This window comes from Rubrivivax gelatinosus, assembly GCF_004340905.1.
Lineage (GTDB): Bacteria > Pseudomonadota > Gammaproteobacteria > Burkholderiales > Burkholderiaceae_C > Rubrivivax > Rubrivivax gelatinosus.
Genome location: NZ_SLXD01000002.1, coordinates 394060 through 449287, shown reverse-complemented (window position 1 = coordinate 449287; position 55228 = coordinate 394060). Strand labels below are relative to the sequence as shown.

Annotated in this window: 55 protein-coding genes and 1 tRNA gene (2 of these 56 running past the window's edge); 20 read left to right on the top strand and 36 right to left on the bottom strand. The window is 72.6% G+C overall.

Features of this window, described 5'->3' with window-relative positions:
* On the top strand, positions 1-1866 hold the 3' portion of the coding sequence (locus EV684_RS05245; protein WP_243651051.1) for a sensor domain-containing diguanylate cyclase. The gene continues 159 nt to the left of window position 1, outside the view; the window shows 1866 of its 2025 coding nt (coding positions 160-2025); its start codon lies beyond the left edge, outside the window; its stop codon occupies positions 1864-1866.
* Here the strand turns inward: EV684_RS05245 and EV684_RS05240 are convergent, their stop codons facing one another.
* Both EV684_RS05240 and EV684_RS05235 read right to left on the bottom strand, forming a co-directional pair.
* On the bottom strand, positions 1867-2655 hold the full coding sequence (locus EV684_RS05240; RefSeq protein ID WP_132645142.1) for a metallophosphoesterase family protein: 789 nt from the start codon (positions 2653-2655) through the stop codon (positions 1867-1869).
* A 4-nt stretch (positions 2656-2659) separates the two neighbouring features.
* The gene (locus EV684_RS05235; protein ID WP_375138624.1) at positions 2660-3667 is read right to left on the bottom strand and encodes a diacylglycerol/lipid kinase family protein; all 1008 of its coding nucleotides are present in this window, start codon (positions 3665-3667) and stop codon (positions 2660-2662) included.
* A gap of 170 nt (positions 3668-3837) precedes the next feature.
* On the opposite strand from EV684_RS05235, the gene EV684_RS05230 reads away from it, so the two are divergent.
* Positions 3838-5250 carry a PucC family protein gene (locus EV684_RS05230; protein WP_132645141.1) on the top strand — a complete coding sequence of 471 codons (1413 nt, stop codon included), beginning with the start codon at positions 3838-3840 and terminating at the stop codon, positions 5248-5250.
* A 465-nt stretch (positions 5251-5715) separates the two neighbouring features.
* On the opposite strand, the gene EV684_RS05225 is transcribed toward EV684_RS05230, so the two are convergent.
* The 10 genes from EV684_RS05225 to EV684_RS05180 all read right to left on the bottom strand — a co-directional run bounded on the left by EV684_RS05225 (position 5716) and on the right by EV684_RS05180 (position 16679).
* Positions 5716-5931 carry a light-harvesting protein gene (locus EV684_RS05225; RefSeq protein WP_132645140.1) on the bottom strand — a complete coding sequence of 72 codons (216 nt, stop codon included), beginning with the start codon at positions 5929-5931 and terminating at the stop codon, positions 5716-5718.
* 21 nt (positions 5932-5952) lie between these two features.
* The gene (pufB, locus tag EV684_RS05220; protein WP_009859092.1) at positions 5953-6108 is read right to left on the bottom strand and encodes a light-harvesting antenna LH1, beta subunit; all 156 of its coding nucleotides are present in this window, start codon (positions 6106-6108) and stop codon (positions 5953-5955) included.
* A 325-nt stretch (positions 6109-6433) separates the two neighbouring features.
* Entirely contained in the window at positions 6434-8068 is a 1635-nt protein-coding gene (locus EV684_RS05215) for a CHAT domain-containing protein (RefSeq protein ID WP_132645139.1), read from the bottom strand.
* A 1-nt stretch (position 8069) separates the two neighbouring features.
* Entirely contained in the window at positions 8070-10421 is a 2352-nt protein-coding gene (locus EV684_RS05210; protein WP_132645138.1) for a PAS domain S-box protein, read from the bottom strand.
* 10 nt (positions 10422-10431) lie between these two features.
* Positions 10432-11730, bottom strand: a complete 1299-nt coding sequence (locus tag EV684_RS05205; protein WP_132645137.1) for a toll/interleukin-1 receptor domain-containing protein — start codon at positions 11728-11730, stop codon at positions 10432-10434.
* Between the two features lie 152 nt (positions 11731-11882).
* Positions 11883-13508, bottom strand: coding sequence for an NAD(P)-binding protein (locus EV684_RS05200; RefSeq protein ID WP_132645136.1), 1626 nt, complete (start codon positions 13506-13508; stop codon positions 11883-11885).
* 2 nt (positions 13509-13510) lie between these two features.
* Positions 13511-14497: a thiamine pyrophosphate-dependent enzyme gene (locus tag EV684_RS05195; protein ID WP_132645135.1), complete on the bottom strand. Its 987-nt coding sequence runs from the start codon at positions 14495-14497 to the stop codon at positions 13511-13513.
* A gap of 2 nt (positions 14498-14499) precedes the next feature.
* Entirely contained in the window at positions 14500-15753 is a 1254-nt protein-coding gene (locus EV684_RS05190; RefSeq protein WP_132645134.1) for a transketolase C-terminal domain-containing protein, read from the bottom strand.
* Entirely contained in the window at positions 15747-16355 is a 609-nt protein-coding gene (locus EV684_RS05185; RefSeq protein ID WP_132645133.1) for a 2-oxoacid:acceptor oxidoreductase family protein, read from the bottom strand. The genes EV684_RS05190 and EV684_RS05185 overlap by 7 nt, the downstream gene beginning before the upstream one ends.
* A 93-nt stretch (positions 16356-16448) precedes the next feature.
* Positions 16449-16679, bottom strand: coding sequence for a hypothetical protein (locus tag EV684_RS05180; RefSeq protein ID WP_132645132.1), 231 nt, complete (start codon positions 16677-16679; stop codon positions 16449-16451).
* A gap of 224 nt (positions 16680-16903) precedes the next feature.
* Between EV684_RS05180 and EV684_RS05175 the strand changes: the two genes are divergently transcribed.
* From EV684_RS05175 to EV684_RS05165, 3 genes are all read left to right on the top strand, one after another.
* Positions 16904-17284, top strand: coding sequence for a DUF4148 domain-containing protein (locus tag EV684_RS05175; RefSeq protein ID WP_132645131.1), 381 nt, complete (start codon positions 16904-16906; stop codon positions 17282-17284).
* A gap of 132 nt (positions 17285-17416) precedes the next feature.
* The gene (locus EV684_RS05170; RefSeq protein ID WP_132645130.1) at positions 17417-17824 is read left to right on the top strand and encodes a response regulator transcription factor; all 408 of its coding nucleotides are present in this window, start codon (positions 17417-17419) and stop codon (positions 17822-17824) included.
* Positions 17825-17906: 82 nt separating this feature from the next.
* Positions 17907-19271: a CHASE3 domain-containing protein gene (locus EV684_RS05165; protein ID WP_132645129.1), complete on the top strand. Its 1365-nt coding sequence runs from the start codon at positions 17907-17909 to the stop codon at positions 19269-19271.
* A 25-nt stretch (positions 19272-19296) separates the two neighbouring features.
* On the opposite strand, the gene EV684_RS24570 is transcribed toward EV684_RS05165, so the two are convergent.
* From EV684_RS24570 to EV684_RS05145, 5 genes are all read right to left on the bottom strand, one after another.
* On the bottom strand, positions 19297-19737 hold the full coding sequence (locus tag EV684_RS24570; protein WP_132645128.1) for a BON domain-containing protein: 441 nt from the start codon (positions 19735-19737) through the stop codon (positions 19297-19299).
* Positions 19734-19901, bottom strand: a complete 168-nt coding sequence (locus EV684_RS23940) for a hypothetical protein (RefSeq protein WP_165908402.1) — start codon at positions 19899-19901, stop codon at positions 19734-19736. The genes EV684_RS24570 and EV684_RS23940 overlap by 4 nt, the downstream gene beginning before the upstream one ends.
* Positions 19902-19908: 7 nt before the next feature.
* Positions 19909-20292, bottom strand: coding sequence for a hypothetical protein (locus EV684_RS05155; protein ID WP_132645127.1), 384 nt, complete (start codon positions 20290-20292; stop codon positions 19909-19911).
* A gap of 11 nt (positions 20293-20303) precedes the next feature.
* Positions 20304-20468 (bottom strand): DUF1328 domain-containing protein, encoded by a 165-nt coding sequence (locus EV684_RS05150; RefSeq protein WP_132645126.1) that lies wholly within the window; start codon positions 20466-20468, stop codon positions 20304-20306.
* Positions 20469-20605: 137 nt separating this feature from the next.
* Positions 20606-22069 carry a phospholipase D-like domain-containing protein gene (locus EV684_RS05145; protein ID WP_132645125.1) on the bottom strand — a complete coding sequence of 488 codons (1464 nt, stop codon included), beginning with the start codon at positions 22067-22069 and terminating at the stop codon, positions 20606-20608.
* 88 nt (positions 22070-22157) lie between these two features.
* On the opposite strand from EV684_RS05145, the gene EV684_RS05140 reads away from it, so the two are divergent.
* The 4 genes from EV684_RS05140 (at position 22158) to EV684_RS05125 (ending at position 24607) form a co-directional block, all read left to right on the top strand.
* Positions 22158-22553, top strand: a complete 396-nt coding sequence (locus EV684_RS05140) for a hypothetical protein (RefSeq protein WP_132645124.1) — start codon at positions 22158-22160, stop codon at positions 22551-22553.
* Between the two features lie 9 nt (positions 22554-22562).
* Positions 22563-23960, top strand: coding sequence for a class II fumarate hydratase (gene fumC / locus EV684_RS05135; protein WP_132645123.1), 1398 nt, complete (start codon positions 22563-22565; stop codon positions 23958-23960).
* A gap of 138 nt (positions 23961-24098) precedes the next feature.
* Positions 24099-24284: a DUF1328 family protein gene (locus EV684_RS05130; protein ID WP_132645122.1), complete on the top strand. Its 186-nt coding sequence runs from the start codon at positions 24099-24101 to the stop codon at positions 24282-24284.
* Positions 24281-24607: a hypothetical protein gene (locus tag EV684_RS05125; protein ID WP_132645121.1), complete on the top strand. Its 327-nt coding sequence runs from the start codon at positions 24281-24283 to the stop codon at positions 24605-24607. Before EV684_RS05130 ends, EV684_RS05125 begins: the two co-directional genes overlap by 4 nt.
* Positions 24608-24703: 96 nt before the next feature.
* On the opposite strand, the gene EV684_RS05120 is transcribed toward EV684_RS05125, so the two are convergent.
* The 9 genes from EV684_RS05120 to EV684_RS05090 all read right to left on the bottom strand — a co-directional run bounded on the left by EV684_RS05120 (position 24704) and on the right by EV684_RS05090 (position 32714).
* Positions 24704-25213 (bottom strand): pyridoxamine 5'-phosphate oxidase family protein, encoded by a 510-nt coding sequence (locus EV684_RS05120; RefSeq protein WP_132645120.1) that lies wholly within the window; start codon positions 25211-25213, stop codon positions 24704-24706.
* Between the two features lie 140 nt (positions 25214-25353).
* Complete coding sequence (locus EV684_RS05115; RefSeq protein ID WP_132645119.1) at positions 25354-25947, bottom strand: PqiC family protein; 594 nt, start codon at positions 25945-25947, stop codon at positions 25354-25356.
* Complete coding sequence (locus EV684_RS05110; protein WP_132645118.1) at positions 25944-26969, bottom strand: MlaD family protein; 1026 nt, start codon at positions 26967-26969, stop codon at positions 25944-25946. The genes EV684_RS05115 and EV684_RS05110 overlap by 4 nt, the downstream gene beginning before the upstream one ends.
* Positions 26966-27724: an ABC transporter ATP-binding protein gene (locus tag EV684_RS05105; RefSeq protein WP_132645117.1), complete on the bottom strand. Its 759-nt coding sequence runs from the start codon at positions 27722-27724 to the stop codon at positions 26966-26968. The genes EV684_RS05110 and EV684_RS05105 overlap by 4 nt, the downstream gene beginning before the upstream one ends.
* Positions 27721-28848 (bottom strand): MlaE family ABC transporter permease, encoded by a 1128-nt coding sequence (locus EV684_RS05100; protein WP_132645116.1) that lies wholly within the window; start codon positions 28846-28848, stop codon positions 27721-27723. Before EV684_RS05100 ends, EV684_RS05105 begins: the two co-directional genes overlap by 4 nt.
* An 18-nt stretch (positions 28849-28866) precedes the next feature.
* On the bottom strand, positions 28867-29019 hold the full coding sequence (locus tag EV684_RS23935) for a hypothetical protein (RefSeq protein WP_165908401.1): 153 nt from the start codon (positions 29017-29019) through the stop codon (positions 28867-28869).
* 151 nt (positions 29020-29170) lie between these two features.
* On the bottom strand, positions 29171-29335 hold the full coding sequence (locus EV684_RS23930) for a hypothetical protein (RefSeq protein ID WP_165908400.1): 165 nt from the start codon (positions 29333-29335) through the stop codon (positions 29171-29173).
* A 113-nt stretch (positions 29336-29448) separates the two neighbouring features.
* Positions 29449-31725, bottom strand: coding sequence for an AI-2E family transporter (locus tag EV684_RS05095; protein WP_132645115.1), 2277 nt, complete (start codon positions 31723-31725; stop codon positions 29449-29451).
* Between the two features lie 101 nt (positions 31726-31826).
* Entirely contained in the window at positions 31827-32714 is an 888-nt protein-coding gene (locus EV684_RS05090; protein ID WP_132645114.1) for a fructosamine kinase family protein, read from the bottom strand.
* A 38-nt stretch (positions 32715-32752) separates the two neighbouring features.
* Between EV684_RS05090 and EV684_RS05085 the strand changes: the two genes are divergently transcribed.
* Together EV684_RS05085 and EV684_RS05080 are read left to right on the top strand one after the other, a co-directional pair.
* Positions 32753-33667 (top strand): TIGR01212 family radical SAM protein, encoded by a 915-nt coding sequence (locus EV684_RS05085; RefSeq protein ID WP_132645113.1) that lies wholly within the window; start codon positions 32753-32755, stop codon positions 33665-33667.
* 51 nt (positions 33668-33718) lie between these two features.
* Positions 33719-33940, top strand: a complete 222-nt coding sequence (locus EV684_RS05080; RefSeq protein ID WP_132645112.1) for a hypothetical protein — start codon at positions 33719-33721, stop codon at positions 33938-33940.
* Here EV684_RS05080 and EV684_RS05075 read toward each other — a convergent pair whose 3' ends face one another.
* Together EV684_RS05075 and EV684_RS05070 are read right to left on the bottom strand one after the other, a co-directional pair.
* On the bottom strand, positions 33941-35029 hold the full coding sequence (locus EV684_RS05075) for an FUSC family protein (protein WP_132645111.1): 1089 nt from the start codon (positions 35027-35029) through the stop codon (positions 33941-33943).
* Positions 35026-35835: an AraC family transcriptional regulator gene (locus EV684_RS05070; RefSeq protein WP_132645110.1), complete on the bottom strand. Its 810-nt coding sequence runs from the start codon at positions 35833-35835 to the stop codon at positions 35026-35028. Before EV684_RS05070 ends, EV684_RS05075 begins: the two co-directional genes overlap by 4 nt.
* Before the next feature lie 136 nt (positions 35836-35971).
* Between EV684_RS05070 and EV684_RS05065 the strand changes: the two genes are divergently transcribed.
* Entirely contained in the window at positions 35972-36919 is a 948-nt protein-coding gene (locus EV684_RS05065; RefSeq protein WP_132645109.1) for a DMT family transporter, read from the top strand.
* Here the strand turns inward: EV684_RS05065 and EV684_RS05060 are convergent, their stop codons facing one another.
* The 4 genes from EV684_RS05060 to EV684_RS05045 all read right to left on the bottom strand — a co-directional run bounded on the left by EV684_RS05060 (position 36920) and on the right by EV684_RS05045 (position 39016).
* Complete coding sequence (locus EV684_RS05060) at positions 36920-37885, bottom strand: tripartite tricarboxylate transporter substrate binding protein (protein ID WP_132645108.1); 966 nt, start codon at positions 37883-37885, stop codon at positions 36920-36922.
* Between the two features lie 12 nt (positions 37886-37897).
* Positions 37898-38383, bottom strand: coding sequence for a hypothetical protein (locus EV684_RS05055; protein WP_132645107.1), 486 nt, complete (start codon positions 38381-38383; stop codon positions 37898-37900).
* Positions 38384-38533: 150 nt separating this feature from the next.
* Positions 38534-38624 (bottom strand) — tRNA-Ser (locus EV684_RS05050).
* A gap of 17 nt (positions 38625-38641) precedes the next feature.
* On the bottom strand, positions 38642-39016 hold the full coding sequence (locus EV684_RS05045) for a DUF2237 family protein (RefSeq protein WP_132645106.1): 375 nt from the start codon (positions 39014-39016) through the stop codon (positions 38642-38644).
* A gap of 113 nt (positions 39017-39129) precedes the next feature.
* Here EV684_RS05045 and EV684_RS05040 point away from each other — a divergent pair, with 113 nt between their 5' ends.
* Complete coding sequence (locus tag EV684_RS05040; RefSeq protein WP_200222389.1) at positions 39130-41394, top strand: arginine/lysine/ornithine decarboxylase; 2265 nt, start codon at positions 39130-39132, stop codon at positions 41392-41394.
* Between the two features lie 87 nt (positions 41395-41481).
* On the opposite strand, the gene fabI is transcribed toward EV684_RS05040, so the two are convergent.
* Positions 41482-42264 (bottom strand): enoyl-ACP reductase FabI, encoded by a 783-nt coding sequence (gene fabI, locus EV684_RS05035; RefSeq protein ID WP_132645105.1) that lies wholly within the window; start codon positions 42262-42264, stop codon positions 41482-41484.
* A 406-nt stretch (positions 42265-42670) separates the two neighbouring features.
* On the opposite strand from fabI, the gene rimP reads away from it, so the two are divergent.
* The 7 genes from rimP to EV684_RS05000 all read left to right on the top strand — a co-directional run bounded on the left by rimP (position 42671) and on the right by EV684_RS05000 (position 51980).
* The gene (rimP, locus tag EV684_RS05030; RefSeq protein ID WP_165908405.1) at positions 42671-43183 is read left to right on the top strand and encodes a ribosome maturation factor RimP; all 513 of its coding nucleotides are present in this window, start codon (positions 42671-42673) and stop codon (positions 43181-43183) included.
* Positions 43180-44658, top strand: a complete 1479-nt coding sequence (gene nusA / locus EV684_RS05025; RefSeq protein ID WP_132645103.1) for a transcription termination factor NusA — start codon at positions 43180-43182, stop codon at positions 44656-44658. Before rimP ends, nusA begins: the two co-directional genes overlap by 4 nt.
* Positions 44659-44713: 55 nt before the next feature.
* Entirely contained in the window at positions 44714-47644 is a 2931-nt protein-coding gene (gene infB, locus EV684_RS05020; RefSeq protein ID WP_132645102.1) for a translation initiation factor IF-2, read from the top strand.
* A 103-nt stretch (positions 47645-47747) separates the two neighbouring features.
* Complete coding sequence (gene rbfA, locus EV684_RS05015) at positions 47748-48113, top strand: 30S ribosome-binding factor RbfA (protein WP_132645101.1); 366 nt, start codon at positions 47748-47750, stop codon at positions 48111-48113.
* Between the two features lie 9 nt (positions 48114-48122).
* Positions 48123-49130: a tRNA pseudouridine(55) synthase TruB gene (truB, locus tag EV684_RS05010; RefSeq protein ID WP_132645100.1), complete on the top strand. Its 1008-nt coding sequence runs from the start codon at positions 48123-48125 to the stop codon at positions 49128-49130.
* Entirely contained in the window at positions 49127-50956 is a 1830-nt protein-coding gene (gene typA / locus EV684_RS05005; RefSeq protein ID WP_132645099.1) for a translational GTPase TypA, read from the top strand. Before truB ends, typA begins: the two co-directional genes overlap by 4 nt.
* Positions 50957-51098: 142 nt before the next feature.
* Positions 51099-51980 (top strand): DMT family transporter, encoded by an 882-nt coding sequence (locus tag EV684_RS05000; RefSeq protein WP_243651046.1) that lies wholly within the window; start codon positions 51099-51101, stop codon positions 51978-51980.
* 1 nt (position 51981) lies between these two features.
* On the opposite strand, the gene EV684_RS04995 is transcribed toward EV684_RS05000, so the two are convergent.
* The 3 genes from EV684_RS04995 to EV684_RS04985 all read right to left on the bottom strand — a co-directional run.
* Entirely contained in the window at positions 51982-53307 is a 1326-nt protein-coding gene (locus tag EV684_RS04995) for an ABC1 kinase family protein (RefSeq protein WP_132645098.1), read from the bottom strand.
* Positions 53308-53383: 76 nt separating this feature from the next.
* Positions 53384-53656 carry a hypothetical protein gene (locus EV684_RS04990; protein WP_132645097.1) on the bottom strand — a complete coding sequence of 91 codons (273 nt, stop codon included), beginning with the start codon at positions 53654-53656 and terminating at the stop codon, positions 53384-53386.
* A 55-nt stretch (positions 53657-53711) separates the two neighbouring features.
* Positions 53712-55228, bottom strand: partial view of a sodium-translocating pyrophosphatase gene (locus tag EV684_RS04985; RefSeq protein WP_132645096.1) — the 3' portion only. It continues 661 nt past the right edge of the window; the window shows 1517 of its 2178 coding nt (coding positions 662-2178); its start codon lies off the right edge, out of view; the stop codon is at positions 53712-53714.

Sequence of the window (55228 nt, the reverse complement as noted above, 5' to 3'; positions counted from 1 at the left end):
ATCGAGGCGTCCGTCGAACGGCAGCAGCAGGTGGAGGTGCAGCGCAGCGCCGATGTCGTCAGCCGACGCGTGCGCACGGCGCAGCGTGCGCTGTCGGCGACCGCACCGCTGCTGACGAAGGCACTGCTGGCCGACGAGCGCCGTCTGCACGACTTCTTCCAGGCCCAGGCTGCGTTCCGTTCGTCGTTCGGCGGGATCGTGGTCGCCGATGCCCGGGGCCGGGCCTTGATCGCGATGAAGCACGACGGCGTGGTCGGGCCGCAGCCTTCGCTGGGCGCCAAGCCGACGTTCCGGCGTGTCCTGCAGACGCGCCTGCCCGAGATCTCCAGCCCGACGGTCGGGCTGCTGAGCGCCCAGCCGGTGGTGGTCTTCGCGCAGCCGCTGATAGCCGGCGACGGCGAGGTCTACGGGGTGCTGTTCGGCTCGGTCCCGCTGGACACCGGCGGCCTGGCCGCCGACCTGGACACGACGACGGACGGCGCCGAGGACGGCGATGAGTTCACCGTCATCACCGCCGCCGACGGCCGCATCGTCTCCCATCCGGACCACGGCCGCGTGCTGCAGCCGGTGGCCAGCGAGCCGCGGCTGTCGGCGGCGTACGCACGCTGGGTGCGGGCCGGGCGGCCGCATTCGGCGCAGGCCGGCGCCTGGTCTGGCGCCGACGAGGTCGTGGCGATGGCCGGCGAGCCCGAGACGGGCTGGCAGGTCTGGCGCGTCGTGCCGCGCAGGCTGCTCAAGGAGCCGCTGCGCGAGGCCCGCATCGAGGCGCTCGAGCTGGGCGCGGCGTTCTCGCTGGTGATGTCGGCGCTGATGGTGTGGTTCCTGGCCCGCCAGCTGCGGCCGCTGGACCGGCTGCAGCGCCGCGCCGCGCGCCTGCTCGCCGGTGACGAGCGCGCCGGCTGGCCCGACGCCGACGGCGAGATCGGGCGTCTGGCCCAGACGCTGCGCCAGGTCGTCGCCGAGCGCATGCGCGCCGAGCAGGCGCGTGCGGTGGTGCTGCGGCGCCTGGGCTCGGTGCTGGCGGCCTCGCCGGTCGGGCTGGCCTTCGAGCGCGACGGCCGCCTCGAACTGGTCAGCGCCGAGGTCTGCCGCCTGCTGGGCCGCGACGAGACGCAGCTCGTGGGCCGGGACACCGCGCTCATCTTCGCCAGCGCGGTCGACGACGAGACGATGCGCCGCGAGTCCGCCGAGGCCTTCGCCCGCGGCGAGGTCTACGAAGGCGAGTGGCGTCTGGTCGGTCGCGAAGGGCCGGCGTTCTGGAGCCGGCTGCGCGCGCGCCCCGTCGACGCGGCGGATCCGTCGGCGGGCACGATCTGGTGCATGTACGACATCAGCGGCCAGGTCGACGCCCGCGAGCGGCTGGAACACGCCGCGCGTCACGACCCGCTGACCGGGCTGCTCAACCGCGACGGTTTCGCCATCGCGTTGCAGCAGGTGCTGCAGGCGCGCGCCGCCGCCGGCAGCGAACCGCGCCCGGCAACGCTGGTGATGATCGACCTCGACCGTTTCAAGCCGATCAACGACGCCGCCGGCCATGCCGCCGGCGACGCGATGCTGCAGCGTGTCGCGGCGGCGATCGCCGACAGCGTGCGCAGCAGCGACGCCGCCGCGCGCATCGGCGGCGACGAGTTCGCGCTGCTGCTGCCGCATTGCGACGTGCGCCAGGGCCTGGCGGTGGCGGGCAAGGTCGAGCAGGCCATCGCCGCCATCGCGCTGGACTGGGACGGCCAGGCCCTGCGCCTGGGTGCGAGCCTGGGCCTGGCCGAACTCGGCCCCGCGGCCCGCAGTGCCGAGCAGTGGCTCGCGGCCGCCGACGCCGCCTGCTACGAAGCCAAGCGCCGCGGCGGCGGCGTCGTCGTCGCCTGATCAGCGGTCGGTGCGCGCTTCGGTGACGCTGCGGCGCACGAAGCCGCGGCCGCCGCTGAAGTCCCAGCGTTCGATCAGGCAAGGCGTGCCGCGCACGCCGCCCCAGCGCAGCACGTTGACCGAGTTGGGCACGCCGTCGCGCACGCGTGCCGACACCGCGGTGCCGGCCTGCACCGCCCACAGCGGCCGGCCCAGCCCGCGCAGCGGCACGACGTAGGGCAGGTGGATGTGGCCGCCGAGCACGAGGTCGCAGCCCGCCGCGGCCCAGCGGCGCAGCGCGTGTTCGTGGCCGCGCAGCAGGTTGGGCCGGTCCTCGTCGCGCAGCACCGCCACCGGCTGGTGCACCACGACCACGCGCAGCTGCGCGGCGCTCGCCTGCTGCAGCCGCGCGGCGACACGGTCGATCTGCTGCGCCGAGACTTCCCCGTTCTTGTGGCGGTATACGCGGGTGGTGTTCAGGCCGAGCACCAGGCAGTCGTCACCGTCGTGCTCGGGTTCGAGCCCGGGCCCGAAGGCGTGCAGGTGCGCCGCGTAGGGACGCAGCAGCCGCGCGACGGGATCGAACAGCGCGATGTCGTGATTGCCCGGCACCGCCAGCCAGGGACGGGCCAGCCGGTCGACGAAACGCCGTGCCGCGGCGAACTGCGGGCGCCGTGCACGCTGCGTGATGTCGCCCGACAGCACGACGAGATCGGGCCGCAGGCTGCGCGTGAAGTCCACCAGCGCCTCGACGACCGGCGCGAGTTCGGTGCCGAAGTGAGGGTCCGAGAGGTGCAGCAGCACGCTCATCGGTTCAGCCCTCGTCTTGCCGCGGGGCCTCCGGCAGCAGCAGCATCAGCGGCCGCGGCGCGACCTCGAAGACCACGGGCGGTCTCACGCGCAGCACCTCGCCGTCGTAGGCCAGCTTGATCTGCGTGCCGGAGCGCAGCCAGGGGCGAACGACCATGCGCTCGAAAGAGAAGGACTCCACGGTGTCGGCGTCGCCGAGCCGGCCGAACGCGCCGCGCAGCAGCAGCCCGAGCATGCGCCAGCTGCCGATCGGTCTGAGCATGACCGCGCCGATGCGCCCCTCTTCGACCGCACCCGCCTGCGGCAGCCCGACCTGCTCGAACTGCAGGCGGTTGTTGCCGACGAACAGCGTCTGCGTGCGCACCACCCGTGTCTTGCCGGCGAACTCCACGGCCAGCCGCAGGCGGCGATGCTCGCCCAGCAAGGTCGCCAGCGCCGCCCCCGCGGCCACCAGGCGGCTGCGGCCCAGGCGCGACTTCCAGGCTTCGCGGTCTTCCAGCAGGTCCGGATACAGCCCCAGGCTGGCGTTGACGAGGAAGACGTGGCCGTTGACGCGCCCGACCTGCACCGGCGTCGGCCGGGCGCCGAACAGTGCCGCCAGGGCGGCGTCGGGGTCGGTCGGGATGCGGTGGCTGCGCGCGAAGTAATTGAAGGTGCCCTGCGGCACGACGCCCAGCGTGCAGCCGGCCTGCCAGGCGGCGTGCGCGACCGCGTTCAGCGTGCCGTCGCCGCCGACGGCCACCAGCGTGCCGCCGTCCTGTCTGCAGGCGGCCGCGGCCGCATCACAGACCGCGGCGAGCCGGCCCGGCGGCGCGAACTCGATCGTGCCCGCCTGTCCCGCGGCCTGCAGCGCCGCCTCCACGCGCTGTCGCGTCTGCTCGCGGTCGTGGCGGCCCGACGCGGCGTTGACGACGAATCGCCAGGCGGCAGGGCGGGGCGCGGAGGCGGCGTCGGATGGGGGCGGGGTCGACAGGGGGAGATCTCGCAGGCACGGGACGGCCCCGTACGGCAAGCCTTGTGCCCGCCGGGCGTCGTGCGCCGGGTGGCGGATCCTGACCGGCGTCATCGCGGTGCGTGGCGGCACCGTTCGGATTTGACAAAAAGCAGGCTCGACAGCCGGCTTCCGGGTTAGGTTCCGACGTTTGTCCATGCCGGCCACCTGCCGGCGGAGCATGTCACCCGATGAGCACGATTGGCCGCAAACTGATGCAGGTCTGGACGGGGTTCGGCACCCGCTACCTGCCCTTCGCCGACGCGGCGACGCCCGAGCTGCCGCTGTCGCGGCTGCTGCGGCTGTCGCTGTTCCAGATCACGGTCGGCATGGCGGTGACGCTGCTCGTCGGCACGCTCAACCGGGTGATGATCGTCGAGCTCGGCGTGCCGGCGACGATCGTCGCGGTGATGGTCGCGCTGCCGCTGCTGTTCGCGCCGTTCCGGGCGCTGATCGGCTTCAAGTCCGACAACCACCAGTCGGCGCTGGGCTGGCGCCGCGTGCCCTACATCTGGAAGGGCACGATGCTGCAGTTCGGCGGCTTCGCGATGATGCCGTTCGCGCTGCTGGTGCTGTCCGGCGGCGGCGAGTCGGGCCAGTTGCCCACCTGGGTCGGCCAGCTCGGCGCGGCCATCGCCTTTCTGCTCGTCGGTGCCGGCATGCACACCGTCCAGACGGTGGGCCTGGCGCTGGCCACCGACCTCGCCGAGCCCGAAGCGCGGCCGAAAGTCGTCGGCCTGATGTACGTGATGCTGCTGGTCGGCACCATCGTCAGCGCCTTCTTCTTCGGCTGGCTGCTGGCCGACTTCACGCCGGCCAAGCTGATCCAGGTGATCCAGGGCGCGGCGCTGACGACGATGATCCTCAACGTCATCGCGCTGTGGAAGCAGGAGAGCCGGCACCCGCGCCGCGGAGCGCAGCCGCGCAACGACGATCCGTCCTTCCTCGAGGCCTGGCGTCACTTCGTCGACAACGGCAACCAGGTCGTGCGCCGGCTGCTGACGATCGGCCTGGGCACGGCGGCCTTCACGATGGAGGACGTGCTGCTCGAACCCTATGGCGGCGAGGTGCTGGCGCTGACGGTTGGCGACACGACCAAGCTGACGGCGACGCTGGCGCTGGGGGGGCTGTTCGGTTTCGGCCTGGCGTCCAAGGTGCTGAGCCGCGGCATGGACCCGTTCCGCATGGCCTGCTGGGGCGCGCTGGTCGGCATCCCGGCCTTCATCTTCGTCATCATCGCCGCACCGATGAACTCGCCCTTCGTCTTCGCCACCGGCGTGGCGCTGATCGGCTTCGGCGGCGGCCTGTTCGGGCACGGCACGCTGACGGCGACGATGAACCTCGCGCCGCCGAACCAGGCCGGCCTCGCGCTGGGCGCCTGGGGCGCCGTGCAGGCCACGGCCGCGGGCCTGGCGATGGCGGCGGGCGGCATCCTGCGTGACGTCGTTCAGGCGCTCGTGACCTGGCACCCGTGGACGCACTGGTTCTCGATCCCGGCCACCGGCTACGTCTTCGTCTACCTGCTGGAGCTGGCCCTGCTGCTGGGCACGATCGCGGCGATGGTGCCGCTGATCGGCCGCCAGGCGCGGCGCGTGCCGGCCTGAAGACTGCGGCGCCGGCCGCAGCGCTCGACGACCCGGCGCCCCGCTTCGTGCGGGGCGTTTTGCTTGGGGGGCTTGGGCTTCGGGCGGGGCGTCGGCGGGCTTGCCTGCCGGCCGATCGGTGGCGGGTGCCGGCACCGGCGCGTGGCCTCGTGCGCCAGGGCGTTGGCTGGTCGCTCGACCGGGTGCCCGTGATGCCGGGCGGCCGTCGTGTCGTGCCGCCGGACGAGGCGCCATCGCGTCCAGCTCGTCCGAGGCCCGGAAACAGAAGCGCCGGCACGAGGCCGGCGCTACCGAGGGCATTGGGTGGGGAGAAGTTCGTCCGCCGCGTCAGCGGTTCGGACGTGTCCGGGTCTTGTGGCGGCGCCTTTTCACAGAAGCCAGAGGCACTGCACCGCCCTTGAAACTACATGGGGCCGGGGTCCGCGAACCCCAGCCCCATGCCGGACATACGCTGACAGACGCTATTTACTGCGCCGGAGCCTGCGGGGCCGCGACCGGGGCCGGGGCGACGGCGGCGGCAGCCGCAGCAGCCTTCTTGCCACCGTTCCAGTAGGCACCGAACCAGTCGGTCTTGGCCAGCAGGCCGCCGTGCAGGATCAGGGCCGTGACGGCCACGGCGCCCAGGTAAACGGGAACACCAACGGTCGGCTTAACGACGCGCCAGACTTTGCCTTGGTTCATTTTTTAGTTCCTGCTAGTGACTTAGTGGAGCCACGGCGTATAGGCATACGCCAGGATGTGTGCCAGAACGGCGATAACACCGAAAACACGGGTGCCATCAACCAGACCCTTTTGCAGCTCTTCGGCCTCAGCCGTGGTCAGGCCGGACGGCCAAACCTTGTTTGCATCATCTGCCATTGCGTTTCTCCTTCAGAGACATGGACCAGTTTCCGTGCTCGACCCGCACGTGGGTTGGCTTCTGTAGCCCTCGGATTTCTCCCTACCGACATGTGTAACGCTACGCTGACAGGGTGGGGGCGTCAACATGCCGTGACACCCCCGCAACGCTGAATGTGTCGCGAGACTGATCTATGACAAAGTGCTCAGGTCTGCCGGCCGCGCCAGGCGTCCTGACGCCGGGTGCGCAGCGTCTTTCGCCGCCCGCCGCCGCCCGGCAGGCGGCCGCTTCCCACGGCGTCGGGCTTCGAATCGATGTCGAGCGACCCCCTGAACAAGGGGGTGCTCAGTCCATCTGCATGACGAGCACCGGCGAGATCCAGGAGTGGTCGCGCATCGCGTCCTCGATCTCGGTGGCGGAGTCGCCCCCGTCGGCCAGCAGCCGAGTCTGGGCCTCGTTCACCGCCTCCTCGTAGGCCAGGCGCCGGGCCCGCATGAACGCGTATTCCAGGTAGCGGTACGACGGCGCGCCGCGTTCGAACAGCGCCCGGTAGAACAGGCGCGCGAAGTTGAACGCGCGCTCGTCGCGCACCTTCCACTGATAGCCCAGCAGCGCCGGCACCTGCTGCTCGAGCGCACGCAGGACGCTCGGATCGCGGGTGCTGTGGCAGGCGTTGAGGAACAGGAACTGCGTGCGCGCCAGGGCGCTCGCCAGCCGGTGGACCGGCAACGCGCCGCCGCGGTCGGCGCGCAGCACGAGGCATGCGCCCAGCGGGCGCGCGGTGAACGCGTGGCCGCAGAAGTGCACGAGCTGCCAGCCCTGAGGCGGCGCCTCGTCGAGCAGCACCTTCAGCAGCCGCTCGGCCGGCGGCGCCGGGTCGGCGTCGCCGAGGTCGAGCCGGCGAACGCTGCCACCGGCGTGGCGCTGCAGCAGCGCCTCGAGTTCGGCGGCCTCCCGCGCGGCGTGCGGCAGGCCCTCGAACGCCAGCACGCGATCCTCGCCCAGCGGGATGTTGCCCGGCTCGGGGTCGGCCTGCACGACGAGCGCGTTGATCGGCCCGTTGCGGCTCTCGGCGTCGCGGAACAGCGGCTCGTTGCCGCGCGGCATCGCGTGGCGGTACATCGGCGCGTTCAGGATCCAGCAGTCGGCCAGGCTGGCGGAGCTGGGGTCGCGAAGCGCCTCGAGCATCAGCGTGTGCATCTCGTCGTCGAGCGTGACGCGCACGCGCATGTGGCCCATGCCGCCGGCCTCGTCACGCTGGCGGCTGAACTTGCTCCAGCAGTCGGCGTTGTCGGCCGCACCGCTGAACAGCAGGTCCGACAGATCGCGCGACAGGCGCGCGAACGAGCGCGGCCGGAAGCTGTCCAGCGAGACCTCGGCGTCCAGCCGCGCCGACTCGTCGAGGATGTCGTCGAGCTTGCGGCTGTCGATGGCCAGTGTGCCGCTGGCGCGGAAGGTGCGCAGCTTGGCGCCGCCGGTGCGCAGCATCTCCCAGCTCGCGCTGCGCCGGTCGCGCAGGTGGATGTGCAGCCGCACGCAGGCCGAACTGAGCCGGGGCTGGCCGCCGACCAGGCTGCGCACGGCCTCGCGCAGCGTCTCGGCCAGGCGGGCGTCGGCCGCCAGCAGCGCGGTGCGGTCGTAGGCCTCGAGGAAGCCGGCGAGGCGTTCGTCCGGGGCGTTGGAGATCACGACCACCGGCAGCTGCTGCCAGAAGCCCTTGAGCTGGCGGATGAACTGCATCGTCGGCTCGCGGCCGGTCAGACCGATGCTCGATGCCGAGTCGGCGGGCGTGCTCGAACCGACGACGACCAGGCTGCAGGTGTCCAGCCCGTGGTCGTCCAGCGACCGGCCGGCGCGTTCGATGTTGCTCTTGTCGACCGGGCGCGCGGGCAGGCCCAGCGTGGCGAAGGCGGCGCGCACGCCGTCTTCGAGCATCTCGCGCATGTCCTCGTCGTGGTGGACGATCAGCTGCCACAGCACCTCAGGCTCCTTCGGCGGCGCTCAGCCGCAACGCGATCGAGAGCCCGGCGTGCTGCTGCAGCACGAGCTGGCCGCGCATGCGCCGCATCAGCGTGCGCACGACACCCTCGGCGAGCGCGAACTCGCGTTCGTCGTCGCTGCGCGGCACGAGCCGGGTCGGGCTCGGCTCACCGTGTTCGTCGGCGAGCTCGAAACACAGCCGCGGCTGGGCGTGGCTGGCGTCCACGCGGATGCGGATGCGGTCGTCCTGGGCGCGCATGCGCAGCAGGAACGCGAGCAGGCTGGAGGCGCAGAACGCGAGTTCGGGCGGGGCCGCCAGCACCGGCGGCGCCAGCGGGTCGGGCAGCACCTGCACCGTCTGCTGCTGGCGCAGCGGCAGGTCGTCGTGCAGCTGCGCGGCGAGCTGGTCCAGGCTGACGACACGCAGCGGCAGCTCGCCGTTCTCGGGTGTCAATGCCAGCCGCGCGACGCGTTCGAGCGAGAGGTCGGCGCGCACCAGCTGGCGCAGCGACTTGTCCAGCACGTCGGCCCCGTGGCCCCCTTCGGCCGCCTGGCTGCGCAGGTAGGTGCTGGCCAGCGACAGCGGCACGCGGATCTCGTTGGCCACCTGGGCGTAGACGTGGCGCAGCGCGTCCATGCGCTGCGCCTCGCGGCGAAAACGCAGGTCGCTGGCGACGTAGACCTTGCCGCCGATCTGCGCCGGCAGCGACGCGCCGGACAGCAGCACCGGCACGTGGCCGCCATCGGCGGCCCGCAGCTCGACTTCGCTGGACAGCAGCCGCGGCATCGCGACCAGGCGTTCGGCGTAGCCCGGCGGGTCGGGCTCGGGGCCTGGCGCGCTGATCAGCGTGGCCAGCCCGCGCCCCAGCAGCGTGCCGCGCGCGCAGCCGAGCAGCGCCTCGCAGGCCGGGTTCACCGCCTGGATCTCGCCGCCCGCGGTGGTCTGGATCACCGCGTCGGCGACCGTGTCCAGCACCGCGCTGTTGAACTCCAGCGCCCACGAGCGGCCCAGGATCAGCCCGGCCACCTTCAGCGTGCGTTCGATCGAGTGCTGCTCGGCCTGGGCGAACGCGTGCGACTTGGAGGACTCGAGGTTCAGGATCCAGCGCACCGGCTCGCCCGGCACCGGCAGGCACATCGCCGAGACCGTGCCGCGCACGCCGGACTCGTCGCGCGCAGCCGTCCCGACGTCGCCCAGCCGTACCGCACGCCCCCACAGCGCGACCTCGCCGAGCACGCCGCTGCCCAGCGCCTGGCGGTAGTCGGGCGGCAGCGCCGCCCCCGCCTCGGCCGACTGGTGCACCAGCGACACCACGCCTTCGTCGTGGTCGACGCGAAACAGCGAGACGTGGTCCCAGCCGCGTGTGCGGCGCAGGCCGTCGACCAGCAGCCGGGCGACGTCCGACAGGTTGCCCGCGGCCTGGCTCATGTTGTCGATCAGATCCAGCTCGAACTCGAGCGCGCGCTGCCGGTCCAGCGCCAGCGCCACGTTGACCGCTTCGCCGACGGGCAGGCGCTCCAGGCGGGCGGCATCGGCGGCGCCGAACGCGCGGTCCTCGCGGCGCAGCAGCGTCAGCACCGCCGCCAGCGCGCCGTCACGCCATACCGGCCGGCGCAGCATGTGGCGCCAGCCGTCGGCGATGAACCGGCGTGTCGCCTCGTCATCGCGTGCCAGCGCGGCATAAGGCTCGCGCGCGAACAGCTCGGCGACGGCGTCGATGCGCGGCGAAGCGAGCTGGTCCAGGTCCACGCGCACCAGCTCGGGCATCGGCCACCAGCCCCAGGTCCGCGACACCGCCCCGGCCGGGCGCGAGTGCAGCAGACGCACGGCGCTGCGGTCCTCGCTGATCATGCTGACCAGCATCGCGTCCAGGTGCATCACCTCGCCGAGCTGGTCGGCCAGTGAATCCAGCAGCTGCTCGCAGTCGTCGGCGGCGCCGATGGCTGCGTGGATCGCCAGGCCGGCGCGCTCCAGCGTGCAGTCCTCGATGAAACCCAGCGAGCCGGCCAGCGCGCCGCAGGCGTCGTACTCGGGCAGGCCGACGACCTTCAGGTGCACGCGCACGCCGGGGCCCAGGTCCACCCGCTGCAGCGTCAGCGCATAGGCGCTCGCGCGCTGCGCGTGGTGGCGGCGATGGATCTCGCTGTCCAGCCGGGCGGCGCTGTCGGCGTCGAAGGGCAGCGCACGCAGCATCGCACCAGGCTCCAGTTCGGGGCCGGCGAGGCGCGCCGCTTCGCGGTTGACGCCGCGGATGCGCCCGTCCAGCCCCAGGCGCAGCACGCCGAAGGGCAGGTCGTCGAGTGCGTCGGCGCGCACGCGCAGCGTCAGCAGGCCGTCGTCGGTGCCGTCCATCGTCGCTCCTTCAGTTCTGCGCGGCCGCGGCGCGCAACTGCTCTTCACGACGCAGGCCCATGTAGGCATCGGCCATGTGCAGGTGCGCCAGCGCGCGCGGCGGCGCCACGCCGTTGTCCAGCGGGTGGATCTGCAGGCACTGCTCGCCCAGGCGCTCGATCGCGCGCTCGTACTCCCAGCGCACCCAGCCCGACTGGGCCGCCGCCGCCGACCAGAACAGCAGGAACAGCTCGCTGGCGTCGATCTCGCGCTCGAGCTGCGGCTGCCAGGCCTTGCCCGGGTGCAGGTCGTGGCAGTCGAGGAAGACGCGGATGCCGGCGGCCAGCCGGATCGACGCGACGCGGTCGAGCACGCGCAGCCGGTCGGCCGAGGCGTAGGACGCGAAGGCCCGCCGCGCGATCACCGCCTCCTCGGCCCGCACCGGCGGCGCGGCGGCCGGCGCGGCGGCGGCGACCTCGATCGGCAGGCGCACGCGGGCGACGACGATGCCGTCGATCGCGACGTCCAGGCGCAGCAGCGACTCGCCGCTGCTGCCGGCCGCGGCCTGCAGCGCCCAGGCCAGCTTGACCGGCGTGCCCTGCCAGACGAAGGACTGGCGCGCGCTCTCGCCGTCGGCGGGCACGAAGGCGCTGCCGCGAACTTCGACGTCCAGGCGCGTGCCACGCTGCAGCGGCGTGGCGGCGCCGACCTCCAGCGTCGCATGCGGCCGCGACAGCAGCGCCCGCGCCTGCTCCTGCGCCCCGGCGGGGTAGGCGACGAACTCGGCGACGAACTCGCGGCCGGGCGGCACGACCGCCGGCGCGCTGGCGCCGAAGCGGGCGTCGTCCATCGGCACCGTGGTCTCGGGCGGCGCCGGCGGCGGCGCTGCCAGGTCGGCCGCCGCCTCGGGCAGCTCGAAGGCCGGCGCCGGGGCGGCGTAGGCGGTCTTCGGCGGCGCCGCGGTCACCGGCGGCGGAGCTGACCGCGGCGCCGAGCGTTTCGTCGGCACGGCGCCGCGGCCGTGTCCGGCCAGCACCGCCGCGGCCGGGGCGGCGGCGGCCAGCCACGCGGCCACGTGCTGCTGCAGCGGCGATGGCAGCGGCGGCGCCAGCGTGCCCTGCAGCGCCTGCCAGGCGCGGCTGCACTCGCGCTGCGCCGCCTGGGCGGGATGGGCGCCGGGCCCTTCCTGCGGCGGCAGCGCCAGCGTCGCCGCCAGGAACTCCAGCGCGTCGGCCAGGCGCATCAGCGCCGCGCGGCGGGCGAGCGGCTGCCCGGTGTCGTCCTGCAGGCTGCGCAGTGCGGCGACGATCGCGGTCGCTTCCGGGTCCATGCGGTCTCCATCGGAGTGATGAAGGCATTGAACCGCCATGCCGCTTGACGCGACATCCGCGAGCGTAGGGAACAAAGGTAACGGGATGCGTCAGCGCGCCGCCGTTACGGCGGCCGCGGCCGACGCCTCCTGGCGCCGCTGCGGGCGCTGCCTCAGGTACTTTCGGCCACCATGTCGATCGCGCCGCAGGGACACTCGACGGCGCACAGGCCGCAGCCCTTGCAGTAGTCGTAGTCGACCGCGTAGCGCCCCGGCGCGGGCTTCTTCACCGCGTTGTCGGGGCAGACGCCATAGCAGTTGTCGCACTGCAGGCAGTTGCCGCAGCTGAGGCAGCGCCGCGCCTCGAACAGCGCGTTGGCCTCGGTCAGGCCGTGCTGCACCTCGTCGAAGCCGTCGGTGCGGCGGGCGAGTTCGAGCTGCTCGCGTTCGGTCTTCGGCGCGTCGCTGTAGTACCAGGGGTTCAGGCGCTCGAACAGCGCCGGGCCGTGTTTGGCCGCCGGCTCCAGCACCGTGCCGCGCAGCCAGGCGTCGATGTGGCGCGCGGCGCGTTTGCCGTGGCCGACGGCGACCGTCACGTTGCGTTCGGCCGGCACCATGTCGCCGCCGGCGAACAGGCCCGGGTGGCCGGTCATCATCGTCGCCGGGTCGACCTGCACGACGCCGTCGCGCACGTCCAGTCCGGGCACGCCGTCGAGCAGCGCCAGGTCCACGTCCTGGCCCAGCGCCAGCACCAGCGAGTCGGCTTCCAGCGTCTCGTACTCGCCGGTCGGCTGCGGCTTGCCGTGTTCGTCCAGGCGCATCTTCTCGATCGTCAGCGTGCCGGCCTCGGCGTGGGCGACGGTGGACAGCCACTTCACCTGCACGCCTTCTTCCAGCGCTTCCTCGACTTCCAGGTCGTGCGCCGGCATGCGTTCGCGCGTGCGGCGGTAGACGATGACGGCCTCGGTCGCGCCCAGGCGTTTGGCGGTGCGCGCGACGTCCAGCGCGGTGTTGCCGCCGCCGTACACGGCGACGCGCCGGCCCAGGAAGGGCGGCTCGCCGTCTTCCATCGAACGCAGCACGGCCACCGCGTCGAGGATGCGCGCCGAGTCGCCAGCCGGGATGAAGGCGCGCTTGGCGATCTGCGCGCCGACGGCGAGGAAGGCGGCGTCGTAGCCGCCGGCCTGCATCGCCTCGGCGATGCGGTCGACGCGGGTGCCCAGTTGCAGCTCGACACCGAGCGCGACGATGCGCGCCACCTCGGCGTCCAGCACCTCGCGCGGCAGCCGGTACTTCGGGATGCCGTAGCGCATCATGCCGCCGGCGGCCGTGCCGGCCTCGGCGACGGTGACCGCGTGGCCCATCCGGCGCAGGTGGTAGGCCGCCGACAGCCCCGAAGGCCCGGCGCCGACGACGAGCACACGCTGGCCGGTCTCGGCCGCCGGCGCATCGAAGGCCCAGCTGCGGCGGATCGCCTCGTCGCCGAGGAAACGCTCCACCGAGTTGATGCCCACCGCCTCGTCGAGCTTGCCGCGGTTGCAGGCCGCCTCGCAGCCGTGATAGCAGACCCGGCCCATCACCGCCGGCAGCGGGTTGTCGCGCACCAGGTGGCGCCAGGCGGCTTCGTAGTCGCCGCTCTCGGCGCGGAACAGCCAGCCCTGGATATCCTCGCCGGCCGGGCAGGTGGCGTTGCAGGGCGGCAGCCGGTCGGTGTAGACCGGGCGTTCGCTGCGCCAGCTGCCGGTCTTGTTGGCCAGCGAGGAGCCCGGGTCCAGCGTGATCGCGAAGGGCTTGTCCATGCTCAGTCCTCCAGCGCGAAGCGGCGCACGTTGCGGTCGGCGCTGTCCTGGATCGCGGCCAGCATCTCGGGGTGGCCGGGCTCGCCGAACAGGTGGGCGAAACGTTTCTGCAGCCGCAGGTACTCGGCCGCCGGCACGCGGCGGCGGATCTTCGAGACCGCCGTCACCTCGCCGTGTTCGGCCTCGAACACCGGGAAGAGGCCGCTCTCCTTGGCCAGCCGTGCCAGGCGCACCGTGTCGTGGCTGGCCGCACCCCAGCCCAGCGGGCAGGGCACCAGCACGTGCAGATAGCGTGCGCCGTGCAGCGCCATCGCGCGCTCGACCTTGGCTTCCAGGTCGTGCAGGTCGGCCACCGTCGCGGTGGCGACGTAGGGAATGGCGTGGGCCATCGCGATCAGCGGCAGGTTCTTGCCCTGGCCGAAGGGCGCGCCGGGCTCGGGGCCGACGGCCATCGTCGTCGCGGTGCGTGCGCCCGGCGGCGTCGCCGAGCTGCGCTGCACGCCGGTGTTCATGTAGCCCTGGTTGTCGTAGCAGACGTAGAGCACGTCGTCGTTGCGCTCGAACATCCCGGACAGGCAGCCGAAGCCGATGTCGGTGGTGCCGCCGTCGCCGCCCTGGGCGATGACGCGCACGTCCTGGCGGCCCTTGACCTTCAGGGCCGCGGCGATGCCGGTGCCGACCGCGGCGGCGTTGCCGAACAGCGAGTGCACCCACGGCAGCTGCCACGAGGTCTCGGGGTAGGGCGTGGAGAAGACTTCCAGGCAGCCGGTGGCGTTGGCCGCGATCAGCTGGCCGGCGGCAGCGCGCATCGCGGCGTCGACGACGTAGCGTGCGCCCAGCGCCTCGCCGCAACCCTGGCAGGCGCGGTGGCCCGAGTTCAGCGCGTTGCCGCGCTGGCGCGAGGCCTGCACGGTGCGCTGCTCCTTCGGCAGCAGGCGGTTGCCGACGGTGAAGGTGCCGGTCTGGTAGAACTTGACGGGCTCGTCCATGTTCAGCTCCTGTCCGGTCCGGCGTGACCGAGGTCGCGCAGCAGGTTCTCGGCGATCGGGCCGCTGCGGCGCACCGCGGCTTCGCGCGCCAGCTGGCGCTCGACGATGCGCCAGTCCAGGTCGAGGAAGGTGATCGGCCCGAGCCTGCCGGCCACCGCATCGCGCAGCATGCGCTCCAGCGAGGCCTGCGTGATCGCGCGTCCGCCCAGCCCGGCGACCACCGTGTGGCCGTGCAGGACGAGCCCCGACAGCGCCAGGCGCACGTCGGTGGAGACGACGCCGCCCAGGCCGACCGAGAAGCTCTTTTCGAGCACGACGACCCGCTCGGCGCCTTCGAGCGCGGCGCGCACCGCGGCCAGCGGGAAGGGCCGGAACGAGCCGATGCCGAGCACGCCGACCGCCACGCCGTCGTCGCGCAGCACGTCGACCGCGTCCTTCAGCGTGCCCAGCACCGAACCGAGCGCGACGACGACGGTCTTCGCGCCGTCGAGCCGGTAGCCGCGCACCAGCCCGCCCGAGTCGCGGCCGAAACGCGCCTGGAACTCGGCCGCGATCTGCGGGATGCGGCCCAGCGCCATCGTCTGCTTGGCGTGGGCGATGTAGCGCACCTCCATGAAGGCCTCGGGGCCGACCATCGCGCCGATCGACACCGGCTCGGCCGGGTCCAGCACCTGGCGCGGCTCGTAGGGCGGCAGGAAGGCGTCGACCTCGGCCTGCGTCGGCAGGTCCACGCGCTCGACGGCGTGGGTCAGGATGAAGCCGTCCATGCAGACCATCACCGGCATCGACAGCTCCTCGCCGAGCTTGAAGGCCTGCAGGTGCAGGTCGGCCGCTTCCTGGTTGGTCTCGGCGAAGAGCTGGATCCAGCCGCAGTCGCGCTGGCTCATCGAGTCGCTGTGGTCGTTCCAGATGTTGATCGGCGCGCCGATCGCGCGGTTGGCCACCGTCATCACGATCGGCAGCCCCAGGCCCGAGGCGTTGTAGACCGCCTCGGCCATGAACAGCAGGCCCTGGCTGGCGGTGGCGGTGTAGCTGCGTGCGCCGGCGGCGCTGGCGCCGATGGCCACGCTCATCGCCGCGAACTCGCTCTCGACGTTGACGAACTCGCAAGGTGCGAGGCTGCCGTCCTTCACCAGCTCGCCCAGGCCCTCGACGATGTGCGTCTGCGGCGAGATCGGGTAGGCGCAGATGACCTCGGGGCGGGCCAGCGCCACCGCCTGCGCGACGGCGCGCGAGCCTTCGATCTGCTTCAGCACGGCGCGGCTCCTTCGGTCTCGGGCCGCGGCGCGGCGGGGGCCGCGTGCTCCAGCACCCAGGCGTGGGCGTCGGCGGCGGCGAGGATGTTGGCGTCGGCCACGCGGCCGGAGAAGGTGTCGCGGATCGCCTGCGCCACAGCCTCCAGCGACACGATGCCGGCCAGCGCCGCCAGCCCGCCCAGCAGCGCGGCGTTGGGCAGCGGGCGGCCCAGGCGCGCCAGCGCGATCTCGCTGGCCGGCACGGTGGCGGCGTGGCCCGGCGGCAGCCGCGCGGCCAGCTCGGCCAGGCCCAGCTCGGCGAGGCCGCGGCCGGAGTTGATCAGCACCCAGCCGTCGGGCTTCAGGCCCTGGAAGACGTCGACCTGGTGCAGCAGCGTCGGGTCCTGCACGACGAGCACGTCGGGCGCCATCACCGGCTCGCGCGAGCGGATCTCGCGCCCGGCGATGCGGCAGAACGCGACCACCGGCGCGCCGGTGCGCTCGGAGCCGAAGCTGGGGAAGGCCTGGGCGTGGCGGCCCTGCTCGAAGGCCGCGAGCGACAGCATCTCCGCTGCCGTCACCGTGCCCTGGCCGCCGCGCCCGTGCAGTCGGATCTGCAGCATGTCGCTCCTCCGAGGATGGACCCGCGGGCCATTCTTCGCCGGTCCTGGCGGCCGACTTTGAGCGACATCAAGCGGTCTGGGGCCGCCGGGTGTTCAGGGCACGACGATGAAGGCGAGGTGCGAGTCGGGGATCGGCGCTGGCAGTGCCTGGGCCTGCCCTGGCGGCGTGCCCGGGCTGCCGGAACCCGCCGGGCGCTGCGCCGCGGCGCGTTCGACCGCCGAGGTCAGCAGATGCACGTAGGCCGCGAGCAGTGCGAGCGCCAGGGCCGCGCCCCACAGCAGCCAGGGCGTCGTCGTGCGCAGATGGAGGGGGTGGCGGTTCATGGTGGCTCCCGGTGGCCTGCAGACTGTCGCGCCACGGCGGTGGCCGCCGTATCGGCGTGTCGCGCAGGCGCCTGTAGGACAAGCGGAGACGCGGCGTGGCGGCCGGCGCGACGGTCGGAGTCGGCCGACAGGGCACCGGTCCGCGCGCCGACAGACGGCGGCCGCTGCCCCGGCGATGCTCGCTGCCATGGTCCCCGCGTGGGACGCCTTCAAAGGAGCACGAGATGAACCGAACCCGACACTTCGCCGCCGTTGCCGCCGCCGCCGCGCTCGGGGCGCTGACGATCCCCGCATTCGCCCAGGCCGGCACGGGCGGGCCCGATGCCGGCGCGCCGGTGTCACGCGCCGAAGTGCGCGACGATTTCCGCGAGACCCGCGAAGCCGGCGCGCTGACGCCCGACGGCGACGTCGGCGACACGCAGCGCACGCTGATGGCGCGTGAACGGTACGCAGAGGCCAAGGGCCAGGAGCTGCGCGCCGAATACGAACGTCAGGCCGCCGTCGATGCCGCCGCGCAGGCCGCCCCGCCGCCGGCCCCGGTGGCGCCGTTCGGCGCCCAGGACCTGCAGAACCCGGGGTCCCCGGCGGGTGCCCAGCCCCAGTGACGTAGGACGCGTCCGACGTCCGATGACGGCGCGTGGTGATGGTCATCCCCCGCGCCGTCCACCACACTGGAGCCCGAGCGCCCCGGTGCCCCCGTCCCCGACCCCGCGGCAGCCCCGTGCTGCCGGCCAGCCATGCCTGACGTCAACGCCTTCATCGTCGAAGACAGCCCCATCATCCTCGAGAGCCTCGTGGCGACGCTCGAGGAACTCGCCCCGGTGAAGGTCGTCGGCACCGCCGCCGACGAGTCGAGTGCGGTGCACTGGCTGCGCGCCCGCCCCGAGGACTGCGACCTGCTGATCATCGACATCTTCCTGAAGTCCGGCTCGGGCCTGGGCGTGCTGCGCCAGGCGGCGCAGTCGGGCGTGCGCGGGCGCCGGGTCGTGCTGACCAACTACGCCACGCCGGACATGCGCGAGAAGTGCCAGGCGCTCGGCGCCCACCGCGTGTTCGACAAGTCCAACGAACTCGACGAGCTGATCAGCTACTGTCTGCGCCTGGCCGAAGGCGGTGGCGCCACCGTGCCCGGCACGCTGAACTGATCGCGCTGTACCTGGGGACACCAGGGGCTGCGCCGCAGCGCTTAGAACACGAAAGGCGCCACGGCGGCGCGGGAGGATGTCGATGCGTTTCGGTCTGGTCTCGCGTCTGCGCCGCAGCGTGCTGGCGCTGCCGCTGGCGGCGCTGGCGGCGCTGGTGATCTTCTTCATCAACGAACTCGCCTACCGCGATTCGGTGGCCTCGCTCGACAAGCTGGGCACGCGCGGCAGCGCCCGGGTGGAGCTGCAGACGCTGCGCGGGGCGCTCGTCGACGCCGAGACCGGCGAACGCGGCTACCTGCTCACCGGCCGCCGCGAGTATCTGGACCCGTACGAGAGGGCCGTCGCCTCGGTGCCCGATACCGTCGCGCGGCTGGGCTCGTACTTCGCCGATGACCCGCAGGCCACCGAGCTGATGCTGTCCATATCGGCCACCGTGGAGCAGCGCCTGTCCGACCTCGCGACCGCGGTGCGGCTGTACGACGAAGGCCGCCACGAGGCCTGGCATGAACTGCTGATGTCCAACATCGGTCTGGACAAGATGGAGCGCATCCGCGCGCTGGGCCAGCAGCTGCTCGACCACGAGTCGCAGCTGATCCGCGCCGACCGCGCCGACGTCTACCAGACGCTGCGGCTGCAGCGCATCGGCGTGAATGCGATGACGGCGCTGAGCCTGCTGGCGCTGATGCTCTTCCTGCGCCAGACCGCCAGTTTCGACGAGGTGCAGCGCCGCCATGCGCTGGCCCTGCAGGCCGAGAAGGACCACCTGGAGACCGAGGTGGCGCGCCGCACGCGCGACCTGACCGATCTGGCCAACTACCTGCAGACCGCGCGCGAGGACGAACGCAGCCGCCTGGCGCGTGAGCTGCACGACGAACTCGGCGCGCTGCTGACCGCGGCCAAGCTCGACGCGGCGCGGCTCAAGCGCAGCCTGGGCTCCATGTCGCCGGAGTCCGAGGCGCGGCTCAAGCACCTCAACGACACCATCAACGACGGCATCGGCCTGAAGCGCCGCATCATCGAGGACCTGCGCCCGTCCTCGCTGAGCAATCTGGGCCTGGTCGCGGCGCTGGAGATCCAGGCGCGCGAGTTCTCGCAGCGCTCCGAAGTGCCGGTGCAGGTCGAACTGGAGAACGTGTTGCTTGCCGACAGCGCCCAGATCACCGTCTTCCGTCTGGTGCAGGAATCGCTGACCAACATCGCCAAGTACGCCGCCGCGCGCCGCGTGACGGTCACGCTGGCGCGCGAGGGGCAACGCGCGCGCATCGCCGTGCGCGACGATGGCCGGGGTTTCGACCCCGACGCCGTCCGGGGCACGGCGCACGGGCTGATGGGCATGCGCTATCGCGTCGAGTCGCAGGGCGGCGCGATGCGGGTCCAGTCGCGGCCCGGCGACGGCACGCTGATCGAGGCCTGGCTGCCGCTGGCCGCCGAGCCCGCCACCGCCTGAACGGGGCCGGCCCGGCGGCCGGTCTTCAGCTCTTCACTTCCAGGCGGTTGTCGACGCCCTTGACGCCGTCCACACGCGCGGCGATCTGCGTGGCGCGCTCGCGCGCCGCGGCGTCGGGTGCGCTGCCCTTGAGCACGACCTTGCCGGCGTCGGTATCGACGTCGATGCGCAGCGCGCTGAGGTCCGGGTCCTTGGCCAGTTCGGCGTTGACGCGCGCCGTGACCGTCGCGTCGTCGATCGCCGCGCCGGCGCGGTCGGTGGCGTTGCCGATGGCGTCGCCGGTGCGTTCGGCCGCGTTCTCGACCGCGTTGCCGGTCCGTTCGGCGGCGTTGCCCGCCGCGGTGGTGGCGGAGTCCACGCGTTCGCCGGCGGTCTGGTCATCGTTGCGGCCGCAGGCGCTCAGGGCGAGTGCCGCGACGGCGGCGGCGATCACGGTGGCGGCAAGGGGGCGTCGGGAGGTGTTCATCGGGTTTCCTTTCGTTCATGGGCGGGTTCGCAGGCGGGCTCGCCGCGGCGAGCCCAGGCGGCGTCAAGCGGCGTCGGCCCGGGTGGCTGCTCGCCGGCTGGCGGCGTGCCGCCGTAATACCAGCGGCGCACGTCGTCCAGCCAGGCGTCTCGGTCCTCGTGCATGCGGGTCTCAGCGCAGGTGGCGCGAGCCGTCGCGACTACGCGAGGCCAGCGCGCCGATCAAGAGCGCGACCAGGGCGCCGGCGGCCGCGGCGACCAGCACCGCCTTCACCGGCTGCTCCTTGATCGTCGCCGTCGTGCGTTCGCCGGCGACGTCGACGCGGTGGCGCACGTTGGCGCCAAGTTCGCGTGCGCTGTCCCAGCCGCGCCGGGCGGCGTCGCCGACCTGGTTGCGGGCGCGACCGAAGGCCTCGGCGGCTTCGTGGCGTGCGCTGCGCGCGCCCTCGTCCAGGGCATCGTGCGCCTCGCTGGCGAAGCGGCGGCCTTCTTCCCAGGCCGATTGCGCGCGCGCGGAGAGTTCGTCGGCGCGGGCGGAATTGTCGTGTCGGTTCATCGTGGGCTCCTTCAGGGTTTGCGCATCAGGCTAAGCACGAAGCCGCCGATGGCCAGGACGAGGAACACGAAGAACAGGATCTTCGCGATGCCGGCGGCGCCGGCGGCGATGCCACCGAAGCCCAGGACCGCGGCGATGAGCGCCACGACCAGGAAGGCAAGTGCGTAATGAAGCATCGGGGGGTCTCCTCTCGCATCGGGCGGCAGGCTGCCGCGATGAGCCATTCTTCGGCCGCCGGCGCGCGCGCGGCAGCGGCGGGCGCCCCGCGGCACTGTCGGTGCCGGAGGCGCCTGCCGGTAGGAGCCGGACTACCTCACCACCAGCGTTCGAACATCCGCGCCAGCGCTTCGGCGGCGCGCTGCCACAGCGGCCGGGCGGCCCACTGCGCGAGCGTGACCGGCCGGCTGGTGTCGAGGTCGCGGCGGAACAGCGCTTGCATCTCGGCGCCGAAGTCGGCGCCGACGACGACCGCGTCGACCTCGTCGTTGAGCACAAAGCTGCGCCAGTCCAGGTTGCTCGACCCGACCGTCGAGACGACGCCGTCGATGACCGCGGTCTTGGCGTGCAGCACCGCGTCCTGCAGCTCGTGGATCTTCACGCCGGCCTCGAGCAGCCGGCCGTAGTGGCTGCGCCCGGCGTGCAGCACCGGGCGGAAGTCGCTGCGCGAGGGCAGCACCAGCTGCACGTCGACACCGCGGCGCGCCGCGTCGGCGAGCGCGTCGATCATCTCCGGCGTCGGCGCGAAGTAGGCGATGGTCATGTGCACGCTGCGCTGCGCCGCATCGATGGCCGCGAGCAGCAGTGCGTACAGGCGCGAGTAGGGCTCCTCGGGCCCCGACGGCACGATGCGCACCAGCTGCGCCCCCGCCGGGCCCGCGGCCACCCGCCGCGGTGGCGCCAGCTCGCCGGGACAGCGCTGGCGCTGCCAGCTGCCGCGCAGCAGGTCTTCCAGCGCCGCCGCGGCGCTGCCGCGCAGCTCGATCTGCGTGTCGCGCCAGCCGGCCTCGGGGTCCTGGGCGCGGCCGCGGCGGCCGAAGGAGCCCGAGGAGTAGACCGCGCTGATGTTGATGCCGCCGGTGAAGCCGGTCTCGCGGTCGACGACGAGGATCTTGCGGTGGTCGCGGTGGCTGATGCTCCAGAGGCCGCCGCGCCCGGCCGCAGGCGCCAGCGGGTTGAACTCGCAGACCGCGATGCCGTCGGCGCGCAGGCCGTCGAAGAACGCCGGCGGCGTGCCGAGCGAGCCGACCGCGTCGTACAGCAGCGCGACGTGCACGCCCTCGGCGCGCTTTCGCGCCAGCAGCGTGGCCAGCCGGCGCGCCACGGCGGCGTCCTCGACGATGTAGCTCTCCAGCAGCACGCTGTGCCGCGCGGCCTCGATGGCGGCGAACATCGCGTCGAAGGTTGCCGGCCCGTCCACCAGCAGCCGGGCGCGGTTGCCCGCATGCAGGTCGACCTCGCCGAAGGCCGACATCACCGCCAGGTGGCGGCGCACCAGGTCGCCGTCGCCCTGGGCCGCGACGCGCGCGAGCAGCCGCGTGCGCTCGGCCGGCGACAGCCGGCCGCGGCGGCCGTGCAGGTCCAGCTCCTGCGCCACGGCGCCGGCCGTCGGCGCGCTCGCCGCCTGGGCGACGACGGGGTCCAGGCGCGGGGCCACCGGGGCGGCGGCGCAGCCGGCCAGCAGTGCGAGCCCCAGCGCGCCCGCGCGCCGTGCCAGCCCCTTCGCGCCGGCGCGCGGCGCCAGCCGGTGGCGCCGGCCCGGTGTTGCCTCGCTCGACATCGTGCCTCCCGCGGCGACGGCCGCCCAACGTGCCCGGGCACGCGGCGTGCCCGGATCGAAGGTCCTGCCATCCGACACGAGGAACGCCATGCACCGCTTCCATCTCGGCCTCGCGCTTGCCGCGGCGCTGTGCACTCCCGCCCTGGCCGCGCCGCCGGCCGAAGACGCCCAGGCGCGTTATCAGCGTGAACGCGCGGCCTGCATGAGCGACCGCAGCGGCCAGGAGCGCAGCAGCTGCCTGCGCGACGCCGGCGCCGCACTCGCCGAGGCCCGCCAGGGACGGCTGGGCAACGGCAGCACGCCGCAGGACTGGCGCGCCAACGCCGTGCGCCGCTGCCAGGTGCATGCGCCCTCCGAACGCGCGCTGTGCGAACGCCTGGCGCTGGGCGAAGGCACGCAGCAGGGCTCGGTCGAGGAGGGCGCCATCGTGCGGGAACTGGTGACCATCGTGCCGGGCGACGCGGCCTCCGCACCGGCCCGCTGAGCGCCGACGATGCACAGCGGCGGCACCGCCCGGCGCGAGGAGCGCGACAGTTTCGGCGCCATCGACGTGCCGGCCGACGCGCTGTGGGGCGCCCAGACCGAACGCAGCCGGCGCTTCTTCGCCATCGGCACGCAGCGCATGCCGCTGGAGATCGTGCACGCGCTGGCCCACGTCAAACGTGCCGCGGCGCGGGTCAACGCCGATCTTGGCCGGCTCGACGCCGCCAAGGCCGACGCGATCGCACGGGCCGCGGCCGAGGTCGCGGCCGGCAGCTTCGACGAGCATTTCCCGCTCCTCGTCTGGCAGACCGGCTCGGGCACGCAGACGAACATGAACGTCAACGAGGTGCTCGCCAACCTGGCCTCGCGCACGCTCGGCGGCGAGGTCGGCCCGGGGCGGCTGGTGCACCCGAACGACGACGTGAACCTGGGCCAGTCGTCCAACGACGTGTTCCCGACGGCGATGCACGTGGCCGCGGCGCTGCAGGCGCGGCCGCTGCTGGACGCGCTGACGCGGCTGCGCGCACTGCTCCACGCCCGGGCGCAGGCCTGGGGCGGCCTGGTCAAGGTCGGCCACACCCATCTGCAGGACGCCACGCCGGTCACGCTGGGCCAGGAGTTCTCCGGCTACGAGGCCCAGCTCGGCCTGGCCGACGCCGCGCTGCGCCAGGCGCTGCCGGCGGTCTGCGCGCTGGCGATCGGCGGCACCGCGGTCGGCACCGGCTTCACGACCCATCCCGAGTTCGGCCAGCGGGTCGCGCAGCGCCTGGCGCAGGACCTGGCCGAACCCTTCGTCGTCGCGCGCAACGCCTTTGCGGCGATGGCCGGACACGAGGCGCTGGTGCTGCTGCACGGCACGCTCAAGGCGCTGGCCGTGGCCCTGGCCAAGATCGGCGGCGACGTGCGCCTGATGGGCAGCGGCCCGCGTGCCGGGCTGGCCGAACTGCGCCTGCCGGCCAACGAGCCCGGCAGCTCGATCATGCCGGGCAAGGTCAACCCGACCCAGGTCGAGGCGCTGACCATGGTCTGCGCCCAGGTGCTGGGCCACGACGCGGCGATCGGTTTCGCTGCCAGCCAGGGGCAGCTCGAACTGAACGTCTACAAGCCGCTGATCGCGCTGGACGTGCTCGACAGCCTGCGCCTGCTGGCCGACGCCATGGCCAGCTTCGCCGACCACTGCATCGCCGGCCTCGAGCCCGACGAGGCGCGCATGCAGGAGCTGCTCGCGCGTTCGCTGATGCTGGTGACGGCGCTGGCGCCGCACCTGGGCTACGACCGGGCGGCGAAGATCGCGCGGCGGGCCCACGAGCAGGGGCTTACGCTGCGCGAGGCCGCGCTTGCCGCCGGCGTCCTGCCGCGCGAGTTCGACGCCTGGGTCGACGCGCGTCGCATGCTGGGCCCGGCCTGATCGGCCGCTTCCTACAGGGCCGTCCGCATGGCACCGACAACGGCTCGTCACCGCTTCCCACCCTGCGCGCCGCGGGGTCTGCCTACGCTGTCGACCAAGGGCCGGACATCCTGGCCCAGGCCCGACGCGAGGTGGCTCATGCTGCAACTGGCCGTCGTCTTCTTCGTCATCGCGCTGGTCGCGGGCGCGCTGGGCTTCACCGGCGTGGCCGTGGGCGCGGCGCAGGTGGCGCAGCTACTGTTCGTGCTCTTCCTGCTGCTGGCGCTGGGCGGCTTCGTGCTGGACCTGCTGCGCCGGCGCCGCGCGCGCAAGGTGTCGCGATGAACGCCGCCTGCCGTTTCGGCGCCGCGCTGCTGCTGCCGCTGAGCCTGTCGTGCCAGGCGGGCGACGACCGTGCCGGGCCGCTGGACCTGCGTGTGCCGCGTTCGGGGGGCCACGCCGCGCCGCGTTTCATCATCGTGCCCGAGCCGGCCTTCGCGCCGCCGCCCGCGCTCGTGCTGGCGCGCCCGACCCTGGCCTTCGAGAAGGGCGAAGGCCCGGTCTCGCTGCCGCGCGGCGCGCTGCGCATGCAGCTGTCGGGCGACGCCTCGCTGTCCCTGCGTCCGCGCCGCAACGGCCTGGCCGTCGCCTGGCGCAAGCGCTTCTGACGCCGGCGCCAACGGCGAAAAAAGCCCCCGCGCCGGGTCCCGGGGCGGGGGCAGTCGGGCGAGCCTCTCGCCCGGCGCATGAAGCGCGTTGGAGCTTCAGTCCCGCGAATGGATCTGCAGCCGTTGGTGCTCGCCCAGGCCGATCGGGCGCGCCGCGACCACCGACGCGGCCATCGCCGCGAGCCGCAGCACGGCGCTGTGCGGCCCGTCCCAGGCCTCGGCGCGCCGAGGGGCGAACTTCAGCAGCATCAGGTCGGGGTCGTCCTCGCCGTCCGGGAACCACGGACGCGCTGCCGCAGTCCACAGCGCCGCCTTCAGCTCCGGGCTGTCGACCAGCTCGGCCTGACCGGGCAGCGACGCATAGACGCCCTTGGCAGCGTCGGCGAAAGCGAGGTTGGCCTCGCGCGCCGCGCCGCCCAGCAGCGGCTGCATCGTGCGACGCGAGGTGAAGAACCAGAAGCGGCCGTGTTCGTCGAACTCCAGCGGCGTCAGCGGCCGGCTGGTCAGCTCGCCGGCCTCCTCGAGCGTCAGCATCGCGACACGCTGACCCTCGAGCTTCGCGGCGAGCCGGCGTCCGTCCTCGGTGGTCTGGGGGGAGATCTTCATCGTGGCGCTCCGTCGGGAAGGGCGCTGGGCGCCGGGACCCGGCTGCCGTGGCAACCGGCACGCCCCCACTGTAGGCAGCCGCCGGCGCAGGCCCGGTCGGAGCGGCCGCCCCGCGGCCGTAGGACAAGCGCCCGCCGCCGTCACGCGGCGATCAGCCGTGCCAGCCGCCACAGCACCCGCCGGTGCGCACGCACGATCTCCTCGGCGCCGGTGCCGGCTTGCGGCTCGTGCAGCGTCGCGCTGCCGGCTCGCGGCGGCTGGCGCGCTGCCGGATCCTCGAGCCACCAGCGTGCGACGCAGCGCACGCCCGGGGGCAACGCCGCGGCATGCAGCTCGGCCAGCTCCAGGCGCAGCAGCCGCGCCGCGACCAGCCCTGCGGGCACCGGCGCGAGCCAGGTGCTGCCCGCACCGCGCAGCCGTTCGAGGTCGGCACGCAGCAGCCGCGGCAGCGCGTCGCGCAGCGGCTCGGCCCAGCGCTCGCCGTCCAGCGGCTGCAGGCGCGCGTCGTCCGTGGCGACGAGGAGCGCGTCGCGCTGCAGGTACTCCGGCAGCGCCACCGTGGGCCAGATCGCCCAGACCTCGGCCGCCGCCGGTGCCTCGGGCACGGGTTCGGGCGCCGCGGTGTCCAGCCGGTACAGCCGCCGCGGCGGTCCCGGCGCCGCCGCGCAGCCGGCAAGTGCCAGCGCGGCGGCGCCCGCCAGCCGGCGGCGCAGGGGGCAGGGCGGGGTGCTCATCGGCGGGGTTCCTCGGCATCGGCGCCGCGGCCACGCAGCAGCGCCTCGGGGTGGCGTTCGAGCAGGTCGGCGAGTTCACGCACCGCACGCGCGGCGCGCGACACGTCCTGCAGCGTGCGGTCGGTGCCGCGCATCAGTGACGAATCCTCCGCGGTGGCGCGGCGCAGCCCGGCGGCCGCGGCGGCGAGTTCGTCGGCGCTGCGCTGCAGCTGCGCCATCAGCGGCGAGTCGGGCGCCAGCAGCGTGTCCAGCCGTTCGGCCGAGGCGCGCACGCCGTCGGCGGCGTCGCCCAGGCGGCGCATCGCCGCGTCGGTGCTGCCCAGCGCGCCCTGGGCGCCGTCGGCCAGCGGCCCGAGCCGGCGTTCGAGCTGCTCGCTGACCTGGCGCAGGTTGGCGGTGATCTGCTGCAAGTCGTTGAGCGCCTGGCCGAGCTGCGGGCCGGCGACGATGGCCCGCGCCGACGCCGCGATCGCGGCGACGTCGTCGACGAGGCGGCGCAAGTCCAGCCCGTCGAGCTGCGCCTTCAGGTTCTGGATCGCGGTCTCGGAGGTCGGGATCTCGACCAGCCCGGGATAGCCGCCGCGGCGCGAGCGTGCCTCGTCGGGGCGCAGGTCCAGGTCGACGTAGAGCTGCCCGGTCAGCAGGCTCTGCATCGACAGCTTGGCGCGCAGGCCGCGATCGACCAGCGCCGGCAGCGCCAGCCGCTGCGTGTCCTCGGACGAGCCGCCGTCGAGGCTGCGGATGGCGCCGCGGTCGAGTTCGACGATGACCGGGATCGAGAACTGGTCGCTGCGCGCGTCGTGGCGGATCTCGATCGACTCGACCTTGCCGACCCGCACGCCGCGAAACACCACCGGGGCGCCGACCGGCAGGCCGAAGACCGAGCCGTTGAAGTGCAGCACCGCACGGTCGGTGCCCGCGAACAGCCGCCCGCCGCCGATGGCGAAGGCCGCCGCACCGAGCAGCACGAGCGCGCCGAGCACGAAGGCGCCGATCAGCGTCGGGTTGGCGCGCCGCTTCATGCCGGCCTCCCGCGGGCCAGGAACTCGCGCACCGCCGGCGGCCCGTCGCGCGCCAGTTCCTTCGGCGGGCCCAGCGCGGTCGCGGTCTTCTCGCTGGCGTCCAGGAACAGCAGCCGGTCGCCGACGTTCATCAGGCTTTCCAGCTCGTGCGTCACCATCACGACGGTGGTCCCGAAGTCGTCGCGCAGCTGCAGGATCAGCTCGTCCAGCCGCGCCGAGGTGATCGGGTCCAGCCCGGCCGAGGGTTCGTCGAGGAACAGCAGCGGCGGGTCCAGCGCCATCGCGCGTGCGATCGCGGCGCGTTTGCGCATGCCGCCGCTGAGCGCCGAGGGCTCGGCGTCGAAGCTGCCCCCCAGGCCGACGAGCGCGAGCTTGAAGCGGGCCTCGGCTTCGCGGCGCGCCGCGTCCATCGTCGTGAACAGCTGCAGCGGCAGCATCACGTTCTCCCCCACGGTCATCGAGGTCCAGAGCGCGCCGGCCTGGAACATCACGCCGAAGCCGCGGCGCAGCGTGGCGAGTTCGGCGTCTTCGGCGGCATAGAGGTCGTGCCCGCTGTGCAGCACGCGCCCGGCCGCCGGCGGCTGCAGGCCGACGAGGTGGCGCAGCAGCGTGCTCTTGCCGCAGCCGCTGGCGCCGGCGATGACGAAGACCTCGTCGCGGCGGATCTCGAAGTCCAGGTCGCGCTGCACGACGTTGGTGCCGAAGGCCATCGTCAGGCGTTCGGCACGCACCAGCGCTGCGTCCGGCGCGTTCACCAGCCCAGGCGCTGGAACAGCACCGTCAGCGCGGAGGCGGCGACGACGATCCAGACGATGGACTGCACGACCGACTTCGTCGTCGCCGTGCCGACGGCCTGGGCGCTGCGGCCGGCGGCCAGACCCTGGCGGCAGCCGGCGATGCCGACGAGCACGCCGTAGCTGGTGGCCTTCACCAGGCCGATGGCGACGTGCTCGACGGTCAGCGCACTCAGGCTGTTGTTCAGGTAGGCCAGCGGCTCGACGCCGAAGATCGCCACCGCCACCAGCCCGCCCATCAGCATCGCGACCACGGCGCCGTAGGCGGCCAGCAGCGGCGTGGTGACGGCCAGCGCCAGCACGCGTGGCAGCGCCAGATGGCCCACCGGCGCGATGCCCAGCGTGCGCAGCGCGTCGACCTCCTCCGCGGCGACCATGCTGCCGATCTGCGCCGCGAAGGCCGCGCCGACGCGCCCGGCGAGGATCACCGCGGTGATCAGCGGCGCGATCTCGCGCACCACGCCGATCGTCACCAGGTCGGCGATGAAGACCTGGGCGCCGAAACGCGCCAGCTGCACCGCACCCATGTAGGCGACGATCAGGCCGACCAGCGCGCAGACCAGCGAGACGATCGGCACGCTGCGCGGGCCGCACTGGTCGAGCTGCCAGGCGAGGTCCTGGGCTCGCATGTCGCTGCGTCCGCGCACGAGCGCGCCCAGGGCCAGCAGCAGCTCGCCGACGAAACGCAGCGTGGCCAGCGCTTGGTCCCAGGCCTCGTGGCTGCGCTGGCCGAGTTCGGTGACCCAGTGCGGGCGGCGCGCGGCCGGCGGCGGCGCGGCGGCCGCCTTCTGCGGCGCAGGCAGCGCCAGCGTCAGGATGCGCGCCAGCCCGGGCGGCAGGCCGTCGAGCTCGAGCTCGCGCGACGCGGCGGCCAGCGGCTGCAGCAACTGCCACAGCGCCGACGCCAGGCGTGCGTTCCAGGCCAGGTCCTCGGCCAGCAGCCGCAGGCGTTGCGAGCCGGCCGGTGGCGCCGGCAACACGACCGGGGCGCCGCGCCAGTCGCCGACGAGGCGCAACACCGCGGTGCCGTCCTCGTCCTGCCATTGGGCGCGGCGCGTGGCGCTGCCGGTGTCCGGCGCGCTCACCGGGGCGCCCCAGGGGCGTCAGCGTCCCAGCAGGCGCTGGAGCAGGGAGCCCAGCCCCAAGGCGACGACGAGCAGCGCGACGGCCTGGGCCGCGTGGGGCACGCCTTCGGCGAGGCCGGCCAGCGGGGCGAGCAGGGCGATGGCGAGCAGGGTGGCGGCGCAGTGCAGCATGATCGTTGCGGCTCGGGCAGCGGGACTGGCCCCATTGTCGGAACCGGTCCTGCACGCCACGCGGCAGCGCGCGCCGCGCACGCGCGTCGGAGCGCCCGCGCTGCCGCTGTCGGAACCGTCCTACGCCGCATCGCCCGGTGCGCCGCCGGTTTCACTCCAGGCCCGGCACGGGCCGCGGCGTGCGGCCCTCGTCCTGGGGCGCGGCCACCGCGGTCAGGAAGGGCAGGGCGGCCTCGCAGCCGAGTGCCCAGGCGGCGTCGTCACGGTCCCAGGTGTCGTCTTCGGGGCGGGGGTCGATCGGCTGGCCCTCGTTCATCTGCGGCTCCTTGGCTGCGGGCCCGGACGGGCCACGGTGATGCGCATCGTCGGTGGGCAAGCCGGGTGCCCGGCGTCGGGGGGCGCCGCCGCGGCGTGTCGGACGAGGCGCCGTCAGGCCGGCGACGGCCGGCCTGGCGCGAGTGCCGCGTTCGCCTCCGCCCCGGGCGAGGGCGGCCCGCCTGCACGGGCTGCCGCGCGCCCGGCTTCGCGTGCCAGCGACTGCAGCAGCCGCAACTCGCCCGCCGTGGCGGTGCGCGGGGCGGCGCGTGCGACGAGCAGTGCGCCGCGCGGCCGGCCGGTGTCGTCCAGCAACGGGGCGACGACGGCGGCCAGCCCGCCCAGCGCCTGCCGCGGGTCGGCCAGCGGGACTGCGGCGCAGGCCCCGGCGTCGAAGCCGGCCGCGGCCTCGGCCGCCAGGCGCGACGCCGCGACGCCCAGCGCCGCATCCCCGCCGGGCGAAGCGAGGCAGCGCCCGTCGGCCAGCGCCAGTGCCGCCACCGGGGCGTCGAAGACGTCGACCGTGCGCTGCAGCACCGGGGCCAGTGCCGCCTGCAAGGCTCCGGCGCCCAGCGTCGTCGGTGCGGCGCAGTCGCCGTCCTCGGCCGGGCGGGACGGCGGCAGGGCCTGCAGCGCCGCTTCGTCCAGCGTCGCGGCGACGTGGTCGACACCCAGGTCGGCCGCGGCTTCGGGCGTGCGCAGCGCGGCCGGTGCGTTCCACGGCGCCAGCACGATGCGCAGCCCGGGGCGGCGGCGGCGCAGCCGGCGGCAGACGAAGCGTGCGTTGGCCTCCGGCGCCGGGTTGAAGGCCGACAGCACGACCGCGTCTACGCCGTCCAGCGGCAGGCTGCCGATCTGCTCGACGCCCAGTGCGGCCGACGGCAGGTGGCGGGCGTCGGCGCCGGTGGCGGCCAGGGTCTGGGCCAGCATCTCGGCGGCCAGCGAATCGAGTTCCGAGCGCAGCCCGATGCACAGCACCTGCGCCGCGCCCTGCGCCGCGGCCGGCGCCGGCCAGGCCTGGCGCAGCTCGCGCAGCAGGGCCGCCATCCCGGCAACGACACGGTGGCGGTGTTCGGCGCCGCTGCGCGCGTGCGCCAGGCTCGCCTGCTGCAGCGCCGGCACCCCGGTGTCGCGCAGGAAGGCCTGCAGCGAGCCGGTGCGCACCTCCTGTTCGGCAAGCTCGATCGCCTCCTCGACGTCGCCGGCCAGCAGGCGCTGGTACAGGCGCGTCGGCGCGTCGAACACCGGGCTCGAGCCCAGCAGGTGCTCGAGGAAGCGCAGCGGCCGCAGGTGCCGGCCCATGACGATCAGGCAGACGGTGATCGGCGTCGCCAGCAGCAGCCCGACCGGGCCCCAGAGCGCGGCCCAGAACGCCGCCGACAGCAGCAGCGCGACACGTGCGATGCCGGCGCTGGCGCCGTACAGCCAGGGTTCGACGAAGCTGTTGATGAGGATCTCCAGCGCCAGGACCAGTGTCACCGTCCAGAGCAGCAGGCTCCAGCCGTCGTCGACGGCGAACGCCATCAGCGCCGGGCAGACCGCAGCGACCACGCCGCCGACGTAGGGCACGTAGCGCAGCACCGCGCCGAGCACGCCCCACAGCAGCGCGCCGGGCACGCCGATCAGCCACAGCCCCAGGCCGAGCGCGCCGCCGAAGGCCAGGTTCACCCCGAGCTGCACTGTGAGATAGCGGCTGACGCGGCGCGCCGCTTCGTCCACCGCCGCGGTGGCGCGCCGCAGGTCGGCGCCGGCAAAACGCAGCAGGCGTTCGCGCAGGTCGCTGCGGTCGATGAGGATGAAGATCAGGAAGACGAGGGCGACCGCGGCGGTGGCCAGCGGCGTCAGCACCGGCAGCGCCATGTCGGCCAGCGCCTGCAGCGGCGAGGCCGGCGTCGGGTCCACGCGCACCGGCAACGGCGTGCGGCTGGCGGCCGGCACGCCTGGCTGCAGTGCCTTGCGCGCGGCGTCGAACTCGCGTTCGACGACGTCGACGACACGCGAGGCGCCGCCCAGCGAGCCGCCACGGTCGACGACCGCCTGGCGCAGCGTGCGCAGCTTCTTCTGGATCGTGCTCTGGTAGCTCGGCAGGTCGCGCCCCAGCTCGGCGACCTGCGAGCCGACGAAGACCGACAGCCCGCCGAGCAGCGCGACGATCGTCGCGATCACCAGGCCCACCGCCGCGGCGCGCGGCAGCCAGGGCCGGCGCAGCCGCGTGACCAGCGGGTCGAGCACGAAGGCCAGCAGCACCGCCAGCGCGAACGGCACCAGGATCGCCTGGCCGAGGTAGAGCGCGGCGACGACGAGCGCGATCGTGAGCGCCGTCGCCAGCGCGGCGGGCAGGGCGACGAGGCGTTCGCCTCGGGCGGGTTCGGCAGCGTCGTCGGCGGGCATCGGGGCTAACGTTCTTGGCGCTCCGATTGGGCGACGGCCGGCGAGGCGGCCCCGTCGGCGCAGCACGGCGCACGCTGTAGGACGGCGCCCCGGCCCGGGGCTCAGGCGCGCTGCAGGCGCTCGGCGACGGCCAGCGACTGCGCGACGTAACCGCCGCCGAACAGCAGCGCGTGGTTGAGCAGGTGGTACAGCTGGTACAGCGGCCGGCGCCGCTCGTAGCCCTGGGCCAGCCCGGCCGTGGCGCGGTAGGCCGGCCAGAAGCCCGGCGGCGGCGAGCCGAAGAGTTCCAGCATCGCCAGCTCGGCCTCGGCGTCCGAGACCGAGACCGCGGGGTCGTAGACCACCGGCGTGCCGTCGGCCAGCGCGCCGTGGTTGCCGCTCCACAGGTCGCCGTGGATCAGGCTGGCGCGTGGCAGATGGCCGTCGTCGAAGAAACGCGGCAGCGCGGCGACGACGGCCTCGACCGCATGGCCCAGCGCGGCGGGCGCGCCGGCGGTGGCCAGCGCCTGGTGCATCGCCATCAGGCGGCGCTGGCCGAAGAACTCGATCCAGCCGTCCAGCCCGCCGGCGCTGCTCCAGGCGTTGCGCTGCACGGTGCTGCCCAGGCGGTTGTTGCGCCGCCAGCCGAAGCGGCCGTCGCCTTCGGCGGGCGCGGCGGCGTGCAGCGCGCCCAGCGCGGCGCCCAGGCGCGCGCCGTCGGCGCTGGCGCGCAGCTCCAGCCACTCCAGGGCCAGCAGCGCCAGGCCGTCGTCGATCCAGCAGCCGGCGACCGCCGGCACGCGCAGCGTGGCCGTGGCGGCGAGCGCCTGCAGCCCGTCGGCCTCGGCGGCCAGCGTGTCGGCTTCGGCCGCCGGCAGCGTCTTGACGAACAGCGGCCCGCCCGCGCCGTCGGCGCGCCCGGTGGCGGTGAAGCCGCTGGCGCCCAGCGTGCGCACGTGCCAGGGCCCGCCCAGGCGGGCGGCGAGCGCGGCGGCGACGCGGCAGTCCATCGCCCGATGATGCCGCGCGGCGGCGGACAATCGGGGCCGTGAACCTCGATGACGTCGTCAATACGCTGGGCCGCCACCTGAAGGCGCGCTACGGCGAACGCGTGCGCAAGCTGTCGCTGAACGCCGGCTTCGGCTGCCCCAACCGCGACGGCACGCTGGGCCGCGGCGGCTGCACCTTCTGCAGCGTGCTGTCCTTCGCCGCCGACGACGGCGACGCGCCGCTGGCGCAGCAGCTGGCCGAACGCCGCGCCGAGCTCAAGCGCGCGGCGCGCTACATCGCCTACTTCCAGGCCTACACCAACACCTATGCCGAGGTCGAGACGCTGACGCGGCTGTACGCCGAGGCCACGGCCAGCCCCGACGTCGTCGGCCTGGCGGTGGGCACACGGCCGGACTGCGTGCCCGACGCGGTGCTGGCGCTGCTGGCCGGCTACCGAGAGCGTGGCTACGAGGTCTGGCTGGAGCTGGGCCTGCAGAGCGCGCACGACGAGACGCTGGCGCGCGTGAACCGCGGCCACGGCTGGGCGGCTTATGCCGACGCGGTGGCGCGCGCGCGTGCCGCCGGCGTGCCGATCTGCACCCACCTGATCCTCGGCCTGCCCGGCGAGACCGACGCCCACGCCTACGCGACGCTGGAACGTGTGCTCGACGCCGGCGCCGAAGGTCTGAAGCTGCACCCGCTAATGATCACGCGCGGCAGCCGGCTGGCCGTGGCGCACAAACGCGGAGAGGTCGCGCCGCCCGAGCTGCCGGCTTATGCGGCGCTGGTCGGCGAGCTGATCCGGCGCACGCCGCCCGAGGTGGTGTTCCACCGCGTCAGCGCCACCGCGCGCGCGCCGACGCTGGTGGCGCCCGCCTGGTGCAGCACGGTCTGGCCGGCGATGCAGGCGATCCGCGCCGACCTGGACCTGCACGGCGGCCAGGGCACGCGCGTGCAGGCGGCCGCGGCCTGAAGCCGGGTGCGGCGTTTGCCCGCCGCCGGGTGCACCGCGTGAGGACCGACGATGAGCACCGAAGCCAGCTTCTCCAGCCTGCCTGAACCGACCTCCGCGCCGGCCGCGCCCGCCGCGCCTTTGGCGCCGGGCGACCAGGCCACCCCCGGCACGCCGGGCACCGGCGAGACCGTCTGCCCCGAATGCGGCGGCAGCGGCCGCATCAGCGAAGGCAGCTGCTGCCCGAACTGCGACGGCACGGGCCGCATCACGGTCGGCATCGGCGGCGCCTGATCAGCGCAGCAGCCGCGGCGGGATCAGCCGCCGCATCGGCCGGCCGACGAGGATGCGGAAGCGCCGGTCGTGCAGGCACCAGGCGCCGAGCAGCGCGACGGCGCAGCCCAGGGCGGTGTCGATGAACCGCGACTGCACCAGCGGCCCCGGCGCGACCGAGCCCAGGTGGGCGGCGTCGGCCAGCAGGATGGTCAGCGGCGTGATGAACATCACCGCCAGCCCGTAGTGACGCACGACGCTGATCTCGATGACGAAGCTGAGCCCCATCAGCACGAAAGCCACGCTCCACGGCCCCAGCGGCAGCGACAGGATGGCCCAGGCGACCAGCAGCCCGGCGGCGGTGCCCAGCACGCGGTGCAGCTGGCGGATCCACACCGCGCGCAGCGAGGCGCCCTGGATCACCGCCAGGCAGGTGATCGGCACCCAGTACGGCCGCGACAGCCCCAGCGCCTGCGCCAGCGCCAGCGACAGGCCGACGAAGGCGCCGATGACGACCGAGTCGAAGACGACGAAGTCGAAGCTCGGCGGCGCCGTCTCGGGCGGCTCCTGCGGTGCCCGCAGCCGCAGCGCCCACAGGCTGTAGGCGAAGGCGATCAGCACCGCCATGAAGGCGCCGAGGAACAGCAGGCCGACCGAACGCGGCAGGTCCTCGACCTGCACCGGCGTGTAGGCGCCGATGGCCGCGGCCATCACGAAGAACAGGCTGCCCGGCGGGCCCATCGCGTACAGCCGCACGAGCATCGTCACGACGGCGGTCAGGAAGGTGATCGCCGGCACCGCCCAGCCGGGCGCGAAGTGGCAGATCACGCCGGTGGCGTAGCAGGCCGTCATCGCGAAGGCGCAGGCCATCAGCACGACCATGCGGTGCTGCATCGGCGTGTTCGGCGTGTGCACGAAGACCAGGCCGCCGAGCGAGGACACGAGGCCGAACTCGATGTGGCCGAACCAGGCGCCGACGAGCAGCGGCAGCCCGGTCGCCAGCGCCGCGGCCACCGGCATCTGCCACAGGCGGTCGCTGCGCTGCACCTGGGTCAGGTGCTGCCATTCGGCGCGCGCCAGCTGGACGAGGCGGGTACTCCAGTCGCTCATCGCGGGACTCCAAGGTCGCCGCGGCGGCCGCGGTAGTCGTCGGGTGTGGTGCCCATCAGGCGCCGGAACATCGCGATGAAGGCCGAGGCGCCGGCGTAGCCCAGGTCCAGCGCGATGGCCTCGACCTTGCGGCCTTCGTCGAGCATGGCCAGCGCGCGCAGCACGCGCAGGCGCTGGCGCCAGGCGGCCAGCGGCATGCCCAGCTCGCGCTGGCAGCGCCGCGCCAGCGTGCGTTCGGTCGTGCCCACCGCGGCGGCGAGTTCGGCGACGCTGCGTTCGTCGGCCGGGTCCTCCTGCAGCGCCTGCAGCACCGGCGCCAGCAGCGGGTCGTGCGAGACCGGCAGATAGCTGCCCGAACGCGGCGCGGCCACCAGGCGGTCGACCAGCACCTGCAGCAGCCTCGCCTCGGCCTCGGTCGGCGGCTCGGCGGGCGGATGGCGGTCCAGGTGGGCCAGCAGCGCGCGCAGCAGCGGGTCGACGGTGATCGCCGCGGCGTCGCGCGGCATCGTCGCGCACAGCGGCTCGGCGACGTAGACCGAGGCGTGGTGGGCCTCGCGCCGGTTCAGCGCGCGGTGCTCGACGCCCGGCGGCAGCCACAACGCGTACTGCGGGGGCGCGAGGTAGAGCGCGCCGGCGATCTCGATCTCGAGCACGCCGCTGAAGGCGTAGACCAGCTCGCCGCCGTCATGGCGGTGGGCGGGGTAGCCGGCGTCGGCCGGCACGCGGGCGGCGCGGAACCAGACCGGCGTGTCGATCGTGCCGGCGTAGGGCTGGAGGAGGTGGCGGGGAGCGTCTTCGGCAGTCATCGGGGAGGGCGGCGGGCCGCTCCGGCTGACCGGCCCACGCTGCACATTGTCCGATATTCGCTATGCATCGAGCTTCCGACAGCGTGACACTGTGCGCGTTCACCCTCCCGCCTGCGCGCCCGGCGCGCTCCCCCCAATGGATTCCCGCAAGAACCTCGACGGCCTGGCCGTCGGTGTCATGGTGCTGCTGTGCATGCTCTGGAGCCTGCAGCAGATCTCGCTGAAGGCCGCCGCGGCCGACGTCTCGCCGATGCTGATGGTGGCGCTGCGCTCGGCCATCGCGGCGCTGCTGGTGGCCGGCGTGATGGTCTGGCGCGGCGAGCGTGTGCAGCGCGCCACCGGGCGCTGGCGCCCGGGGCTGGGCGTGGGGCTGCTGTTCGCGCTGGAGTACCTGTTCGTCGCCGAGGCGCTGCGCCACACGCATGCCTCGCACGTCGTCGTCTTCCTCTACACCTCGCCGATCTTCGCCGCGGTGGGCCTGCACCTGAAGCTGCCGGCCGAGCGCCTGCGACCGCTGCAATGGGCCGGCATCGCCATCGCCTTCGGCGGCATCGCGCTGGCCTTCGGCGGGCGCGGCGGCGGCACGGCGACGGCGATGGGAATGTCGATGCTGTGGGGCGACCTGCTGGCGCTGGCCGCCGGCGCCTCCTGGGGCGCGACGACGGTGCTCATCCGCTGCTCGCGGCTGAGCGAGGCGCCGGCGGCCGAGACGCTGCTGTACCAGCTGCTCGGCGCCTGCGTGCTGCTGGGCGCCGGGGCGCTGGTGACGGGCCAGACCGCGCTGCACGCGACGCCGGCCTTCTGGGCCCATCTGGGCTTCCAGGCGCTGATCGTCTCGTTCGCGAGCTTCCTCGTCTGGTTCTGGCTGCTGCGCCACTACCTGGCGTCGCGCCTGGGCGTGCTGTCCTTCCTGACGCCGATCCTCGGCGTCGTCTTCGGCGCCTGGCTGCTGGCCGAGCGCCTGGACGCGGCCTTCGTCGCAGGCGCCGGGCTGGTGCTGGCGGGCGTGCTGGTCGTCAGCGCGCACGGCTGGCTGGAAGGCCTGATGCGGCGCGGCGCGGCCGCGGTGGCGCCGCGTGCCTGATCAGGCGGTCTCGACGCGGATCCGGCCCTCGGCGAGCAGCCGCTTCCAGCGCTGCGCCTCGGCGGCGACGAAGTCGGGGAACTCGCGCGGCGCCGTCGGCACCTCGGCGCCGATGGCCTCGAAGCGGCGCCGGACCTCGGCCGAGCGCAGCGCGGTCTCGACTTCGGCGGCCAGTTGCGCGCCCCGTGCCCGCGGCGCGCCGGCGGGCAGGAACCAGCCGTTCCAGGGCAGCACCACGGCTTCGGCGTAGCCGGCCTCGGCCAGCGTCGGCACGCCCGGCAGCGCGCCCAGCCGCTGCTGCGAGACCACGGCCAGCGGCCGCAGCGCGCCGGCGCCGATCTGCTGCAGGGCCAGGGCCGCCGTCATGAAGGCGAAGTGCAGCTCGCCGTTGACGAGGTCCACGACGAACGGCGGCTGGCCCTTGTACGGCACCTGCAGCACGTCCAGGCCGGCGGCCTGGGTGAACAGCTCCAGCCCGAGATGGTTGGAGCTGCCGATGCCGGGGTTGGGCGTGTTCAGCTTGCCCGGCTGGCGCCGGGCCTGGGCGACCAGGTCGGCCACCGAGCGCAGCGGCGACGACGCCGGCACCACGATCAGGTTGGGCGGTGCGCCGATCGCGGCCAGCGGCTCGAAGTCGGTGCTGGCGAAGCCGGCCTGCGGGTCGATCAGCGGGTTCAGCACGAGGAACAGCGAACCGACGAGCACCGTCTGGCCGTCGGGCGCGGCGCTGCGAACGGCCTGGGCGCCGAGCTTGCCGTTGGCGCCGGCGCGGTTGTCGACGACGAACCGCTGGCCGGTGCGCGCGCCGATCTCGTCGGCGACGATGCGCGCCGCGACGTCGACGACGCCGCCGGCGGGGTAGGGCACGACCAGCCGCACCGGCCGGGGGGCGGCGGTGGCGGCCAGCGGACCGGCGGCGGCCAGGCCCGCGGCGGCGGCGAGGAAGCGGCGGCGGTTGGACAGCATCACCGCGCCTCCTCAGAACGCCGCGCCGGCGATCGCGATGCCGGCGTAGCTGGAGCGCGACTGCACGCCCCAGCGCCCGTCGGCGAAGGTCAGCACGTACAGCGCCTCGTGGCTGGAGATCGGCGCTTGGCGGGCGTCGTAGCGCGTGAAGCGCAGCGCGAAGTGCAGCTTGTCGGCCGAGGCCTGCACCGGCTCGATGCGGTCCCAGGCGGAGTAGGCCCAGCCGGTGGCGGCAAAGGCCTCGAGGTCGTTGCTCGCCGCATAAGCGGCGGCGTCGGGCCAGACCTGCACCGTGCCGGCCGTGAGGCGCACGTGGGGGTAGTGCAGCACCTGCGCCCAGCGCCGCGCGTCGCGGGCGTTGAACGCGGCGATGAACTCCTGCAGGACTTCGTAGCCGGCGCGGATCGCGGACTGCAGCGCCGGGTCGGCGAAGCCGCGCGCGGCCAGCAGCAGCTCGAACGCGCCACGCGCGGGGGCAAGGGGGGTGATGGTGCTCATGTCGTTTCTCGGGAAGGAACCGGGAAACGACTCTGCCGGGGCTGCCGCAGCGCGCGAAGCGCGGATCGTGCATGACGATCCTCGGTCGGCGAGTGGGCGGCGCGGGGGGCAGAAACGACGAACGGCCCGCTAGGGGCCGTTCGTCTGATCTGGCGGAAGGGGCGGGATTCGAACCCGCGGTGGGCTGTTAACCCACACACGCTTTCCAGGCGTGCGACTTAAACCGCTCATCCACCCTTCCGGAAAGAACCCGGGAGTCTACCTCAGCTCCGGTGCGTTGCTGCGCTGAAGCCAGGAAAGCGGTACGAAATCGAGCGCCGCGGCGTGCGTGCTTTCCAACACCGCCGGCGGCGCGCAGCCGGCTTCGTAGGCCTCGCGCCAGCGCAGCACGCAGACGCACCAGCGGTCGCCCGGCTTCAGGCCCGCAAAGCGCAGCTCGGGCCGTGGCGTGATCAGGTCGTTGCCCTGTTCCATCTGGAAGTTCAGGAAGGCGAGCGTCATGCGGGCGCAGACGAGGTGGCGGCCGGGATCGTCGGCGTCGCCGTGGCAGCAGCCGTCGCGGCGCCAGCCGGTCAGCGGGGCATAGGAGCAGGGCACGAGGTCGTTGCCGAGCACGTTGAGGTCTTGGGCCATGGTGCGAACCGGTTCACGCAGACACGCCGATTGTTCGTCACGGCGTTCACCCCCGTCGGCCTCTACACTTCGCGCCTCGTTTCACCCCAGTCGTCACGACGAGGCCCCGGCCCATGCTGCGCTTTCGCTTTCCCATCGTCATCATCGACGAGGACTTCCGCTCCGAGAACACCTCGGGTTTCGGCATCCGCGCGCTCGCCGAGGCCATCGAGAAGGAGGGCTTCGAGGTCGTCGGCGCCACCAGCTACGGCGACCTGTCTCAGTTCGCGCAGCAGCAAAGCCGCGCCAGCGCCTTCATCCTGTCGATCGACGACAACGAGTTCACGCCCGGCCCCGAGCTCGACCCGGCGGTGCTGAACCTGCGCAAGTTCATCGAGGAGATCCGCTTCAAGAACGCGGACATCCCGATCTACCTCTACGGCGAGACGCGCACCAGCCAGCACATCCCGAACGACGTGCTGCGCGAGCTGCACGGCTTCATCCACATGTTCGAGGACACGCCGGAGTTCGTCGCCCGGCACATCATCCGCGAGGCCCGCAGCTACCTCGACGGCCTGGCGCCGCCGTTCTTCAAGGCGCTGATGGACTACGCCCAGGACGGCTCGTACTCCTGGCACTGCCCCGGGCACTCGGGCGGCGTCGCCTTCCTGAAGAGCCCGGTGGGTCAGATGTTCCACCAGTTCTTCGGCGAGAACATGCTGCGTGCCGACGTCTGCAACGCGGTCGAGGAACTCGGCCAGCTGCTCGACCACACCGGCCCGGTGGCCGCGTCGGAGCGCAACGCGGCGCGCATCTTCAACGCCGACCACTGCTTCTTCGTCACCAACGGCACCAGCACCAGCAACAAGATGGTCTGGCACCACATGGTGGCGCCGGGCGACGTGGTCGTGGTCGACCGCAACTGCCACAAGTCGATCCTGCACTCGATCATCATGACGGGCGCGGTGCCGGTGTTCCTGACGCCGACACGCAACCACTACGGCATCATCGGCCCGATCCCCGAGAGCGAGTTCTCGCGCGAGGCGATCGAACGCAAGATCGCCGCCAACCCGCTGCTCGCCGGCGTCGACCCGAAGACGGTCAAGCCGCGCATCCTGACGCTGACGCAGAGCACCTACGACGGCGTGCTCTACAACACCGAAACCATCAAGCACGCGCTCGACGGTTACGTTGACGCGCTGCACTTCGACGAGGCCTGGCTGCCGCACGCCGCCTTCCACCGCTTCTACGGGCCCTTCCACTCGATGGGCAAGAAGCGCGCACGGCCGAAGGACCAGCTCGTCTTCGCGACCCAGTCGACGCACAAGCTGCTGGCCGGCATCAGCCAGGCCAGCCAGGTGCTGGTGCAGGACGCGACCGAGCGCAAGCTCGACCGCCACCTCTTCAACGAGGCCTACCTGATGCACACCAGCACCTCGCCGCAGTACGCGATCATCGCCAGCTGCGACGTCGCCGCGGCGATGATGGAAGCGCCCGGCGGCCCGGCGCTGGTCGAGGAGAGCATCGTCGAGTCGCTGGACTTCCGTCGCGCGATGCGCAAGGTCGAGGGCGAGTTCGGCGACGGCGACTGGTGGTTCAAGGTCTGGGGCCCGGACGAGCTCGCCGACGAAGGCATCGGCCAGAGCGCGCAATGGGTGCTCGAGGCCGACGACGAGTGGCATGGCTTCGGCGCGCTGGCCGACGGGTTCAACATGCTGGACCCGATCAAGTGCACCTTGATCACGCCAGGGCTGGACCTGTCGGGCCGTTTCGCCGAGACCGGCATCCCGGCGTCCATCGTCACCAAGTTCCTCGCCGAGCACGGCGTCGTCGTCGAGAAGACCGGGCTCTACTCGTTCTTCATCATGTTCACGATCGGCATCACCAAGGGCCGCTGGAACACGCTGCTGACGGCGCTGCAGCAGTTCAAGGACGACTACGACCGCAACGCGCCGATGTGGCGTGTGCTGCCCGAGTTCTGCGCCGCGCACCCGCGTTACGAGCGCATGGGCCTGCGCGACCTCTGCCAGGCGATCCACGAGCAGTACGCCAAGGGCGACATCGCGCGCCTGACGACCGAGATGTACGTCTCGGAGATCGTGCCGGCGATGAAGCCGACCGACGCCTTCGCCCACATCGCCCAGCGCCGCACCGAGCGCGTGGCCGTCGACGATCTGGAAGGCCGCATCGCGACCTCGCTGCTGACGCCGTACCCGCCGGGCATCCCGCTCTTGATCCCGGGCGAGCGCTTCAACAAGCGAATCGTCGACTACCTGCGCTTCACGCGCGAGTTCAACGCGGCGTTCCCCGGCTTCGCGACCGACGTTCACGGCCTCGTCGAGGACCTTGACGCCGAAGGCCGCCGCGGCTACTTCGTCGACTGCGTGCGCGAGGACTGAGCGGCGCGCCCAGAAGAAACGGCCGGGAGGCGTTGCCGTCCCGGCCGTTCTGTTTTGCGCAGTGCAAGGCGGCGATGCCGCCGGTGCTCACTCCTCGCCGCGCACCATCGCCTGGCTGAAGCCGCCGTCGACGTAGGTGATCTCGGCGGTGATGCCCGAGGCCAGGTTCGACAGCAGGAAGGCGGCGACGTTGCCGACCTCGTCGATCGTCACGTTGCGGCCCAGCGGCGCGCTGCCGGCCACCAGGCCGAGCAGCTTGCCGAAGTCCTTCACGCCGCTGGCCGCCAGCGTCTTGATCGGGCCGGCGGAGATGCCGTTGACGCGGATGCCGCGCGGGCCCAGGCTGGCCGCGAGGTAGCGCACGCTGGCCTCCAGCGAGGCCTTGGCCAGGCCCATCGTGTTGTAGTTCGGCACCGCGCGCACCGCGCCCAGGTAGCTCATCGTCAGCAGCGCGGCGTCGGGCTTGAGCATCGGCAGCGCGGCCTTGGCCAGCGCCGGGAAGCTGTAGGCCGAGATGTCGTGGGCGATGCGGAACGCCTCGCGCGACAGGCCTTCGATGAAGTCGCCGCCGATGGCCTCGCGCGGCGCGTAGCCGATCGAGTGCACGAAACCGTCGAACTGGGGCCAATGCTCGGCCAGCTGCTTGAACATCGTCTCGATCTGAACGTCGTCGCCGACGTCGCATTCGAAGACGAGTTTCGAGTCGAATTCGTGTGCGAACTCGGTGATCCGGTCGCGGAAGCGCTCGCCGACGTAGCTGAAGGCGAGCTCGGCGCCTTGTGCGCGGCAGGCGCGGGCCACGCCGTAGGCGATCGATCGGTTCGAGAGCAGGCCGGTGATGAGCAGGCGCTTGCCGGCAAGAAAACCCATGGTGACTCCGTTCTTGGGGAAGGCGTGGATTTTGGCATCTCGGCGCGCCCGATGTTCTGCCCTTGCTCAGGGTTTGGCCCGTGGCTATAATGGCCGTTTTCCCGGGAAAGCTGGCGTGGGCGGATTCTTCCAGCCCATTTTTTTTGCTCGAACGCCTCTGCCCGGGGTCGTGGCCGCGTTGGCCGGGGGACTCCGATGTCCGCCGAGAACGCGGCCTGCGGCCCCGGTTCAAGAGATGGCGGCAGGCAAGACGCCTCGGCGGCCCCGCGGGCGGCGCCGATCCGGGGAACCGGGCGGCGGTGGGCGGGCAACCGGTACAGGACACGGGGCACTTTTGAGCGGAACGGACACGGCAGACAAGGCAGGCGCTGCGGGCGACGAACGTCGCACCAGTTGGCGCGACACGATCGAGCGCACGGTCACCGGGTTGGGTTACGACCTGGTGGAGATCGAGCGCGCCGGTCGCGCTCTGCTGCGTGTCACGATCGACCGCATCCCTGGCCACGCGTACCCGATCGAAGGCGAGTTCGTCACGGTCGAGGATTGCGAGACCGTCACGCGACAGCTCCAGTATGTGCTCGAGGTCGAGAACGTCGACTACGAGCGCCTGGAGGTTTCGTCGCCCGGGCTGGACCGGCCGCTGCGCCGGGCCGCCGATTACGAGCGTTTCTCGGGCCAGGAGATCGAACTCACGCTGCGGCTGCCGTTCCAGGGTCGCAAGCATTGGAAGGGTGTCCTGGGCAAAGGGGAGGGCGAGGGCTGGAACCTCGTCTTCCAGGACGGCAAGGCCGAGCAGGTGCTGGCGTTCTCGCTCGACGAGGTACGCGAGTCCCGGCTCGTCCCGGTGGTGGATTTCAAAGGCCGGCGCGGCCGCAAGGCCGGCACTGAGCCGGGGGTAGACGGAGGTCTGGAGCGATGAATCGCGAAATGCTGATGCTGGTGGACGCCATCTCGCGCGAGAAGACGGTCGATCGCGACGTCGTCTTCGGCGCGGTCGAGGCCGCACTGGCCTCGGCCACGAAGAAGCTGCACGGCGGCGAGGTCGACATCCGCGTGGCGGTCGACCGGGAAACCGGCGAATACGAAACCTACCGCCGCTGGCACGTCGTGCCCAACGAGGCCGGGCTTCAGAACGCGGATGCCGAGGTGCTGCTGTTCGAGGCCCAGGAGCAGATTGCCGACATCGAGGTCGACGACTACATCGAGGAGTCGGTCGAGTCGGTGCCGATCGGCCGCATCGGCGCCCAGGCGGCCAAGCAGGTCATCCTGCAGAAGATCCGCGACGCCGAGCGTGAGCAGCTGCTCAACGACTTCCTGGCGCGTGGCGACAAGATCTTCGTCGGCACCGTCAAGCGTCTGGACAAGGGCGACATCATCGTCGAGTCCGGCCGTGTCGAAGGGCGCCTCAAGCGCAGCGAGATGATCCCGAAGGAGAACCTGCGTTCGGGCGACCGCGTGCGGGCCTTCATCCTCGGCGTCGACCCGACGCAGCGCGGCCCGCAGATCATGCTGTCGCGCAGCGCGCCGGGCTTCATGGTCGAGCTCTTCGGCCAGGAAGTGCCCGAGATCGAGCAGGGCCTGCTGGAGATCAAGAGCTGCGCCCGTGACCCGGGCAGCCGCGCCAAGATCGCCGTCGTCAGCCACGACCGCCGCGTCGACCCGATCGGCACCTGCGTCGGCGTGCGCGGCTCGCGCGTCAACGGCGTGACGACCGAGCTCGCCGGTGAGCGTGTCGACATCGTGCTGTGGTCCGAGGATCCGGCGCAGTTCGTCATCGGCGCGCTGGCGCCGGCCAACGTGCAGAGCATCGTCGTCGACGAGGAACGGCACGCGATGGACGTCGTCGTCGACGAGGAGAACCTCGCGATCGCGATCGGCCGCGGCGGCCAGAACGTGCGTCTGGCGTCGGAGCTGACCGGCTGGCGCATCAACATCATGACCGCCGAGGAATCGCAGGCCAAGCAGGCCACCGAGACCGAGTCGGTGCGCAAGGTGTTCGTCGAGAAGCTCGACGTCGACGAGGAAGTCGCCGACATCCTGATCGCCGAGGGTTTCACGAGCCTCGAGGAAGTGGCCTACGTGCCGCTGCAGGAGATGCTCGAGATCGAGTCCTTCGACGAGGACACCGTGCAGGAGCTGCGCACCCGTGCCAAGGACGCGCTGCTGACGATGGAGATCGAGCGCGAGGAGAAGGTCGACGAGGTGTCGCAGGATCTGCGCGACCTCGAGGGCCTGACGCCCGAGCTGATCGGCAAGCTGTCCGACGGCGGCGTCAACACCCGCGACGACCTGGCCGACCTGGCCGTCGATGAGCTGGTCGAGATGACCGGCGTCGACGAAACGCAGGCGCGTGCCCTGATCATGAAGGCGCGCGAGCATTGGTTCACTGCCTGAACGACAGACCGCTGAACGCTCGCGCCCGCTGCAAAAAACCGAGGAATACCGCCACATGGCCGTGACTACCGTCGCCCAGTTCGCCCTCCAGCTCAACCGCCCCACGGCGGCGCTGCTGGAGCAGCTGCAGTCGGCCGGCGTCGCCAAGAAGTCGCCCGACGACGCATTGACCGATGCGGACAAGGAGCGTCTGCTCGAGTTCCTGCGTTCATCGCACGGCACTGGCGGCGCCGAGCGCAAGAAGATCACGCTGACGCGCAAGTCGACCACCGAGATCAAGCAGGCCGATGCCAGCGGCAAGGCACGCACGATCCAGGTCGAGGTGCGCAAGAAGCGCGTGTTCGTCAAGCGTGACGACATCCCCGGCGGCGAGATGACCGCCGGCCCGTCGGCCGAGGAACTCGACCTGCAGCGCCGCGAGGAAGAAGCGCGCGCCGAGGCCGAAGCCCTGCGCCGCCAGGAAGAGGAGCTCGCCGAACAGCGCCGCCGCCGCGAGGAGCAGGAGCGTCTGGCGCGTGAAGCCGCCGAGGCCGCCGCGAAGGCGGCCGCCGAAGCCGCCGAGAAGGCTGCCGCCGAAGCCGCCGCCAAGGCCGCGGCGGAAGCTGCCGCCAAGGCCGCTGCCGAGGAGGCCGCGCGTCTGCAGGCGGCGCAGTCGGCCAAGTCCGGCGAGCCCGCGAAGCCGGCCGAGACGGCCAAGCCGGTCGAGGCGGCCAAGCCCGCCGAGCCGCCGAAGGTCGAGCCGGCCAAGCCTGCCGAGCCGCCCAAGCCGGTGCTGCGTGTCGTCAAGGCTGCCGACAAGGCCGCCGAGGACACCGCGCGCCAGGCCGAGCTGCAGCGCAAGCGCAAGGCCGCCGAGGCCGAAGCCGCCGCCATCCGCGCGATGATGGCCCAGCCGCGCAAGACGCTCGTGGCCAAGAAGCCCGAGGAGCCGAAGCCCGAAGCGGCCAAGGAAGCGATCAAGGGCACGATCCACAAGCCGGCCGCCAAGCCGGGTGCCCCGGGTGCCGCGCCGTCGTCGACGGCCGCCAAGCCGGGCGACAAGAAGCAGGTCAAGAGCGAGAAGCTGTCGTCGAGCTGGGCTGACGACGCCGCCAAGAAGCGTGCCGCGCTGAAGACGCGCGGCGACGCCGGTGGCGCTCGACCGGGCTGGCGTGCGCCGCGTGGCGGCATGCGCGGTGGCCGTGGCGACCGCGACGGCGGCTCCAACTTCACGCCGCCGCCCGAGCAGCAGATCCAGGAAGTGCACGTGCCGGAGACGATTTCCGTCGCCGACCTCGCGCACAAGATGTCCGTCAAGGCGAGCGAGCTGATCAAGCAGCTGATGAAGCTGGGCCAGATGGTCACGATCAACCAGCAGCTCGACCAGGAAACGGCCATGATCCTCGTCGAGGAGATGGGCCACAAGGCGTTCGCTGCCAAGCTGGACGACCCGGAAGCCTTCACCGAGGAAGAGACCGCCGCGCACAACGCCGCCGAGGCGCTGCCGCGTCCGCCGGTCGTCACCGTGATGGGTCACGTCGACCACGGCAAGACCTCGCTGCTGGACTACATCCGCCGGGCGCGTGTCGCGGCGGGCGAGGCCGGCGGCATCACGCAGCACATCGGCGCGTACCACGTCGAGACGCCGCGCGGCGTCGTCACCTTCCTCGACACCCCGGGCCACGCGGCGTTCACCGCGATGCGTGCCCGCGGCGCCAAGGCGACCGACATCGTCATCCTGGTCGTGGCTGCCGACGACGGCGTGATGCCGCAGACCAAGGAAGCGATCTCGCACGCCAAGGCGGCGCAGGTGCCGATCGTCGTGGCGCTGAACAAGATCGACAAGCCCGATGCCAACCTCGAGCGCGTGAAGAGCGAGCTTGTGGCCGAAGGCGTCGTGCCCGAGGACTTCGGCGGTGACTCGCCGTTCGTCCCGGTGTCGGCCAAGGCCGGCACGGGCATCGACAACCTGCTCGAGCAGGTGCTGCTGCAGGCCGAGGTGCTGGAGCTGAAGGCGCCGGTGGAAGCCGCCGCCCGCGGCCTGGTCATCGAAGCGCGCCTGGACAAGGGCCGCGGCCCGGTGGCCACGGTGCTGGTGCAGAGCGGCACGCTGAAGAAGGGCGACGTCGTGCTCGCCGGCTCGAGCTACGGCCGGGTCCGCGCGATGCTCGACGAGGACGGCAAGAACACCGAATCGGTGGGGCCGTCGATGCCGGTCGAGATCCAGGGCCTGACCGAGGTGCCGCAGGCCGGCGACGAGTTCATCGTGCTGACCGACGAGCGCCGGGCGCGCGAGATCGCGACCTTCCGCCAGGGCAAGTACCGCGACGTCAAGCTGGCGCGCCAGCAGGCCGCGAAGCTGGAGAACATGTTCGACCAGCTCGGCGACGCCGCGCAGACCCTGCCGCTGATCATCAAGGCCGACGTGCAGGGTTCGCAGGAAGCGCTGGCGCAGAGCCTGCAGAAGCTGTCGACGGCCGAGGTCAAGGTGCAGATCGTGCACGCCGCGGTCGGCGGCATCAGCGAAAGCGACGTCAACCTGGCGATCGCCTCGAAGGCGGTGGTCATCGGCTTCAACACGCGGGCCGATGCCGGCGCGCGCAAGCTGGCCGAGGGCAACGGCGTCGACATCCGCTACTACAACATCATCTACGACGCGGTCGACGAGGTGAAGGCGGCGATGGCGGGCATGCTGGCGCCGGAGCAGCGCGAGGAAGTCATCGGCATGGCCGAGATCCGCCAGGTGTTCGTGGCCAGCAAGATCGGCACGGTGGCTGGCTGCATGATCACCGCCGGCCAGGTGACCCGCAACGCCCGCTTCCGCCTGCTGCGCGAGAACGTCGTCGTCTACACCGGCGAGATCGAGTCGCTGAAGCGGCTGAAGGACGACGTGCGCGAAGTCAAGGAAGGCTTCGAGTGCGGCATCAAGCTGAAGAACTACAACGACATCCGCGAAGGCGACCAGCTCGAAGTCTTCGAAGTCAAGGAAGTGGCCCGGACCCTGTGAGTCCCCCGGCTGCCGCCCGGCCCCCGCGCCGGACGGCAGCGTGCCGACCTTGATCTCGAGCGGCCCCGCCTTGGCGGGGTCGCGTGTTTTTTGGAGCATCCCGATGCGTCACAAGAAAGCCCCCGTCAACCGCAGCTTCCGCGTCGCCGACCAGATCCAGCGTGATCTGGCCGAGCTGATCCGCGAGCTGAAGGACCCGCGCATCGGCATGGTCACGATCAACAGCGTCGAGGTCTCGCCCGACTACGCGCATGCGCAGGTCTATTTCTCGGTGCTCGTCGGCAGTGCCGAGGACAGCGCCACGGCGCTCAACGAAGCCGCCGGCTTCCTGCGCAACGGCCTGTTCAAGCGCCTGGCGATCCACACCGTGCCGACGCTGCACTTCCATTTCGACCGCACGACCGAACGCGCGGCCGACCTGTCGGCGCTGATCACCAAGGCCAACGCCACCCGGGCCAAGGACGACTGAGCCGCCGCGATGCGCAACGCCCGTCCGCCCCGCCAGCCGCGCCGTGCCCTGCACGGCGTGCTGCTGCTCGACAAGCCGATCGGCTGGACGAGCAACGACGCGCTGCAGAAGGCCAAGGGCATCCTGCGTGCGGAGAAGGGCGGCCACACCGGAACGCTGGACCCGCTGGCCACCGGCCTGCTGCCGCTGTGTTTCGGCGCCGCGACCAAGTTCTCGCAGGCCAGCCTGGACGCCGACAAGCGCTACACCGCGACGCTGCACCTGGGCCGCACGACGAGCACCGGCGACCTCGAAGGCGAGGTGCTCGAGGAACGCCCGGTCGAGTGCGACCGCGCCGCGATAGCCGCCGTGCTGGCGCGTTTCACCGGCGAGATCGACCAGCTGCCGCCGATGCACTCGGCGCTGAAGCACGAGGGCCGCGCGCTGTACGACTACGCGCGTGCCGGCGTCGAGGTCGAGCGCACGCCGCGCCGGGTGACGATCCGCTCCCTCGCGGTGCTCGACTGGACCGCGCCGACGCTGGTGCTCGACGTGCTCTGCACCAAGGGCACCTACGTGCGCACGCTGGCCGAGGACATCGGCCGTGCGCTGGGCTGCGGCGCGCACCTGGCGGCGCTGCGCCGCACCGCCAGCGGCGCGCTGACGCTGGACGGCGCGGTGACGATCGACGAACTGCAAACCCTGACGCCGGCGGAGCGCGACGCGCTGATCCGGCCGATCGACTGCCTGCTCGCCGACTGGCCCGCCCTGCGGCTGGCCGACGACGAGGCCGGCCGTTTCCTGTCCGGGCAGCGCCGCCGCACCGGGCAAGCCGACGCGAGCGCCGTGCGCGTCTATGGCCCGGACCCGCGCGCCTTCCTCGGCAGCGCGCACATCACCCGCGGGGAGCTGATCGCCGACCGCCTGCTCAGCCCCGTCGAGGTGGCCGCGCAGCTCCAACCCATCCCGCCGGTCTCGATTCCCGAGACCGCCACCTCCACGCCCCAGACCGCCCACGGGCACGAGGCCACGACATGACCCGACAGATCCGCAACATCGCCATCATCGCCCACGTCGACCACGGCAAGACCACGCTCGTCGACCAGCTCCTGCGCCAGAGCGGCACCTTCCGCGACAACGAGAAGATCGCCGAGCGCGTGATGGACAGCAACGACATCGAACGCGAGCGGGGCATCACCATCCTCGCGAAGAACTGCGCGGTGACCTGGCAGGGCACGCACATCAACATCGTCGACACCCCGGGGCACGCCGACTTCGGCGGCGAGGTCGAGCGTGCGCTGTCGATGGTCGACGGGGTCGTGCTGCTGATCGACGCCCAGGAAGGCCCGATGCCGCAGACCCGCTTCGTCACGAAGAAGGCGCTGGCGCTGGGCTTGAAGCCGATCGTCGTCGTCAACAAGGTCGACAAGCCCGGCTCGCGCCCGGACTACGTCATCAACGCCGCGTTCGACCTGTTCGACAAGCTCGGCGCCACCGAGGACCAGCTCGACTTCCCGGTGGTCTACGCCTCGGGCCTGAACGGCTGGGCGGCGCTGGAGGAAGGCGCGCCGGGCGAAGCCTGGGGCACGGACATGGCGCCGCTGTTCGAGACCGTGCTCAAGCACGTGCCGCCGCACGAAGGTGACCCGGCTGCGCCGCTGCAGCTGCAGATCTCCTCGCTGGACTACTCGACCTTCGTCGGCCGCATCGGCGTCGGCCGCGTCAACAGCGGCACGCTCAAGCCGGCGATGGACGTGCTGGTGATGGAAGGCCCGGACGGCCGCGCCTACAAGGGCCGCATCAACCAGGTGCTGACCTTCGAGGGCCTGAACCGCGTCATGGCCGACCAGGCCGGCCCGGGCGACATCGTGCTCGTCAACGGCATCGAGGACGTCGCGATCGGCTCCACGCTGACCGATCCGGCGAACCCCCAGCCGCTGCCGATGCTGCGCGTCGACGAGCCGACGCTGACGATGAACTTCTGCGTCAACACGAGCCCCTTGGCCGGCCGCGAAGGCAAGTACGTCACCAGCCGCCAGATCTGGGACCGGCTGCAGAAGGAGCTGCAGAGCAACGTCGCGCTGCGTGTCAAGGAGTCGGGCGAGGACGGCATCTTCGAGGTCTCCGGCCGCGGCGAACTGCACCTGACGATCCTGCTGGAGAACATGCGCCGCGAAGGCTACGAGCTGGCCGTCAGCAAGCCGCGCGTCGTCTTCCACGACGACGGTGGCGAGCGCCAGGAGCCGATCGAGCTGGTGACGGTCGACGTCGAGGACCAGCACCAGGGCGGCGTCATGCAGGCCCTGGGCGAGCGCAAGGGCGAACTCGCCAACATGGAAGTCGACGGCCGCGGGCGTGTGCGCCTGGAGTACCGCATCCCGGCGCGCGGGCTGATCGGCTTCTCCAACGAGTTCATGAACCTGACGCGCGGCACCGGCCTGATCAGCAACATCTTCGACGGCTACGAGGCCTACAAGGGCGAGATCGCCGGGCGCAAGAACGGCGTGCTGATCAGCATGGACGATGGCGAGATCGTCACCTACGCGCTGGGCAAGCTCGACGACCGCGGCCGCATGTTCGTCAAGCCCGGCGACCCGGTCTACGAAGGCATGATCGTCGGCATCCACAGCCGCGACAACGACCTCGTCGTCAACGCCGTGCGCCAGAAGCAGCTGACCAACTTCCGCGTCAGCGGCAAGGAAGACGCGATCAAGATCACGCCGCCGATCGAGCTGACGCTGGAGTACGCGGTCGAGTTCATCGAGGACGACGAGCTGGTCGAGATCACCCCGAAGAGCATCCGGATCCGCAAGCGCCATCTGAAGGAGCACGACCGCAAGCGTGCTTCGCGCGAAGGCAGCTGAACGCTGGCGGCGCGTGCGCCGCCCGCGTTCCGCTCTTCCGCACCGCTCCCCCCAGCCCCCCTCCGAGAGGCGGGCTCTAGCCAGATAGTTGCCCGGCTCGCTGCGCGAGCCTCTGTGGGGCATTCGCTCTTCTGCTTCTGCCGTGTCTCGTCGCAACGCCGTGCTGCTGATGATCGTCGCCACGCTGATGTGGAGCATCGCGGGCGTCGTCACGCGCCACCTGGAGGCGGCGCGCAGTTTCGAGGTCACGTTCTGGCGCAGCGCCTTCAACGCGCTGGCACTGATCGCGCTGCTGTCGTGGCTGCGCGGGCCGGCGGTGCTGTGGCGGTCGATCCGCGGCGGCGGGCGCACGATCTGGCTGTCGGGCGTGTGCTGGAGCGTCATGTACACGGCCTTCATGGTCGGCCTGACGCTGACCACCGTGGCCAACGTGCTGGTGACGATGGCGCTGGGGCCGCTGTTCACGGCGCTGCTCGCGCGTTTCGTGCTGGGGCACCGGCTGCCGGCACGCACCTGGGGCGCGATCGCGGTGGCCGGCGGCGGCATCGCCTGGATGTACGGCCAGCACCTGAGCGCCGGTGACGCGCGTCACTTCGCCGGCACGCTGGTCGCGCTGGCGGTGCCGGTGGCCGCGGCGATCAACTGGACGACGCTGCAGTCCCGGCGCGACGACCCCGGCGCCGACATGCTGCCGGCGGTGCTGATCGGCGCGACGCTGTCGGCGCTGGTGACGCTGCCGCTGGCCTGGCCCTTCCAGGCCTCGGCCCACGATCTCGGCCTGCTGGCGCTGCTGGGCTCGGTGCAGCTGGCGGTGCCCTGCCTGATCGCGGTCGCCGTCGCACGCGTGCTGCCGGCCGCCGAGATGTCGTTGCTCGGGCTGCTGGAGGTGATCTTCGGCGTCAGCTGGGCCTGGCTGGGCGCCGGCGAGGCGCCCGACTCGGCGGTGCTCGCCGGCGGCCTGCTGGTGCTGGGGGCACTGGCCGCCAACGAGTGGCTGGGCATGCGCCGGCGCTCCCCGGCCTGAGCTAGAGCTGGGCGCCGAACACGCGCGCCAGGTTCACGCGCGCCTTCAGCCGCGTGCACAGCATGAAGACGCCGACCATCTTGCGCTGCAGGAACACCAGGTCCGGCGGCGGCGCGTGCGAGAAGCCGTCGCCGAAGAACTGCTCGCGGCCGGCCTCGAAGCTGCGCTTGAACAGGTCCGAACGCGCGAAGTCGAACGGCGCATCGTGCGTCAGCGGCTCGCCGATCGTCAGGATCAGCCTGACGACGCCGCGCGCCTGCTCCGGCGGGTCGGTCTCGGCGATGAAGCCGGCGCGGCGCGCGGCGCGCGTCATCGCCTCGACGTCCTGGTCACGCATCGCGCGGCCCACGGCGCGCAGGTGCTCGACGCGCTGCAGGCTCACCGCCTGGGTCGCGCCGAAGTCCAGCAGCGCGACACGGCGCGTCTCGGGGTCGTAGAGGTAGTTCGCGAAGTTCGGGTCGGTCTGCACCAGGCGCAGCTCGAAGATCTCGCGCACGACGAGGTGGCACAGCGCCTCGGCGACGCGGTCGCGGTGCGCCTGCGGCACGCCCGGCGCGGCGAGGTGGTCGATCGTGTCGCCGGGCTGGAAACTCGTCGCCAGGATGCGCCCGGTCGAGTGCTCGGCGTCGACCTCGGGCACGACGAAGAGCTCGTCGTCACCGAGCCGTTCGCGGTACTCCTCGAGCGCGCGCGCCTCGGCGACGTAGTCGGTCTCCTGGTGCAGCACGCGGCGCACACGTTCGAACAGCGGTGCCGGGTCCAGTCCCGAGGGCACCAGCCCCGGCGTCTTCGCCAGCAGCGCGAGGTTGGCGACGTCGCTGTCGATGCTCTCGCGCACGCCGGGGTACTGGATCTTCAGCGCCAGCACGCGGCCGTCGTGCGTCACCGCGCGGTGCACCTGCCCGATCGAGGCCGCGGCCACCGGCTCGAAGCTGAACTGGCGAAAGCGCCGGTGCCAGCCGACGCCGTATTCCTGCTCCAGCACCTCGGCGAGCTGCGTGGCCGGCATCACGTGGGCCTGGTCGCGCAGCGTGCCCAGCAACTCGGTGAACTGCGGCGGCAGCACGCCGTGGCCGTCCATCGACATCAGCTGGCCGAACTTCATCGCAGCGCCGCGCAGCCGCGACAGCCGGTTCGCGAGCCGACGTGCGTTGGCCGGCGTCAGCATCATCGCCGAGGCCTTGGGGACCTGGCCTCGCGCCAGCCGCGACAGGCCCTCGGCGGCCGCCCCCGCGGCGAGCTCACCGACGGCGCGGCCGAAGTGCAGCAGCCGGCGTGTGCGTCCCTGGGGAACGGAGGCGGTGCGGGGAGGGCGCTTTTCGGTCATCGTGCGTCGGGCAGGGCGAGGCCCGAATTGCACACCCGCACGGCGCCCTTGTCGGTGACCTGGAGCACGCAGCGGCTCAGCGTGCGGCGGAGGCGGCGGCGCTCGGTGCGTCGGGTGCCAGCAGCAGCACCTGGGCCTTGCCGCCGACGCAGTTGACGCCGCGGCCGCTCGGGCACTCGCGCACCTGCGCGTCGCGCGGGTGCTCGGGGCGGCCGGGCGGATCCAGCAGCATCGACACCACCGCGAAGGCGGTCGCGACCGCCAGCGCGACGATCAGCAGCCGGCGCCGTCGCGGCAGCGGACGAAAGCGCGGGATCTCCGGCGCGACCTCGGGAGGCTTCTCGGACATGCGAAAAAAGGCCGGCGCCCCGAGGGCGCCGGCACGTGCGGGAAAGACCGAGAGCTTACTGCGACGCGGCCGGGGCCGAGGGCTCGGCCATCGGCGCCGCCGGCATCGCCGGCGCGGTCTCGGCCGGCTGCACCATCGGGGCGGGCTCGGCGTGCGAGGCCTTGACCGGGTTGCTGGCCAGCGGCAGCAGCGGCACGATCAGCAGCGCGACGATGTTGATGATCTTGATCAGCGGGTTGACGGCCGGGCCGGCGGTGTCCTTGTAGGGATCGCCGACGGTGTCACCCGTCACCGCCGCCTTGTGCGCCTCGCTGCCCTTCTTGTGCAGCACGCCGTTGGCGTCGGTGAAGCCTTCTTCGATCAGCTTCTTCGCGTTGTCCCAGGCGCCGCCACCGGTGCACATCGAGATGCCGACGAAGATGCCGGTGACGATGGTGCCCATCAGCAGGCCGCCCAGCGCCGCCGGGCCGAGCAGCATGCCGACCAGGATCGGCGCCACGACCGGCAGCAGCGACGGCACGATCATCTCCTTGATCGCCGCGGTGGTCAGCATGTCGACCGCGGTGCCGTACTCCGGCTTGGCGGTGCCTTCCATGATGCCCTTGATGTCGCGGAACTGGCGCCGCACCTCGACCACCACCGAGCCGGCGGCGCGGCCGACGGCTTCCATCGCCATCGACGCGAAGAGGTAGGGGATCAGGCCGCCGATGAACAGGCCGACGATGACGCGGTGGTCGCTCAGGTCGAAGGACAGCGACATGCCGCGCGCTTCGAGCGCGTGGGTGTAGTCGGCGAACAGCACCAGCGCGGCCAGGCCCGCCGAGCCGATCGCGTAGCCCTTGGTCACGGCCTTGGTCGTGTTGCCGACGGCGTCCAGCGGGTCGGTGATGTCGCGCACGCTGTCGGGCAGGCCCGACATCTCGGCGATGCCGCCGGCGTTGTCGGTGATCGGGCCGTAGGCGTCGAGCGCGACGACGATGCCGGCCATGCTCAGCATCGAGGTGGCGGCGATCGCGATGCCGTACAGGCCGGCGAGCGCGTAGGCGCCATAGATCGCCAGGCAGACGAAGATCACCGGCCAGGCGGTGGACTTCATGCTGACGCCCAGGCCGGCGATGATGTTCGTGCCGTGGCCGGTGGTCGAAGCCTGCGCGACGTGCTGCACCGGCTTGAACTGCGTGCCGGTGTAGTACTCGGTGACCCAGACCATCGCCGCCGTCAGCACCAGGCCGACGACGCAGGCGCCGAACAGCCGCATCTGCGTGCCCGCTCCGAGCGCATCGTCGGGCATCACCATGCGCGTGACGAAGAAGAAGAACACCAGCGAGATGGCACCGGCGACGATCAGCCCCTTGTAGAGCGCCGGCATCACGTTCTTCATGCCGGGGCTGGCCTTGACGAAGGCGCAGCCGATGATCGAGGCGATGATCGAGACGCCGCCCAGCACCAGCGGGTAGACCGCCGCGGCCAGCGCCGCGTTGGGCAGCAGCAGCGCGCCCAGCGCCATCGCCGCGATCAGCGTCACGGCGTAGGTCTCGAACAGGTCGGCGGCCATGCCGGCGCAGTCGCCGA

Bases quoted from the DNA above. Each gene is read 5' to 3' on its own strand.
- EV684_RS05120 (WP_132645120.1), bottom strand. From the start codon at position 25,213: ATGAAGATCTCCCCCCAGACCACCGAGGACGGACGCCGGCTCGCCGCG.
- EV684_RS05110 (WP_132645118.1), bottom strand. From the start codon at position 26,969: ATGAAGCGGCGCGCCAACCCGACGCTGATCGGCGCCTTCGTGCTCGGC.
- EV684_RS05175 (WP_132645131.1), top strand. From the start codon at position 16,904: ATGAACCGAACCCGACACTTCGCCGCCGTTGCCGCCGCCGCCGCGCTC.
- EV684_RS05210 (WP_132645138.1), bottom strand. From the start codon at position 10,421: ATGGACGGCACCGACGACGGCCTGCTGACGCTGCGCGTGCGCGCCGAC.
- EV684_RS05095 (WP_132645115.1), bottom strand. From the start codon at position 31,725: ATGCCCGCCGACGACGCTGCCGAACCCGCCCGAGGCGAACGCCTCGTC.
- EV684_RS05180 (WP_132645132.1), bottom strand. From the start codon at position 16,679: ATGAACCGCCACCCCCTCCATCTGCGCACGACGACGCCCTGGCTGCTG.
- infB (WP_132645102.1), top strand. From the start codon at position 44,714: ATGGCCGTGACTACCGTCGCCCAGTTCGCCCTCCAGCTCAACCGCCCC.
- EV684_RS05130 (WP_132645122.1), top strand. From the start codon at position 24,099: ATGCTGCAACTGGCCGTCGTCTTCTTCGTCATCGCGCTGGTCGCGGGC.
- EV684_RS05090 (WP_132645114.1), bottom strand. From the start codon at position 32,714: ATGGACTGCCGCGTCGCCGCCGCGCTCGCCGCCCGCCTGGGCGGGCCC.
- typA (WP_132645099.1), top strand. From the start codon at position 49,127: ATGACCCGACAGATCCGCAACATCGCCATCATCGCCCACGTCGACCAC.
- EV684_RS05045 (WP_132645106.1), bottom strand. From the start codon at position 39,016: ATGGCCCAAGACCTCAACGTGCTCGGCAACGACCTCGTGCCCTGCTCC.
- EV684_RS04990 (WP_132645097.1), bottom strand. From the start codon at position 53,656: ATGTCCGAGAAGCCTCCCGAGGTCGCGCCGGAGATCCCGCGCTTTCGT.
- EV684_RS23935 (WP_165908401.1), bottom strand. From the start codon at position 29,019: ATGCTGCACTGCGCCGCCACCCTGCTCGCCATCGCCCTGCTCGCCCCG.
- EV684_RS05145 (WP_132645125.1), bottom strand. From the start codon at position 22,069: ATGTCGAGCGAGGCAACACCGGGCCGGCGCCACCGGCTGGCGCCGCGC.
- nusA (WP_132645103.1), top strand. From the start codon at position 43,180: ATGAATCGCGAAATGCTGATGCTGGTGGACGCCATCTCGCGCGAGAAG.
- EV684_RS05065 (WP_132645109.1), top strand. From the start codon at position 35,972: ATGGATTCCCGCAAGAACCTCGACGGCCTGGCCGTCGGTGTCATGGTG.
- EV684_RS05060 (WP_132645108.1), bottom strand. From the start codon at position 37,885: ATGCTGTCCAACCGCCGCCGCTTCCTCGCCGCCGCCGCGGGCCTGGCC.
- EV684_RS05070 (WP_132645110.1), bottom strand. From the start codon at position 35,835: ATGACTGCCGAAGACGCTCCCCGCCACCTCCTCCAGCCCTACGCCGGC.
- EV684_RS23940 (WP_165908402.1), bottom strand. From the start codon at position 19,901: ATGCACGAGGACCGAGACGCCTGGCTGGACGACGTGCGCCGCTGGTAT.
- EV684_RS05140 (WP_132645124.1), top strand. From the start codon at position 22,158: ATGCACCGCTTCCATCTCGGCCTCGCGCTTGCCGCGGCGCTGTGCACT.
- EV684_RS05165 (WP_132645129.1), top strand. From the start codon at position 17,907: ATGCGTTTCGGTCTGGTCTCGCGTCTGCGCCGCAGCGTGCTGGCGCTG.
- pufB (WP_009859092.1), bottom strand. From the start codon at position 6,108: ATGGCAGATGATGCAAACAAGGTTTGGCCGTCCGGCCTGACCACGGCT.
- EV684_RS05200 (WP_132645136.1), bottom strand. From the start codon at position 13,508: ATGGACAAGCCCTTCGCGATCACGCTGGACCCGGGCTCCTCGCTGGCC.
- EV684_RS05185 (WP_132645133.1), bottom strand. From the start codon at position 16,355: ATGCTGCAGATCCGACTGCACGGGCGCGGCGGCCAGGGCACGGTGACG.
- EV684_RS05040 (WP_200222389.1), top strand. From the start codon at position 39,130: ATGCTGCGCTTTCGCTTTCCCATCGTCATCATCGACGAGGACTTCCGC.
- EV684_RS05230 (WP_132645141.1), top strand. From the start codon at position 3,838: ATGAGCACGATTGGCCGCAAACTGATGCAGGTCTGGACGGGGTTCGGC.
- EV684_RS05155 (WP_132645127.1), bottom strand. From the start codon at position 20,292: ATGAACCGACACGACAATTCCGCCCGCGCCGACGAACTCTCCGCGCGC.
- EV684_RS24570 (WP_132645128.1), bottom strand. From the start codon at position 19,737: ATGAACACCTCCCGACGCCCCCTTGCCGCCACCGTGATCGCCGCCGCC.
- EV684_RS05150 (WP_132645126.1), bottom strand. From the start codon at position 20,468: ATGCTTCATTACGCACTTGCCTTCCTGGTCGTGGCGCTCATCGCCGCG.
- EV684_RS05195 (WP_132645135.1), bottom strand. From the start codon at position 14,497: ATGGACGAGCCCGTCAAGTTCTACCAGACCGGCACCTTCACCGTCGGC.
- fabI (WP_132645105.1), bottom strand. From the start codon at position 42,264: ATGGGTTTTCTTGCCGGCAAGCGCCTGCTCATCACCGGCCTGCTCTCG.
- fumC (WP_132645123.1), top strand. From the start codon at position 22,563: ATGCACAGCGGCGGCACCGCCCGGCGCGAGGAGCGCGACAGTTTCGGC.
- EV684_RS05115 (WP_132645119.1), bottom strand. From the start codon at position 25,947: ATGAGCACCCCGCCCTGCCCCCTGCGCCGCCGGCTGGCGGGCGCCGCC.
- EV684_RS05205 (WP_132645137.1), bottom strand. From the start codon at position 11,730: ATGGACCCGGAAGCGACCGCGATCGTCGCCGCACTGCGCAGCCTGCAG.
- EV684_RS05170 (WP_132645130.1), top strand. From the start codon at position 17,417: ATGCCTGACGTCAACGCCTTCATCGTCGAAGACAGCCCCATCATCCTC.
- EV684_RS23930 (WP_165908400.1), bottom strand. From the start codon at position 29,335: ATGAACGAGGGCCAGCCGATCGACCCCCGCCCCGAAGACGACACCTGG.
- EV684_RS05240 (WP_132645142.1), bottom strand. From the start codon at position 2,655: ATGAGCGTGCTGCTGCACCTCTCGGACCCTCACTTCGGCACCGAACTC.
- EV684_RS05080 (WP_132645112.1), top strand. From the start codon at position 33,719: ATGAGCACCGAAGCCAGCTTCTCCAGCCTGCCTGAACCGACCTCCGCG.
- EV684_RS05125 (WP_132645121.1), top strand. From the start codon at position 24,281: ATGAACGCCGCCTGCCGTTTCGGCGCCGCGCTGCTGCTGCCGCTGAGC.
- EV684_RS05055 (WP_132645107.1), bottom strand. From the start codon at position 38,383: ATGAGCACCATCACCCCCCTTGCCCCCGCGCGTGGCGCGTTCGAGCTG.
- EV684_RS05225 (WP_132645140.1), bottom strand. From the start codon at position 5,931: ATGAACCAAGGCAAAGTCTGGCGCGTCGTTAAGCCGACCGTTGGTGTT.
- rbfA (WP_132645101.1), top strand. From the start codon at position 47,748: ATGCGTCACAAGAAAGCCCCCGTCAACCGCAGCTTCCGCGTCGCCGAC.
- EV684_RS04995 (WP_132645098.1), bottom strand. From the start codon at position 53,307: ATGACCGAAAAGCGCCCTCCCCGCACCGCCTCCGTTCCCCAGGGACGC.
- EV684_RS05075 (WP_132645111.1), bottom strand. From the start codon at position 35,029: ATGAGCGACTGGAGTACCCGCCTCGTCCAGCTGGCGCGCGCCGAATGG.
- truB (WP_132645100.1), top strand. From the start codon at position 48,123: ATGCGCAACGCCCGTCCGCCCCGCCAGCCGCGCCGTGCCCTGCACGGC.